Annotated in this window: 46 protein-coding genes and 3 pseudogenes (1 of these 49 running past the window's edge); 26 read left to right on the top strand and 23 right to left on the bottom strand. The window is 71.2% G+C overall.

The genetic code is table 11. The features are described from left to right. Positions 1-454 (top strand): ANTAR domain-containing response regulator (locus CIB93_RS21740; RefSeq protein WP_096629087.1); only part of this gene is annotated, 454 nt, incomplete at its 5' end. A 90-nt stretch (positions 455-544) separates the two neighbouring features. Here CIB93_RS21740 and CIB93_RS21745 read toward each other — a convergent pair. The 7 genes from CIB93_RS21745 to CIB93_RS21775 all read right to left on the bottom strand — a co-directional run bounded on the left by CIB93_RS21745 (position 545) and on the right by CIB93_RS21775 (position 10,128). After that, the gene (locus CIB93_RS21745) at positions 545-1,261 is read right to left on the bottom strand and encodes an ABC transporter ATP-binding protein (RefSeq protein ID WP_096629088.1); all 717 of its coding nucleotides are present in this window, start codon (positions 1,259-1,261) and stop codon (positions 545-547) included. Continuing rightward, positions 1,258-2,313: an ABC transporter ATP-binding protein gene (locus tag CIB93_RS21750; RefSeq protein WP_096629090.1), complete on the bottom strand. Its 1,056-nt coding sequence runs from the start codon at positions 2,311-2,313 to the stop codon at positions 1,258-1,260. Before CIB93_RS21750 ends, CIB93_RS21745 begins: the two co-directional genes overlap by 4 nt. A 2-nt stretch (positions 2,314-2,315) precedes the next feature. Beyond that, positions 2,316-4,145, bottom strand: a complete 1,830-nt coding sequence (locus tag CIB93_RS21755) for a branched-chain amino acid ABC transporter permease (protein WP_096629091.1) — start codon at positions 4,143-4,145, stop codon at positions 2,316-2,318. Next, positions 4,142-5,071: a branched-chain amino acid ABC transporter permease gene (locus CIB93_RS21760; protein ID WP_096629093.1), complete on the bottom strand. Its 930-nt coding sequence runs from the start codon at positions 5,069-5,071 to the stop codon at positions 4,142-4,144. The genes CIB93_RS21755 and CIB93_RS21760 overlap by 4 nt, the downstream gene beginning before the upstream one ends. Before the next feature lie 95 nt (positions 5,072-5,166). Beyond that, entirely contained in the window at positions 5,167-6,399 is a 1,233-nt protein-coding gene (locus tag CIB93_RS21765; protein WP_096629094.1) for a branched-chain amino acid ABC transporter substrate-binding protein, read from the bottom strand. 878 nt (positions 6,400-7,277) lie between these two features. Beyond that, on the bottom strand, positions 7,278-7,748 hold the full coding sequence (locus tag CIB93_RS21770; RefSeq protein WP_096629096.1) for a PaaI family thioesterase: 471 nt from the start codon (positions 7,746-7,748) through the stop codon (positions 7,278-7,280). 97 nt (positions 7,749-7,845) lie between these two features. After that, entirely contained in the window at positions 7,846-10,128 is a 2,283-nt protein-coding gene (locus CIB93_RS21775) for an FdhF/YdeP family oxidoreductase (RefSeq protein WP_096629169.1), read from the bottom strand. A gap of 169 nt (positions 10,129-10,297) precedes the next feature. Here CIB93_RS21775 and polA point away from each other — a divergent pair, with 169 nt between their 5' ends. Further along, on the top strand, positions 10,298-13,009 hold the full coding sequence (polA, locus tag CIB93_RS21780) for a DNA polymerase I (RefSeq protein WP_096629097.1): 2,712 nt from the start codon (positions 10,298-10,300) through the stop codon (positions 13,007-13,009). 62 nt (positions 13,010-13,071) lie between these two features. On the opposite strand, the gene CIB93_RS21785 is transcribed toward polA, so the two are convergent. After that, positions 13,072-13,944, bottom strand: a complete 873-nt coding sequence (locus CIB93_RS21785) for a DUF4184 family protein (RefSeq protein ID WP_096629099.1) — start codon at positions 13,942-13,944, stop codon at positions 13,072-13,074. A 188-nt stretch (positions 13,945-14,132) separates the two neighbouring features. Here CIB93_RS21785 and CIB93_RS21790 point away from each other — a divergent pair, with 188 nt between their 5' ends. The 3 genes from CIB93_RS21790 (at position 14,133) to CIB93_RS21795 (ending at position 17,210) form a co-directional block, all read left to right on the top strand. Further along, positions 14,133-15,941: a lytic murein transglycosylase gene (locus tag CIB93_RS21790; RefSeq protein ID WP_096629101.1), complete on the top strand. Its 1,809-nt coding sequence runs from the start codon at positions 14,133-14,135 to the stop codon at positions 15,939-15,941. 140 nt (positions 15,942-16,081) lie between these two features. Next, a complete protein-coding gene (locus tag CIB93_RS37210) occupies positions 16,082-16,219 on the top strand; it encodes an SPW_0924 family protein (protein WP_107470973.1) in 138 nt (45 codons plus the stop codon). A 25-nt stretch (positions 16,220-16,244) separates the two neighbouring features. Then, complete coding sequence (locus tag CIB93_RS21795) at positions 16,245-17,210, top strand: DUF3068 domain-containing protein (RefSeq protein WP_096629102.1); 966 nt, start codon at positions 16,245-16,247, stop codon at positions 17,208-17,210. On the opposite strand, the gene hrpB is transcribed toward CIB93_RS21795, so the two are convergent. Then, positions 17,197-19,701 carry an ATP-dependent helicase HrpB gene (gene hrpB / locus CIB93_RS21800; RefSeq protein ID WP_096629104.1) on the bottom strand — a complete coding sequence of 835 codons (2,505 nt, stop codon included), beginning with the start codon at positions 19,699-19,701 and terminating at the stop codon, positions 17,197-17,199. The two genes, CIB93_RS21795 and hrpB, sit on opposite strands and share 14 nt — an antisense overlap. Positions 19,702-19,768: 67 nt before the next feature. Further along, positions 19,769-20,608, bottom strand: coding sequence for a class I SAM-dependent methyltransferase (locus CIB93_RS21805; protein ID WP_096629105.1), 840 nt, complete (start codon positions 20,606-20,608; stop codon positions 19,769-19,771). A gap of 411 nt (positions 20,609-21,019) precedes the next feature. Between CIB93_RS21805 and rpsA the strand changes: the two genes are divergently transcribed. Continuing rightward, on the top strand, positions 21,020-22,531 hold the full coding sequence (gene rpsA, locus CIB93_RS21810) for a 30S ribosomal protein S1 (protein WP_018512105.1): 1,512 nt from the start codon (positions 21,020-21,022) through the stop codon (positions 22,529-22,531). 111 nt (positions 22,532-22,642) lie between these two features. Here rpsA and CIB93_RS21815 read toward each other — a convergent pair whose 3' ends face one another. Further along, on the bottom strand, positions 22,643-23,617 hold the full coding sequence (locus tag CIB93_RS21815; RefSeq protein WP_096629107.1) for a right-handed parallel beta-helix repeat-containing protein: 975 nt from the start codon (positions 23,615-23,617) through the stop codon (positions 22,643-22,645). A gap of 271 nt (positions 23,618-23,888) precedes the next feature. Here CIB93_RS21815 and CIB93_RS21820 point away from each other — a divergent pair, with 271 nt between their 5' ends. The 3 genes from CIB93_RS21820 (at position 23,889) to CIB93_RS21830 (ending at position 25,926) form a co-directional block, all read left to right on the top strand. After that, on the top strand, positions 23,889-24,827 hold the full coding sequence (locus CIB93_RS21820) for a PAC2 family protein (RefSeq protein WP_096629108.1): 939 nt from the start codon (positions 23,889-23,891) through the stop codon (positions 24,825-24,827). A gap of 31 nt (positions 24,828-24,858) precedes the next feature. Further along, positions 24,859-25,461: a dephospho-CoA kinase gene (gene coaE, locus CIB93_RS21825; RefSeq protein WP_096629110.1), complete on the top strand. Its 603-nt coding sequence runs from the start codon at positions 24,859-24,861 to the stop codon at positions 25,459-25,461. Between the two features lie 96 nt (positions 25,462-25,557). Further along, entirely contained in the window at positions 25,558-25,926 is a 369-nt protein-coding gene (locus CIB93_RS21830; RefSeq protein ID WP_096629112.1) for a tetratricopeptide repeat protein, read from the top strand. 41 nt (positions 25,927-25,967) lie between these two features. Here CIB93_RS21830 and CIB93_RS21835 read toward each other — a convergent pair whose 3' ends face one another. After that, positions 25,968-26,279 (bottom strand): DUF6343 family protein, encoded by a 312-nt coding sequence (locus CIB93_RS21835; protein WP_179500200.1) that lies wholly within the window; start codon positions 26,277-26,279, stop codon positions 25,968-25,970. A gap of 203 nt (positions 26,280-26,482) precedes the next feature. Between CIB93_RS21835 and CIB93_RS21840 the strand changes: the two are divergent. Further along, positions 26,483-26,857: pseudogene (locus tag CIB93_RS21840) on the top strand (SAM-dependent methyltransferase); the annotation flags it as partial. Between the two features lie 14 nt (positions 26,858-26,871). Here CIB93_RS21840 and CIB93_RS21845 read toward each other — a convergent pair. After that, positions 26,872-27,225, bottom strand: a complete 354-nt coding sequence (locus CIB93_RS21845; RefSeq protein ID WP_096629115.1) for a hypothetical protein — start codon at positions 27,223-27,225, stop codon at positions 26,872-26,874. A 223-nt stretch (positions 27,226-27,448) separates the two neighbouring features. Here CIB93_RS21845 and CIB93_RS21850 point away from each other — a divergent pair, with 223 nt between their 5' ends. From CIB93_RS21850 to CIB93_RS38040, 5 genes and pseudogenes are all read left to right on the top strand, one after another. Continuing rightward, positions 27,449-28,423, top strand: a complete 975-nt coding sequence (locus CIB93_RS21850; RefSeq protein WP_096629116.1) for a slipin family protein — start codon at positions 27,449-27,451, stop codon at positions 28,421-28,423. Positions 28,424-28,592: 169 nt separating this feature from the next. Continuing rightward, complete coding sequence (locus CIB93_RS21855) at positions 28,593-31,640, top strand: DEAD/DEAH box helicase (RefSeq protein WP_096629118.1); 3,048 nt, start codon at positions 28,593-28,595, stop codon at positions 31,638-31,640. Further along, positions 31,637-32,974, top strand: a complete 1,338-nt coding sequence (locus CIB93_RS21860; protein ID WP_096629119.1) for an SWIM zinc finger family protein — start codon at positions 31,637-31,639, stop codon at positions 32,972-32,974. Before CIB93_RS21855 ends, CIB93_RS21860 begins: the two co-directional genes overlap by 4 nt. Before the next feature lie 88 nt (positions 32,975-33,062). After that, positions 33,063-33,794 carry a hypothetical protein gene (locus tag CIB93_RS21865; protein WP_096629121.1) on the top strand — a complete coding sequence of 244 codons (732 nt, stop codon included), beginning with the start codon at positions 33,063-33,065 and terminating at the stop codon, positions 33,792-33,794. Between the two features lie 34 nt (positions 33,795-33,828). Next, positions 33,829-33,914 (top strand): annotated as a pseudogene (locus CIB93_RS38040). 312 nt (positions 33,915-34,226) lie between these two features. Here the strand turns inward: CIB93_RS38040 and CIB93_RS21870 are convergent. Then, on the bottom strand, positions 34,227-34,778 hold the full coding sequence (locus CIB93_RS21870; protein ID WP_257002303.1) for a C39 family peptidase: 552 nt from the start codon (positions 34,776-34,778) through the stop codon (positions 34,227-34,229). Positions 34,779-34,824: 46 nt separating this feature from the next. After that, positions 34,825-36,036, bottom strand: coding sequence for a pyridoxal phosphate-dependent aminotransferase (locus CIB93_RS21875; protein ID WP_096629124.1), 1,212 nt, complete (start codon positions 36,034-36,036; stop codon positions 34,825-34,827). A gap of 86 nt (positions 36,037-36,122) precedes the next feature. Here CIB93_RS21875 and CIB93_RS21880 point away from each other — a divergent pair, with 86 nt between their 5' ends. Further along, entirely contained in the window at positions 36,123-36,824 is a 702-nt protein-coding gene (locus tag CIB93_RS21880) for a winged helix-turn-helix transcriptional regulator (RefSeq protein ID WP_257002304.1), read from the top strand. Positions 36,825-36,848: 24 nt separating this feature from the next. Beyond that, complete coding sequence (locus CIB93_RS21885) at positions 36,849-37,490, top strand: uridine kinase (RefSeq protein WP_096629128.1); 642 nt, start codon at positions 36,849-36,851, stop codon at positions 37,488-37,490. 220 nt (positions 37,491-37,710) lie between these two features. Here the strand turns inward: CIB93_RS21885 and CIB93_RS21890 are convergent, their stop codons facing one another. Both CIB93_RS21890 and CIB93_RS21895 read right to left on the bottom strand, forming a co-directional pair. After that, on the bottom strand, positions 37,711-38,616 hold the full coding sequence (locus CIB93_RS21890; protein ID WP_096629130.1) for a carbohydrate kinase family protein: 906 nt from the start codon (positions 38,614-38,616) through the stop codon (positions 37,711-37,713). Beyond that, the gene (locus CIB93_RS21895) at positions 38,613-39,629 is read right to left on the bottom strand and encodes a pseudouridine-5'-phosphate glycosidase (protein ID WP_257002305.1); all 1,017 of its coding nucleotides are present in this window, start codon (positions 39,627-39,629) and stop codon (positions 38,613-38,615) included. Before CIB93_RS21895 ends, CIB93_RS21890 begins: the two co-directional genes overlap by 4 nt. Positions 39,630-39,733: 104 nt before the next feature. Between CIB93_RS21895 and CIB93_RS21900 the strand changes: the two genes are divergently transcribed. Next, positions 39,734-40,096 (top strand): cupin domain-containing protein, encoded by a 363-nt coding sequence (locus tag CIB93_RS21900; RefSeq protein WP_096629133.1) that lies wholly within the window; start codon positions 39,734-39,736, stop codon positions 40,094-40,096. A 205-nt stretch (positions 40,097-40,301) separates the two neighbouring features. On the opposite strand, the gene CIB93_RS21905 is transcribed toward CIB93_RS21900, so the two are convergent. The 3 genes from CIB93_RS21905 to CIB93_RS21915 form a co-directional block, all read right to left on the bottom strand. Next, positions 40,302-41,504: an MFS transporter gene (locus CIB93_RS21905; RefSeq protein WP_096629170.1), complete on the bottom strand. Its 1,203-nt coding sequence runs from the start codon at positions 41,502-41,504 to the stop codon at positions 40,302-40,304. A 231-nt stretch (positions 41,505-41,735) separates the two neighbouring features. After that, a complete protein-coding gene (locus CIB93_RS21910; protein WP_096629134.1) occupies positions 41,736-42,335 on the bottom strand; it encodes a methylated-DNA--[protein]-cysteine S-methyltransferase in 600 nt (199 codons plus the stop codon). 120 nt (positions 42,336-42,455) lie between these two features. Continuing rightward, entirely contained in the window at positions 42,456-43,334 is an 879-nt protein-coding gene (locus tag CIB93_RS21915; RefSeq protein ID WP_096629136.1) for a glycerophosphodiester phosphodiesterase family protein, read from the bottom strand. A 423-nt stretch (positions 43,335-43,757) separates the two neighbouring features. Here CIB93_RS21915 and CIB93_RS21920 point away from each other — a divergent pair, with 423 nt between their 5' ends. The 5 genes from CIB93_RS21920 to CIB93_RS21940 all read left to right on the top strand — a co-directional run bounded on the left by CIB93_RS21920 (position 43,758) and on the right by CIB93_RS21940 (position 50,838). Continuing rightward, positions 43,758-44,492: an MHYT domain-containing protein gene (locus CIB93_RS21920; RefSeq protein WP_257002306.1), complete on the top strand. Its 735-nt coding sequence runs from the start codon at positions 43,758-43,760 to the stop codon at positions 44,490-44,492. Between the two features lie 39 nt (positions 44,493-44,531). Then, positions 44,532-46,664 (top strand): excinuclease ABC subunit UvrB, encoded by a 2,133-nt coding sequence (uvrB, locus tag CIB93_RS21925; RefSeq protein ID WP_096629139.1) that lies wholly within the window; start codon positions 44,532-44,534, stop codon positions 46,662-46,664. Between the two features lie 148 nt (positions 46,665-46,812). Then, positions 46,813-47,391 (top strand): TerD family protein, encoded by a 579-nt coding sequence (locus CIB93_RS21930; protein WP_096629140.1) that lies wholly within the window; start codon positions 46,813-46,815, stop codon positions 47,389-47,391. A gap of 241 nt (positions 47,392-47,632) precedes the next feature. Next, positions 47,633-49,579: a TerD family protein gene (locus CIB93_RS21935; protein ID WP_096629142.1), complete on the top strand. Its 1,947-nt coding sequence runs from the start codon at positions 47,633-47,635 to the stop codon at positions 49,577-49,579. A gap of 239 nt (positions 49,580-49,818) precedes the next feature. Beyond that, the gene (locus tag CIB93_RS21940; protein ID WP_096629143.1) at positions 49,819-50,838 is read left to right on the top strand and encodes a TerC family protein; all 1,020 of its coding nucleotides are present in this window, start codon (positions 49,819-49,821) and stop codon (positions 50,836-50,838) included. 243 nt (positions 50,839-51,081) lie between these two features. Here the strand turns inward: CIB93_RS21940 and CIB93_RS21945 are convergent. Continuing rightward, positions 51,082-51,267: pseudogene (locus CIB93_RS21945) on the bottom strand (MBL fold metallo-hydrolase); the annotation flags it as partial. A 387-nt stretch (positions 51,268-51,654) separates the two neighbouring features. On the opposite strand from CIB93_RS21945, the gene CIB93_RS21950 reads away from it, so the two are divergent. Continuing rightward, positions 51,655-52,557, top strand: coding sequence for a hypothetical protein (locus CIB93_RS21950; RefSeq protein WP_096629145.1), 903 nt, complete (start codon positions 51,655-51,657; stop codon positions 52,555-52,557). A gap of 191 nt (positions 52,558-52,748) precedes the next feature. Here the strand turns inward: CIB93_RS21950 and CIB93_RS21955 are convergent, their stop codons facing one another. Both CIB93_RS21955 and CIB93_RS21960 read right to left on the bottom strand, forming a co-directional pair. Next, a complete protein-coding gene (locus tag CIB93_RS21955) occupies positions 52,749-53,402 on the bottom strand; it encodes an MBL fold metallo-hydrolase (RefSeq protein ID WP_096629146.1) in 654 nt (217 codons plus the stop codon). 10 nt (positions 53,403-53,412) lie between these two features. Further along, on the bottom strand, positions 53,413-54,102 hold the full coding sequence (locus CIB93_RS21960; protein ID WP_096629148.1) for a maleylpyruvate isomerase family mycothiol-dependent enzyme: 690 nt from the start codon (positions 54,100-54,102) through the stop codon (positions 53,413-53,415). 175 nt (positions 54,103-54,277) lie between these two features. On the opposite strand from CIB93_RS21960, the gene uvrA reads away from it, so the two are divergent. Beyond that, complete coding sequence (uvrA, locus tag CIB93_RS21965) at positions 54,278-57,331, top strand: excinuclease ABC subunit UvrA (protein WP_096629149.1); 3,054 nt, start codon at positions 54,278-54,280, stop codon at positions 57,329-57,331. Positions 57,332-57,594: 263 nt separating this feature from the next. Next, positions 57,595-57,671, top strand: the beginning of a protein-coding gene (locus CIB93_RS21970; protein WP_096629151.1) for a Rieske (2Fe-2S) protein. It continues 352 nt past the right edge of the window; only the first 77 of its 429 coding nucleotides appear in the window; its start codon is at positions 57,595-57,597; the stop codon falls past the right edge of the window.

Below are 57,671 nucleotides of genomic sequence, written 5' to 3' on the forward strand. Positions count from 1 at the left end.
GCACAAGCCGGACCTGGTGATCCTCGATGTGAAGATGCCGGTCCTCGACGGGATCTCCGCCGCCGAGAAGATCGCCGAGGAGTCCATCGCGCCCGTCCTCATGCTCACCGCCTTCTCGCAGCGCGACCTGGTCGAGCGGGCCAGGGACGCGGGGGCCATGGCGTATCTGGTGAAGCCGTTCAGCAAGAGCGACGTGGTGCCCGCCATCGAGATGGCCGTCTCCCGGTTCGCGGAGCTGAAGGCGCTGGAGAGCGAGATCGCGGACCTGTCCCAGCGGCTGGAGACCCGCAAGCTGGTGGACCGGGCGAAGAGCATCCTCCAGACGGATTACGGGCTCTCCGAGCCTGCCGCGTTCCGGTGGATCCAGAAGACGTCGATGGACCGCCGGATGTCGATGCAGCAGCTCGCGGAGGCGCTGATCGCGGACGCGGAGGAGAAGAAGGCGGCCGAGTAGCCCGCCCCGTACGCGCGTCCGTACGAAGGAGAGAGGCCCGCACCCCGGAGGAAGAACCGGGGTGCGGGCCTCTCGCGTACGGGAAGGACGTCAGTCCTCGCCGAGGTACGCCTTGCGGACGGAGTCGTCGTGCAGCAGGTCCTGTCCGGTGCCGGAGAGGACGATGTTGCCGACCTCCATGACATGCGCGTTGTTGGCGAGCGAGAGTGCCGCCTGGGCGTTCTGCTCGACGAGCAGGATGGTGGTTCCCTGGTCGCGGAGTTCGGTGATGGTAGCCATGATCTTCTGCATCATGATCGGGGAGAGGCCCATGGAGGGTTCGTCGAGCATGAGCAGTTTGGGCTGGGACATCAGGGCGCGTCCCATGGCGAGCATCTGCTGTTCGCCGCCGGAGAGGGTGCCCGCGGCTTGCTTCCGGCGTTCCCCGAGGATGGGGAAGAGGCCGTAGGCGCGCTGGATGTCCTTGGCGATGCCGTCGCTGTCCTTGCGGAGGAAGGCGCCGAGGCGCAGGTTGTCCTCGATGGACATGCGGGGGAAGATGTGGCGGCCTTCGGGGGAGTGGGCGAGTCCGAGGGAGACGACCTGGTGGGCCGGGACCTTGCGCAGGGACTTGCCGTTGAATTTGATCTGGCCGGCGAGCGGCTTGATCAGTCCGGAGAGGGTGCGGAGTGTTGTCGTCTTGCCGGCGCCGTTGGTGCCGATGAGGGTGACGACTTCGCCGGCCTCGACCTTGAACGAGATTCCCTTGACGGCCTCGATCTTGCCGTAGGCGACGCGCAGGTCCTCGACTTCGAGAAGTGCGGTCATCGGTCGTTCTCCTTGCTGGTGCTCGCGCCGGGTGTGTCCGGGGTGGTGTCGGACGCGGCGTCTGCCTCCGGTGTGTCTGCCGTCGGGGCCTCTGCCGTCGGGGCCTCTGCGTCCGGAGCGGCTGGTTCCGGGGTGGTGGCCTCGGTGGTCTCCGGTGCCGTGGTGGCCGTGGTGGCCGTGGTGGCCGTGGTGTGGGCCTCCGCGGCTTCGACTTCCGCGACTTCCGCCGCGCCCGGGTCGCCTTCGAAGGGTTCGCCGAGGTAGGCGGCGACGACGCGTTCGTCGCCCTGGACTTCGGCGGCGGTGCCTTCGACCAGCTTCTCGCCCTGGACGAGGCAGGCCACGCGGTCGCAGAGGTTGAAGATGAAGCGCATGTCGTGCTCGATGACGAGGACGGCGATGCCCTTGTCGCGGATGGCGAAGATGAGTTCTTCGGCCGCGCGGGTCTCCTGCGGGTTCATGCCGGCGGTGGGTTCGTCGAGCAGGAGGAGGCCGGGCTCGCTGGCGAGCGCGCGGGCGATCTCCAGCTTGCGCTGTTCGCCGTAGGGGAGGTTGCGGGAGAGGTGTTCGGCCTTGTGGTCGAGGCCGATGAACTCCAGCAGTTCCATGGCGCGGGCCTTGGACTCGGCTTCGGCGCGGTGGAAGCCGGGGCCGCGCAGGAGGGCGGACCAGAGGCCTTCCTTGGTGCGGGTGTGGCGTCCGACGAGGACGTTCTCCAGGACGGTCATGTTGGAGAAGAGGCGGATGTTCTGGAAGGTGCGGGCGATGCCGGTCGCCGTGATCTTGAAGGATTTGGCGGGGAGTACGGTGCCCTTGTAGAGGACTTCGCCCTCGGTGGGGGTGTAGAGGCCGGTGAGGCAGTTGAAGAAGGTGGTCTTGCCTGCGCCGTTGGGGCCGATGAGGCCGACGATCTCACCGGAGTTGACGGTGAGGTCGACGGATCGGACGGCGGTGAGGCCGCCGAATCGCATCGTGACGCCGCGGGCGTCGAGGACGGTCTCGCCGGGTGCGCTCACGGCTGCTGCCTCGGCGGTGGTGGTGTCGGTGGTCATCGTCAGGACCCTGCCTTGGTGAGAGTGGCGGGCGCTTCGTCCTTCTCGTGGAGTTCGAGCTGTCGACGGCGGTTGGCGATGAGGCCCTCGGGGCGGAAGCGCATCAGCAGGACCAGCGCGAGCCCGAAGGCGAAGAGCTGGTAGTCGCTCATGAACTGGAGCTTGTTCGGGATGAGGAAGAGGAGTGCGCCGCCGACGAGGGGTCCGCTGATGGTGCCCATGCCGCCGAGGACGACCGCTGCGAGGAGGAAGGCCGAGTTGGGCGGGACGGCGTGGGCGAACTGGTACTGCTCGGGGGTCACGGTGTAGGTGACGTGTGCTTGTACGGCTCCGGCGAGGCCGGCGAGGGTGGCGCCGAGGGCGAAGGCGACGAGCTTGGTGCGGAAGCCGTTGATGCCCATGGCTTCGGCGGCGGTCTCGTCTTCGCGGATGGCGACCCAGGCGCGGCCGATGCGGGATTCGGCGCTTCGTCGGAAGACCACGACCACGATGAGGGTGACCAGCAGCATCAGGAAGAAGTAGTTGGCGAAGCGGCCGATGGTGAACCCGGCGATGGAGTGGGTGGCGCCGAAGTCGAAGCCGAGGATGCTGAGGTTCGGGATCGAGGAGATGCCGTTGGAGCCGTTGGTGACGTCGGGTCCGGAGGTGCCGTCGAGGTTGAGGACGGCGATGCGGAAGATCTCTCCGAAGCCGAGGGTCACGATGGCGAGGTAGTCGCCGCGGAGCCGCAGGGTGGGGGCGCCGATGAGGACGCCGAAGACCATGGAGGCGGCGGCGCCGACGAGGATTGCCTGCCAGAAGGGCAGCTGGATGCCGAGCGGGGAGGTCGGTGAGCCGGAGACGAGGGCGGCGGCGTAGGCGCCGACGCCGAGGAAGGCGACGTAGCCGAGGTCGAGGAGTCCGGCGAGGCCGACGACGATGTTCAGTCCGAGGGCGACGGTGGCGAAGATGAGGATGTTGACGCCGATGGTCGCGTACTGGTCGTCGGACTGGGTGAAGGGGAAGGCCGCCGCGGCGACGAAGGCGCCGATGAGGGTCACGTTGCGGTGGCGTGCCGTGAGGGTGGCGACGCGTTGGATGAGTCCGGCTTTCTGGATGGCTGCGAAGCCGAAGCCGGCGGTGATGAGGAAGCCGATGAACAGCTCGTCGTACTCGGTGCTGATGCCGTAGGTGAAGACGACCAGGCCGAGGGCGAGGACGACGGCGACGATGAGGATCTCGATGTACGAGGGGAGAGTTCTTGCGGGGCGTGCGGTGCTGGTGGTGAGGGTGCCTTTGTAGGTTTCCCAGCGGTTGCCGAGGTTGTGCTTGAACTGTCCGAAGCCGGTGTCCTCGGGGTCGGCGGGGGTGGTTTCGGGTCGCTCGTAGGGGAGGGAGCGGGCGCCGATCCAGCCGATGAGGGTGGCGAGCAGGGCGACGTAGGCGCCGGGTTCGAGGTTGACGACGCCGCCGAGGGTGGTGGCGATGGCGCCCATGGAGAACCAGGCGGTGGCGAGGCCTGCGTAGGCGGCGAGCCGGATGGCGGCGTCGGCGCCTTGGGGGGTGAGCCAGTTCAGGCCTTTGATTCCGTAGGAGGAGAGGCCGAAGAGGGTGAGCAGGGCTCCGCTGACGAGGACGAGCCACTGGAGTCCGCCGGGGTAGCCGTAGACCGTGAGGTTGCCGGGGAAGGCGGAGGTCCAGGTCCAGGCGAGGAAGGCGGAGATGACGGTGAGTGCGCCGCCGGTGGTGGCGGTTGCCCGTGCGATGTGCGGTGGGAGGGTGCCGCGGGTGGCCGGGGTGGCCTGTGCGGGTGCGGTGACCGTGGTGGTCTGTGTAGTGGTCATCGTGGTCACGCCCTGTCCGCGACGCGCTCGCCCATGATGCCCTGGGGCCGGAAGAGGAGCACGAGGATGAGGAGTACGAACGCCCAGGCGTTGGCCCAGGACTGGCCGCCGAGTTGTTCGAGGCCGGGGATTTCGGCGACGTAGGCGGCGGCCATGGTCTCGGCGACGCCGAGGGTGAGGCCGCCGATCATGGCGCCGTAGATGTTGCCGATGCCGCCGAGGACGGCTGCGGTGAAGGCCTTGAGGCCGAGGAGGAAGCCCATGCGGAACTGGACTTCGCCGTATTTGAGGCCGTAGGCGACGGCGCCGATGGCGGCGAACGCGGCGCCGAGGGCGAAGGCGACCACGATGATGCGGTCGGTGTTGATGCCCATGAGCTTGGCGGTGTCCGGGTCCTGCGCGGTGGCTTGCATGCCGCGGCCGGTGCGGGTCTTCATGACGAAGTAGCCGAGGACGGCCATGGATATGGGGGCGGCTATGAGCAGGAAGACGTCACCGGTCTGGATGGTGACGGGGCCGAGTTCGAAGGGGCCGCCGGGGATTTCGGGGAAGGTGCGGGCGGATTTGGCGCCGGGGTACCAGGCCCATACGGCCTGCTGGAGGGCGAGTGACAGGCCGATGGCGGTGATGAGTGGTGCGAGGCGTGGTCCGCCGCGCAGTGGCCGGTAGGCGAATCGTTCCGCTCCGACCGCGATGGTGGTGGCGACGATGATCGCGCCGATGAGCATGAGGGGCAGCGCGAGCAGGACGCTGGTGCCGCTGGGGAGTATGAGCCAGACCGTGAGGGCCCCGAAGCCGCCGGTCATGAAGATCTCGCCGTGGGCGAAGTTGATGAGCTGGACGATGCCGTAGACCATCGTGTAGCCAATGGCGACCAGCCCGTACATCGATCCGAGTAGCAGGCCGTTGACCAGCTGTTGCGGCAGTTCGTTCACCGCGGGTCCTCCGTGTCTTTCGCCGGATATAGAGCAGCGCGGGGCGCCTGGTGTGCGGCGCCCCGCGCTGCCGGTGGTAGGTCAGGCTGGTGGTGTCAGCTGGTGAGAGTGCCGGACTTGACCGCCGCCCAGTCGCCGTCCTTGTACTCGTAGACGGTGAGCTGCTTGTTGGTGGTGTCGCCGAACTCGTCGAAGGAGACCTTGCCGGTCACGCCTTCGAAGTCGACCTTGCCGACGGCCTCGGCGACCTTGGCCCGGGCGTCGCTGGGGAGCTTGCCGTCGTTGGCTTCGACGACCGCCTTCACGGCCTCGATGATCGACCAGGCGGCGTCGTAGGAGTAGCCGCCGTACGCCTCGAAGGGCTCCTTGTAGCCGCCCTTCTCGTAGTTCGCGACGAACTCCTTGGCGGACGGGAGGGTGTCGATCGGTGCGCCGACGGAGGTGGCGAGGTCGCCCTCGCCCTCCGCGCCGGAGAGCTTGATGTACTCGCCGCTGAAGATGCCGTCGCCGCCGACGAGGGGGATCTTGGCGCCGGCCTTCTTGATCTGCTTGCTGAGCGGGCCTGCGGCGGGGTACTCGCCGCCGTAGTAGACGACGTCGGCGCCGGAGCTCTTGACCTTGGTGGCGACCGAGGAGAAGTCCTTGGTCTCGGGGTCGATGTGCTCGGTGCCGGCGATCGTGCCGCCGAGCTTCTCGAACTCGGCCTTGAAGGTGCCGGCCAGGCCGGCACCGTAGGTCTTCTTGTCGTCGATGACGAAGACCTTCTTCTTCTTGGCGTCGTTGAAGAGGTACTGCGCCGCGAAGGGGCCCTGGACGGCGTCCGTGGTGGAGGTGCGGAAGTAGGAGGCGAACGGGCGCTCCTTGGTGCCCTCGTTCCACTTCTGGCCCTGGGTGAGGGAGGGGGAGGTGTTCGCGGGGGAGACCTGGACGAGGTTCGCGTCGGCCAGGACCTTCTGCATGGACTCGCCGACGGAGGAGTTCAGCGGTCCGACGGTGCCGAGGACTTCCTTGTCGGCGACGAACTTGCTGGCGTTCTGCTGGCCGGAGGACGGCTGGGCCTGGTCGTCGAGGGCCTGGAGCTCGAAGGTGATGCCTTCGACGTACTTCTTGGCGTTGGCCTGCTTGACGGCGAGATCGGCGGAGTTCTTGATGCCGAGGCCGAGGGCGGAGAGGTCGCCGGTGAGGGGGGCGTCGAGGCCGATGACGACGGTCTGGTTGCCGTCGTTGCCGCTGTCGCCGTTGCTGTCGTCGCGCGAACCGCAGGCGGTGAGCGTCAGTGCTCCGGTGGTGAGCACGGCAGTGAGTATGAGCAAAGAACGGTGTCGCACGAAAAGTCCTTTCCCTGGCGCGGCCTCCTCTGCTTGAGGTGCCGTGTCGGTCGCCGGGCCGTACTGGGGGTGTACATGGGGGCCGTGCAGCAGACGCGCCCGGCGGCGCGGTGACTGGCCGTGACTCTAAGCGCAGGTGGGGGAGTGCGGCACGGGTCGGCCTCGGATGTGACTCTCTTGTTATGCCCTTGAGCAACGCTTGAGATTGCTGTGATGATTTGCGGGGTTTTGCGTAGGAGAGTGAAATGACCGCATGCTGAGAACGCGCAGCTCTGCTAAGGGGCTTGAGGGGATCACGGTGCTGACGGCGGTCTGTGTGTGCGTACTGTGACGCCCCGGGTTCGCTATGCGGTGGGGGTGTCGACGGGTGGCCGGTTCGCTTCCCGCGCCATCATTACGCTCGGTTACTTTTTTCGGTGAGTTCCGGGCGGGTTCGCCCTTGGCGGGAGGCCGTCCTTGAGAGTGCCCGGCGGTGCTGGCGTCGCCGTCCGGCGATCTTCCGGAGGGTGTGGCGCCCGTCGGGAAGGGCGGGTCGGCGCGTCATGGCTCGTGGGGCTTGGGCGGAGGGCTCGTCGCATGGCCGTCCGGGCCCCGGTTCGGTGGGGCGGGGCCTCAACTCAACCGCCCAGTAACCATTTTGGTCCGGCGGTGGGGCGGGGCGGGGCGGGTGTCACTCGCGGTGACGCCATGGGTTCCGGTTCGGCCGCATCCGGCCAGGCTGACGACCGATCGGTGCCCGGGGGCGGGGACTTGGCACCCGGCCCCGGTGCGCGGGCCGCCCCGGCCCGCGGGGTGGCGGACGGGGCGGCCCGGGATGGCAGTGTGTGGCGGCCCCGGGGTGGCGGTAGGCGGCCCGGGGTGGCGGGCGGGGCGGGCGGTCAGCCGGCCTCGGGCCGCGGGGCGTCGCGGAGCAGGCAGGTCAGACGCGCGGTGCAGACGCGCTTGTCCTGCTCGTCGGTGATGACGATCTCGTACGTGGCCGTGGAGCGCCCCCGGTGTACGGGAGTGGCGATGCCGGTCACGAGGCCGTTGCGGACCCCCCGGTGGTGGGTGCAGTTGAGGTCCACGCCGACGGCGAGCTTGGAGGCCCCGCCGTGCAGCATCGAACCGATGGATCCGAGGGTCTCGGCGAGCACGGCGGACGCCCCGCCGTGGAGCAGGCCGTAGGGCTGCGTGTTGCCCTCGACGGGCATGGTGCCCACCACGCGGTCGGCCGCGGCCTCGACGATGGTCACCCCCATGCGCTCGCCGAGGTGACCGGCGGAGAAGAGCGCGGGCAGGTCGACGCCCAGTGCCGCGTACTCGTCGAGGACTTCCTGCGGGAAGAGGGGTTCGGTGTGCTCGCCCATGGGTCCGGCTCCGATCGTCTGCGCTGGTTCATTGCTGTCTGCACTGTTCTTATCAGACGACTGAGCGAACGCTTAGAGGAATGGGAGGTACCGGTGGTCAGCGGGGGTCCTGGGGGCTCTCGAAACGGACGACGACCGACTTGCTGGCCGGGGTGTTGCTGGTGTCCGCCGTGGAGTCCAGCGGTACCAGGACGTTGGTCTCCGGGTAGTAGGCGGCGGCGCAGCCGCGGGCGGTGGGGTAGTGGACGACGCGGAAGCCCTCCGCGCGACGCTCCACGCCGTCCTTCCACTCGCTGACGAGGTCGGTGTACGCGCCGTCGGCGAGGCCGAGGGCGGCCGCGTCCTGGGGGTTGACCATGATGACGCGGCGGCCGCCCTTGATGCCGCGGTAGCGGTCGTCCAGGCCGTAGATGGTGGTGTTGTACTGGTCGTGGGAGCGCAGTGTCTGCAACAGGAGCCTGCCGGAGGGGAGTTCGGGGAACTCGACGGGGGCGGCGGTGAAGTTGGCGCGGCCGGTGGCGGTGGGGAAGCGGCGCTCGTCGCGGGGGGCGTGGGGGAGTGTGAAGCCGCCGGGGCGGGCGATGCGGGTGTTGAAGTCCTCGAAGCCGGGGACCACGCGGGAGATGCGGTCGCGGATCGTGGCGTAGTCCCGTTCGAAGGCCTCCCATTCCGTACGGGAATCGGGTCCGAGGACCGCGCGGGCCAGGCGGGCGACGATGGCGGGCTCGGACAGCAGGTGGGGGCCGGCGGGGGTGAGGTTGCCGCGCGAGGAGTGGACCATGCCCATGGAGTCCTCGACGGTCACGAACTGCTTGCCGCTTGCCTGGACGTCCTTGTCGGTGCGGCCCAGCGTCGGCAGGATCAGGGCGCGGGCGCCGGTGACGGTGTGGGAGCGGTTGAGCTTGGTCGATACGTGGACGGTGAGCCGGGCGCGGCGCATCGCGGCCTCGGTGACGGCGGTGTCGGGCGTGGCCGCGACGAAGTTGCCGCCCATCGCGAAGAAGACCTTCGCCTCGCCGTCGCGCAGTGCCTGGATCGAGCGCACCACGTCGTAGCCGTGGTGGCGCGGCGAGGTGATGCCGAACTCCTTGTCCAGGGCGTCCAGGAACGCCGGTGCGGGGCGTTCGAAGATGCCCATGGTGCGGTCGCCCTGGACGTTGGAGTGGCCGCGCACCGGGCAGACCCCGGCGCCAGGGCGGCCGATGTTCCCGCGCAGCAGGAGGAAGTTGACGACTTCCCGGATCGTGGGAACGGAGTGCTTGTGCTGGGTGAGGCCCATCGCCCAGCAGACGATGGTGCGCTGCGAGGCGAGGACCATCGCGAGGGCCTGCTCGATCTCGGCGCGGGTGAGCCCGGTCGCGGTCAGGGTCTCCTCCCAGTCCGCGGCTTCGGCGGCCTTGGCGAACTCCTCGTAACCGTGGGTGTGTTCGGCGACGAACGTTGTGTCGACGGCCCCCTCCGTGGTCAGGATCAGCTTGTTCAGGAGGCGGAAGAGCGCCTGGTCGCCGCCGATCCGGATCTGGAGGAACAGGTCGTTGAGCGGGGTGCCCTTGAGCATGCCGTGGGGCGTCTGGGGGTTCTTGAAACGCTCCATGCCCGCTTCGGGGAGCGGGTTCACCGAGATGATCTTCGCTCCGGACTTCTTCGCCTTCTCCAGGGCGGAGAGCATCCGGGGGTGGTTCGTCCCGGGGTTCTGCCCGGCGACGATGATCAGGTCGGCCTGGTGGAGGTCTTCGAGGGAGACGCTGCCCTTGCCGATGCCGATGGTCTCCGTGAGCGCGGAGCCGGACGACTCGTGGCACATGTTCGAGCAGTCCGGCAGGTTGTTCGTGCCGAACTCGCGGGCGAAGAGCTGGAGCAGGAACGCGGCCTCGTTGCTCGTGCGCCCCGAGGTGTAGAAGAGGGCCTCGTCGGGGGAGTCGAGGGCCGTCAGCTCCTCCGCGATGATCGCGAACGCCCGCTCCCAGGTCACCGCCTCGTACCGCTCGGCGCCCTCGGCCAGATACACCGGCTGGGTGATCCGGCCCTGCTGGCCCAGCCAGTAGCCGCTGCGCCCGACGAGGTCGGCCAGTGGGTGTGCGGCGAAGAAGTCGGGGGTGACGCGGCGCAGCGTGGCCTCCTCGGCCACGGCTTTCGCCCCGTTCTCGCAGAACTCCGCGGTGTGCCGCTTCTCGCCCTCGGGCCAGGCGCAGCCCGGGCAGTCGAAGCCGTCCTTCTGGTTGACCTTGAGGAGGGTCCGCGCCGTGCGGCGCATGCCCATCTGCTGACTCGCGATGCGCAGGGAGTGGGCGACGGCGGGCAGCCCGGCCGCGGCGTGCGGGGCGGCTTCCACCTGAGGGGCGTCCTGGACCGGGTCACCGGTGGGCGGCTTGGTGGCCATGATGCTGCTCTCCTTCGAGCGCTTCTTCCGCAGGTGTTCTGCCTCGGTATCGATCCTGTCACGCACCACTGACATCGCACCCGGCCGGGCACCGGGTCAAGGGTGCGTGGGGGGCCGTACGGGGGTCGCCCGGTCCGGATTGTCAGTGGGCCGTGGCAGGATCGGGGGCGTGGCTGAGACGGCATCGAAGAAGACGGCAGACAACCGACCGCGCCTGCTCCTCATGGACGGGCACTCCCTGGCGTACCGGGCGTTCTTCGCCCTGCCCGCGGAGAATTTCACGACCTCGGTGGGCCAGCCGACGAACGCCGTGTACGGCTTCATGTCGATGCTGGCGAACACCCTGCGTGACGAGTCGCCCACGCACTTCGCGGTCGCGTTCGACGTGTCCCGCAAGACCTGGCGCGCCCAGGAGTTCCCTGAGTACAAGGCGAACCGCTCCAAGACCCCCGATGAGTTCAAGGGGCAGGTCGAGCTGATCGGCGAGCTGCTGGACGCGATGCACGCGGACCGGTTCGCGGTGGACGGCTTCGAGGCGGACGACGTCATCGCGACGCTCGCGACGCAGGCCGAGGCGGCCGGGTTCGAGGTGCTGATCGTCACCGGCGACCGGGACTCCTTCCAGCTGATCACGGAGAACGTGACCGTGCTCTACCCCACCAAGGGGGTCTCCGAGCTGACCCGGTTCACCCCGGAGAAGGTCGTCGAGAAGTACGGACTCACCCCGCAGCAGTATCCGGACTTCGCGGCTCTGCGCGGCGACCCGTCCGACAATCTCCCGGGGATCCCCGGGGTCGGTGAGAAGACCGCCGCGAAGTGGATCAACCAGTTCGGTTCCTTCGCCGAGCTGGTCGAGCGGGCCGACGAGGTCAAGGGCAAGGCCGGGCAGAATTTCCGCGACCACCTGGACGCGGTGAAGATGAACCGCGTGCTGACCGAGATGGTCCGCGACGTGGAGCTGCCGAAGACCCCCACCGAGCTGGAGCGCGCCCCCTACGACCGTACGGCGGTCACCGGCGTCCTCGATGTCCTGGAGATCCGCAATCCGAGCCTGCGCGAGCGGCTGCTCGCCGTCGACCCGGGTGCGGAGGAGGCAGGGCCGCCCGCCCCCGCCGCGGGGATCGAGCTGGACGGCGCGGTCCTCGGCTCCGGCGAGGTCACCCCCTGGCTGGAGGCGCACGGCGGGCAGCCGCTCGGCGTCATGACCGTCGACACCTGGTCGCTGGGGGCCGGCACGGTCACCGAGGTCGCCCTCGCCGCCGCCGACGGGGCCGCCGCGTGGCTTGACCCGACCCAGCTCGACGAGGCCGACGGGAAGGCGTTCGAGGCCTGGGCGGCGGACCCGGCGCGCCCCAAGGTCCTGCACAACGCCAAGAACGTGATGCGGGTCTTCCCCGAGATGGGCTGGCGGCTCGAAGGCGTCACGATGGACACCGCGCTCGCCGCGTATCTGGTGAAGCCGGGCCGTCGTTCCTTCGCTCTGGACGCGCTGGCCGTGGAGTACCTGGGCCGTGAGCTGGCCCCGGCCGCCGCCTCCGACGGGCAACTGGCCTTCGGCGCGGACGACCGGGCCGAGGCGGACGCCCTGATGGCGCAGGCGCGGGCCGTGCTCGACCTGGGCGACGCGTTCAACACCCGCCTGAAGGAGGTGGGCGCGGCGGAGCTCCTGCACGACATGGAGCTGCCGACCTCGATCCTCCTGGCCCGTCTGGAGCGGCACGGCATCGCCGCGGACCGGGCCCATCTGGAGTCCATGGAGCAGCAGTTCGCCGGGACCGTGCAGCAGGCGATCAAGGAGGCGCACGCGGCGGTCGGCCGCGAGTTCAACCTCGGTTCGCCCAAGCAGCTCCAGGAAATCCTCTTCGGCGAGCTGGGCCTGCCGAAGACGAAGAAGACCAAGACCGGATACACCACGGACGCGGACGCCCTGGCCTGGCTCGCCGCGCAGACCGAGCACGAGCTGCCGGTCCTGATGCTGCGCCACCGCGAGCAGGCGAAGCTCCGAGTCACCGTCGAGGGTCTGATCAAGACGATCGCCGCCGACGGCCGTATCCACACCACGTTCAACCAGACCGTGGCGGCGACGGGCCGGCTCTCCTCCACCGATCCCAACCTGCAGAACATCCCCGTCCGCACGGACGAGGGCCGGGCGATCCGCCGGGGCTTCGTCGTCGGTGAGGGCTTCGAGACCCTGATGACGGCGGACTACAGCCAGATCGAGCTGCGGGTGATGGCGCACCTCTCCGAGGACGCCGGTCTCATCGAGGCGTTCACCTCCGGCGAGGACCTGCACACCACGGTCGCCTCCCAGGTCTTCGGCGTCGAGAAGCCGGCCGTCGACGCCGAGATGCGCCGCAAGATCAAGGCCATGTCGTACGGCCTGGCCTACGGCCTCTCCGCGTTCGGTCTTTCCCAGCAGCTGAACATCGACCCCGCCGAGGCCCGGGTGCTGATGGACACCTACTTCGAGCGGTTCGGCGGGGTACGGGACTATCTCCACCGGGTCGTCGAGGAGGCCAGGGCCACGGGATACACGGAGACGATCCTCGGCCGCCGCCGCTATCTCCCCGACCTCAACAGCGACAACCGCCAGCGCCGCGAGGCCGCCGAGCGGATGGCGCTCAACGCCCCGATCCAGGGCACGGCCGCGGACATCGTGAAGGTGGCGATGCTGCGGGTGGACCGGGCGCTGACCGAGGCGAGGCTGACCTCGCGGATGCTGCTCCAGGTACACGACGAAATCGTCCTGGAGATCGCCAAGGGCGAGCGGCAGCAGGTGGAGGAGATCCTGCGCCACGAGATGGCCCACGCGGTCGAGCTGCGCGCCCCGCTGGACGTCTCGGTCGGCGTCGGCAAGGACTGGGAGTCGGCGGCGCACTGACCTGCGTACAAGGAAGGGCCCGGAGCCGCACTGCGGTTCTGGGCCCTTCCGCGTGCTGCCGCCTACTCCCGGCCGACTGCTTCCGTGCGCCGCTCCTGCGGTACGGGCACGGCCCGCCCCGGGGCCCTGCCGTGCCGCACCCGCAGCAGCCGCATCCCCACCCCGTACAGCAGCAGCCCGGCCGCCAGCCCGGCGCCCGCGCCGAAGCAGGCGGTCGGGATGATGTCGAGCGGGTTCTCGACTCTTCCGAAGTGGGCGTACCAGCGGGCGCACCGGTGGACGGTCCCCAGCAGCACGCAGCCGGCCAGCAGACCGATCGCGCCCCACCGTTCGCCCCGGCCGAGCACCGGGAGCGCCTCCGGCACCGGGGCCGCGGCCGTGCGCCGCAGGCCCGTGGCGAGGAACCAGCCGAGTACCACCAGCGCCAGAGCCGAACTGCCGTACTGGACGAACTGGTACACCGGGAGCCCGCCGACGCTCCGGCTCAGCACCGGCAGCAGCTCGGTCCCCCACCGGCTGTGGTGGGTGAACGCGTCCCACATCACATGCGTGGCCGCGCCGATCGCGGCCGAGAGGGCGAACCACAGCCAGGCCGACGGCCCGAACGAGGCCCGGGTCCACCGCCGCCCCCGGACGAAGGCGTGGACCCGGCCCCGTACGCGTATGGGCAACAGCGCCACGAGAGGCTCCCGAAGCAGCGCCCACACCGCGACCAGCACCGCGGCGATCAGCACGTTCACCGTGGCGACGCCCAGGAACGTGTGGGTGAAGGACCCGAACTCCATCGCGCCCGGAATCACCGTGTCCGCGAAGTAGGTGACGTCCGGCGCGAACGAACCGGCGACGAGGGCCGAGGGCAGCAGCGGCGACCGGGCGGTCCCGTTCCGGTGGATGGCCGGGAGCACGGCGGCGGCATGACTGAGCGTGAACGGCATGGCGGCAAGTATGCGGGACCGTTCGGGCACCATTGCGTGACCGATGGGACAGCGGGCTCGCGGGAACGATGAGAAAACAGTAAGAAGCGGTCAGGGCTCGGCGCTCGGGCCGCACATGGTGCCGTAGGGTCGGCAGAGCCTTGCGCTGGGGAGCGCGAGCAGCCTTCGAGGGGGAGGGACCGGAACGTATGGCAGCGCACATTCGCCGACGTCTGCGCAAGGGGGCCGCGAACACCGCGATGGCGGCGGCCGCCGTAGCGGCACTGGCGGCCTCGCAGGCCCCCGCGGCACCGCTGACCGGCGGCTCCGCGGGCGGCGGGGACCCGACGGCGGCCGGTGAGGACACCGCGGGCGCCGAGGGCGGTGCCGCGACCGGCAACTCGTCCTACTACACGGACCTTCCGCCCCTCGTCACGCCCGACAAGCCCGGCTCGTCCAGCAACCTCCCGGTGGCCGCCAGTGCTGAAGCGGGCATTCCGGCCTCGATCCTCGCCGCGTACAAGCAGGCCGAGAGCACCGTCGCGACCACCGACCCCACCTGCCGGCTGCCCTGGCAGCTCCTCGCGGCGATCGGCAAGGTCGAGTCCGGTCAGGCCCGTGGCGGGCGCGTCGACGCCAACGGCACCACCATCTCCCCGATCCTCGGCCCGGCCCTCAACGGCCAGGGCTTCGCGCTGATCAAGGACACCGACGGCGGGGCGTACGACAGCGACGCGGTCCACGACCGGGCGGTGGGCCCGATGCAGTTCATCCCGTCGACCTGGGCCGCCTGGGGTCAGGACGCCAACGGCGACGGCCGCAAGGACCCCAACAACATCTACGACGCGGCGCTCGCCGCCGGGCGCTACCTCTGCGCGAACGACCGTGATCTGGCCGTCGGCGCCGACCTCGACCGGGCGGTGCTGAGCTACAACCGCTCGACGGAGTATCTGCGTACGGTCCGCTCCTGGTTCGCGTACTACCAGCGCGGTACGCACGAGGTGCCCGACGGCACCGGAGCGCTGCCGACCGCCCCGAGCACCCCGTCCGGCTCCACCCCGAGCCCGACCCCCACCCCGAGCGGTACCCCGGGTCCCAAGCCCTCCCCGTCCAAGCCGGGCGCCACGAAGCCGACCCCGGGGCCCTCGAAGCCCGGTGGCGGCTCCACCAGCCCGACGCCCACGCCGACCCCGACCCCGACCCCCACGCCGACCCCGACCCCGACCCCCACGCCGACCCCGACCCCGACCCCCACCCCGACACCGTCCGAGACCTTCGGCTCCCTGGAGAACGCGGGCACCGGCCCGCTGCGCGCCACCGCGGGCACCACGTTCGACGAGCGGATCGCCGTCCGCGCCCGCAACGTGCTCGGCGCCCCGCTCGCCGAGGTCCCCGTCACCTTCACCGTCACCGGGGACACCGGAACACTCTTCGCGGGCGGCAGGAAGACCGTCACCGTGAAGACGGGGGCCGACGGCACCGCAACCGCCCCCGAACTCCAGGCGGGCGAGGAGGCCGGGGAGTTCACCGTGACCGCCGTCGCGGGCACCGTCAGGCCGCGCACCCTGACCTACGCGGCGACCGTCACCGCCCGACAGGCCGACGAGATCGTCCGGACCGACGAGAAGGCGCTCGTCGCCGCGCCCGGCGAGAAGTTCGAGGACGCCGTCACTCTCAAGGCGACCTTCGAGGGCGCTGCCGCCGCCGGAGTGGCCGTCACCGCCACGATGATCACGGACGGCGAGAAGCCCGTCGAGAACGACAAGGGCCCGTACTTCAAGGAGGACGCGGACGGCGAGCCGCTGCGGACCCTGGAGCTCGCCACGGACGCCGACGGCCTGCTCCGGCTCCCGGAGATCTTCGCCGACGACACCGCGGGCACGTACAAGCTGCTCCTCACCACCGAGGGCGGCGCCACGGTCGTCGTCGAGCTGACGGTCCGGGCGGCGGAGGAGAGGGACCAGGCGCCGGAGGACACAGTCGAGGCACCGGAGGAGACGGCACCCCCCGAGGCCTGATCCGGCCGGCCCGGCCGAAGCCGACAGCCCCCGCACCCACCCGGTGCGGGGGCTGTCCGCTGTGTTCTCATCTCGCGCCCCGGTTGCTACGGTGCCCCGACCCTGACGATCCATCAGATCACTGTCCCGGGAGGCCGAGCATGCGTGCCCTCGTCGCCGCCGCCGTCGGACTGGCCGCCGCCCTCGCGCTCGTGTTCACGATCACCGCCGTCGGCCCCCCGGCCGGGGAGACCTCGCCCGAACCCCTGCTGACCACGGTCCCCGGCCCGAAGAAGTAGCACCGCAGACGGAGAGGTCACCACCATGCGCCGCCGAGCCGGTCTCGTACTCCTGGCCTTCGCCGTGTTCTTCGCCGCCATGTCGCCGCTGCTGCGCTGGTACGCGTTCCCCCGCCTGGCCAAGGTCCCGCCGAACCAGTACCAGGAAGTCGTCCTGGAGGCGAAGCCCGCCACCCTCCTCGACTACTCCACCCTCCAGGCGAAGGAGGTCGAGAAGATCACCATCGTCCAGACCCTCAAGGGCAACGTCGAGGAGTCCGAGAAGATCGAACGCAGCGCCGGGCGCGACGTCGTCGTCTGGGACGCCCTCTCCTACGTCCAGGGCCCCGACGGCAGGATGGTCTCCCAGATCCCCGAGCGCTACATCTTCGACGCCCACAGCCAGGCCCCCGTCAACGCCACCGGCGAGATGGTCGACGGCGATCCCGTCCGGCGCGAGGGCATCGAGTTCAAGTGGCCCTTCCTCACCGAGAAACGGGACTACGAGTACTTCGACGCCCAGACCCGCACCACCGCGCCCATCCACTACAAGGGCACCCGCACCTTCCGCGGCCTGGAGGTCTACTACTTCGAGCAGACCATCCCGTGGACGAAGGTCCCGATGCCCAAGAAGATGCCCATCGAGGGCGTCACCGCCGAGCAGATCGCCCGGACCGGCATGACCCGCTGGTACACCACCAAGCGCATGTTCTGGGTCGAGCCGGTCACCGGCGCCCCCGTCAACGGCGAGGAGATCCACAAGGAGGAGCTGCGCAACGCGAAGAAGATGGGCATGTCCAAGGACACGGTCACCGCGTTCGACGGCCATGTGAAGATGCGCGAGGACTACATCGTGGACACCGTCGACCTGGTCAAGTCCCAGCGCGTCCTGGTCCTCCTCCTCACCTCGTACCTGCCCTGGGGCTTCCTCTGCCTCGGTATCGGACTGCTCGCGCTGGCGCTCTGGCTGGAGGCGCGCTCCCGAACCCCGAAGATCCCTACGAGCGCTTGAGCCGCGCCGAGGTGAACCGCGTCGCCCCTACGGTCGCGGGGTCCTCCGGCCACGGATGCTTCGGGTAGCGGCCGCGCAGCTCCGCCCGTACGGCCTTGTAGCCGTCCTGCCAGAACGACGCCAGGTCCGCCGTCACGGCCGCGGGCCGCCCGGCGGGGGAGAGCAGGTGGACCAGGACCGGCACCCCGGCCACCCGGGGCGTCTCGGCCAGCCCGAACAACTCCTGGAGCTTCACCGCCAGTACGGGCTGTTCGCCGCCGTACTCGACCCGGATACGGGAACCGCTCGGCACCTCGATCCGCTCCGGCGCCAGCTCGTCGAGGCGTACGGCCTCGCCCGTCGCCCACGGCAGCAGCCGGCGCAGCGCCTGGCCCGCGTCGATCCGGCCGAGGTCCGCCCGCCGTCGCGCCCGCGACAGCTCCGGCTCCAGCCAGGCACCCGGATCCGCGAGCAGCGCCCCGTCCGACACGTCCGGCCACGGCGCCCCCAGCACCCGGTGCAGGAACGCCAGGCGCAGCCGCAACTGCTCACTGTCCCGGGTCCACCGCAGCAGCCCGAGCCCGTTCCGGCCGAGCCCTTCCACCAGGGCGCCGCGCACCAGCTCCGGGTCCGGCTGCTTCAGGGGCCGTACCGCCAGCTCCACCGCCCCCACCCGGTCCACCGACCGGGCCACCACATCGCCGTCCACCCAGCGGACCTCCTCGCCCCGCACCCGCAGCTGCCCGGCGGCGAGGAGCGCGGTGTCCTCGTCGACCACCGCGGCCAGCCGCACCCGGGCCGAGGCCGCGTGGGCGGGCCGGTCCGCGACGGCCACGGCCAGCCAGGGAGCGCTGCGCAGCCGCGACCCCTCCCGCAGCTCCGCACCCGTCCCCGACACCATCAGGAACGCCCCCTCGCCCCGGGCCCGCGCCACCCGCTCCGGGAACGCCAGGGCGGCGAGGAGGCCGACGGCGGCGTCATCGGAGGTCCCTGGGAGTGCTGTCCCGGTGTCGCCCACCGAAGCCGACAACCGCCGCGCCTCCTGCCGCCAGCGCACCGCGTAGCCGTCCTGGCCCCGACGGGCGGTCCGCAGCGCCACCGCGAGATCGTCCCCGTACTCCCTCGGCGGCTCCTCGCTCAGCAGCGCCACCACCTCCGCGGCCCGCCGCGCCCCGACCTCCGCGGCCCCGTCCAGCAGCGCCCGCGCCAGCCGGGGATGGAGCCCGAGCCGGGCCATCGCTACGCCCCGGTCGGTGACCCGGCCCGTAGCGTCCACCGCGCCGACCGCGCCCAGCACCTCGCGGGCCGCGCCCATCGCCCCGGCGGGCGGCGGGTCCAGCAGAGCGAGCGACGAGGCGTCCGGGTCGCCCCAGCACGCCGCCTGGAGCGCGAACGCCGCGAGGTCGGCGACCTTGATCTCCGGGGCCGGGAAGCGCGCGAGCCGCCCGTCCTCGGCCTGCTCCCAGCACCGGTACACGGCTCCCGGAGCCTCCCGCCCCGCACGCCCGGCGCGCTGCCGCCCGGACGCCTGGGAGGCCCGTACGGTGGTCAGGGCGCTCAGGCCCCGGGCGTGGTCGGTACGGGGCTCCCGGGCGAGGCCCGAGTCGACGACGACCCGCACGCCCGGCACCGTCAGCGACGACTCCGCCACCGAGGTCGCCAGCACCACCCGCCTGCCCCCGGACGACCCGGCGAGCACCGCGTCCTGCACGGCGGCCGGGGCGCGCCCGTGCACCTGGAGCACCTCGGCGTCCACCCCGGCCAGCTGCCCGGCCACCCGCCCGATCTCCCCGACACCGGGCAGGAAACAGAGCACGTCGCCCTCCCTCTCCGCCAGCGCCCGCCGCACGGTCGCCGCCACATGCGTCAGCAGCGCCGGATCGACCCTCATCCCGTGCGGCGGCTTCACCGGCCGCACGGGCGGCGCCCAGACCACCTCCACCGCATGCGACACGCCCTGTGCCTCGACCACCGGGGCATCGCCCAGCAACTGGGCCCAGCCCTGCGCGTCCGTCGTCGCGGACGCCGCCACCAGCCGCAGATCGGGCCGGATCGCCTCCCGTACGTCCAGGAGGAAGGCGGCCGCCGTGTCGGCGTCCAGATGGCGCTCGTGGCACTCGTCGATGATCACCGCATCGACCCCGGCCAGCTCCTGATCGCGCTGGAGCCGCTGGAGCAGCACCCCGGTGGTCACGACCTCCACCACCGTGTCCCGCCCCACCACCCGCTCGCCACGCACGGTGAAGCCGACCCGCCCGCCCGGCCGCTCGCCCAGCAGCCAGGCCATCCGCCGCGCCGCGGCCCGCGCGGCGATCCGCCGCGGCTCCGCGACCACGACCCGGCGCACCGGCCCGTCGCCGGTCAGCCCGGCCAGGACCAGCGGCACGAGGGTTGTCTTGCCGGTACCGGGCGGTGCGCACAGCACGGCGACGCCCCGGTCGTCGAGCGCACGCTCCAGGGCGGGCACGGCGGTGCGGACGGGCAGACGTTCCAGGGCTTCGGTGCGGATCACGTCCCCAGTGTCGTACGGAGTGTCCTCAAGGGTTCCGCCCGGCCCGGCCCGGCCCGTCAGCGGCGGCTCAGTCCCGCTCGCACACGAAGATCGCGGTGCCCGGGATCAGGTTGCCGCGCAGCGGGGACCAGCCGCCCCACTCCTGGTCGTTCCACGCGGGCCATTCCGGTTCGACCAGGTCGACCAGCCGGAATCCGCCCGCCACCACGTCCCGGACCCGGTCGCCCAGGGTGCGGTGGTGCTCCACGTAGACGGCGTTGCCCTGCTCGTCCTGCTCGACGTAGGGGACGCGGTCGAAGTAGGAGGCGGCGACGGACAGCCCTTCGGGCCCCGGCTCGTCCGGGAACGCCCAGCGGACCGGGTGGGTCACGGAGAAGACCCAGCGGCCGCCGGGGCGCAGCACCCGGTGCACCTCGCGGAAGACCCGCACGGGGTCCGCGACGAAGGGCACCGCACCGTACGCGGAGCAGGCCACGTCGAAGGAGGCGTCCCGGAAGGGGAGCCGGCCCGCGTCCGCCTCGACGAGCGGGACGTCCCCGCCGATCCGCAGGGCGTGCTGGAGCTGGCGGTGGGAGAGGTCGAGGGCCACCGGGCGGGCGCCCCGGCCGGCCAGCCAGCGCGAGCACTGGGCGGCCCCGGCGCCGATCTCCAGCACGTCCAGGCCCTCCAGCGAGGCCGCGGGGCCCAGCAGGGCGGCCTCCGCCTCGTCCAGCCCCTCCGGGCCCCAGACGAAGCGGTCGTCCCCGAGGAAGCTCCCGTGGTCCGTCTGGTACTCGTCGGCGTTCCGGTCCCACCAGCCGCGGCTGGCCCGGCTGCTCTCCGCCTCGTCCGCCGCCCGCCGGGTGGCCTCCGGCTCGGCGGGTCCGGCGGCCTCTGCGGAGTGGGTCCCGTGGATCTCTTGGCTCATCGTGCCCGTCGTTGTAGTTTGCCTTCACCCGCCGCGCGCGGTACGTACCAGGGGGTGTGCCCCGGGGGGTACGGACGCGTGTCCGCGACGCCGTGCCGTAGTGTGTTCGGGCCGATGTGGCCTCGGAGAACATGAGTTGCGCCGGGAATGGGGCGATGTGCCCCGGGTATGCGCCTTCGCGCATTGACCCTGTCCGGCTGCCCCCGTATGCTACAAGTTGCGCTGCGAGCCTGCGCGCCTCAGACCTAGCAGGCCGCGCTCGCGTCTGTTGCATGTCCCCTCGGTTGTCGAGGCACCTCCCCCGGAAACGGGTAGGGCGCTTTACAGGCTGTCCGGCTTCTGCAGAGGCGATACGGGCTTTCGGCGTAGCAGTACCTACGACTCTCTGTCCGTACCGGAGCCCTTTCCCACATGACGAGCAGCACCGAGACCACCGCCACCACTCCGCAGGTTGCGGTCAACGACATCGGCGACGCGGACGCGTTCCTCGCGGCGATCGACGAGACGATCAAGTACTTCAACGACGGCGACATCGTTGACGGTGTCATCGTCAAGGTTGACCGGGACGAGGTTCTCCTCGACATCGGTTACAAGACCGAAGGTGTCATCCCGAGCCGCGAGCTCTCGATCAAGCACGACGTCGACCCGAACGAGGTCGTCAAGGTCGGCGACGAGATCGAGGCCCTGGTTCTCCAGAAGGAGGACAAGGAAGGCCGCCTGATCCTCTCGAAGAAGCGCGCTCAGTACGAGCGTGCCTGGGGCACCATCGAGAAGATCAAGGAAGAGGACGGCATCGTCACCGGTACCGTCATCGAGGTCGTCAAGGGTGGTCTCATCCTCGACATCGGCCTCCGCGGCTTCCTCCCGGCGTCGCTCGTCGAGATGCGTCGTGTCCGCGACCTCCAGCCCTACGTGGGCAAGGAGCTCGAGGCGAAGATCATCGAGCTGGACAAGAACCGCAACAACGTGGTCCTGTCCCGCCGTGCCTGGCTCGAGCAGACCCAGTCCGAGGTGCGCCAGACGTTCCTCACCACCCTGCAGAAGGGTCAGGTCCGCTCCGGCGTCGTCTCCTCGATCGTCAACTTCGGTGCCTTCGTGGACCTGGGTGGCGTCGACGGTCTCGTGCACGTCTCCGAGCTCTCCTGGAAGCACATCGACCACCCCTCCGAGGTTGTCGAGGTCGGCCAGGAAGTCACCGTCGAGGTCCTCGACGTCGACATGGACCGCGAGCGCGTCTCCCTGTCGCTCAAGGCGACGCAGGAAGACCCGTGGCAGCAGTTCGCCCGGACGCACCAGATCGGTCAGGTCGTCCCGGGTAAGGTCACCAAGCTCGTTCCCTTCGGCGCGTTCGTCCGCGTCGACGAGGGCATCGAGGGTCTGGTCCACATCTCCGAGCTGGCCGAGCGCCACGTGGAGATCCCGGAGCAGGTCGTCCAGGTCAACGACGAGATCTTCGTCAAGGTCATCGACATCGACCTCGAGCGCCGCCGCATCAGCCTCTCGCTGAAGCAGGCCAACGAGTCCTTCGGTGGCGACCCGGCCTCGGTCGAGTTCGACCCGACCCTGTACGGCATGGCCGCGTCCTACGACGACCAGGGCAACTACATCTACCCCGAGGGCTTCGACCCCGAGACCAACGACTGGCTCGAGGGCTTCGAGGCGCAGCGCGAGGTCTGGGAGACCCAGTACGCCGAGGCGCAGCAGCGCTTCGAGCAGCACCAGGCCCAGGTCATCAAGTCCCGCGAGGCCGACGAGGCTGCCGCTGCCGAGGGCGCTGCCGCCCCGGCCGGCGCTGCTCCGGCCGCCTCCGGCGGCTCCGGTGGCGGCTCGTACTCCTCGGAGTCGGCGGACAACTCCGGCGCCCTGGCGTCGGACGAGGCCCTGGCCGCGCTGCGCGAGAAGCTGGCGGGCGGCCAGAGCTGACGCTCCGACCCCGACGGCTCATCGGCTGCGGTAAGGCTGTAGAGCACTGAGTGAGGCCCGTTCCCTTCGGGGGGCGGGCCTCACTCGCGTATGCGGGGCTTCTTCGCGCGTCTACGGCGTGACGGCGATGTTGGTCAGACCCTTGCCGCCGGTGACGGTGTTGCTCGCGTACACGGTGGTGCGGCAGCCGGCGCTGTTGTTGGTGACGTTGATGGCGAGCTGCCGGCCGCCGGTGGCACCGGACAGGTTCGAGGTGTTGTCGCGGAAGACTGTGCCGCAGCCCCAGCCGCTCTGCTGGGTGTGGGTCTCGTAGCCGTTGTTGGTGGTGCGGGACCCTTTGTTGCCTTCCACCAGGACGTTGTTGCCCTTCACGTCGACCCAGGAGTCGTCGTAGTTGGCGCCGGTGAGACCGCTGCCGTCGAAGGTGTTGCCGATGATCCGGGCGCCGGTGGTCCCTTCCTTGATGTCGATGTTCTCACCGCCGACACCGGGGCCGATCGTGTTGTTGAGGATCTGCACGTTGTCGCTCCGGTCGGAGAGATCACCGGCCGACCCTACGTACACGCCCTCACCCATGCCGCGGCCGTTGAGTCCGGTGTCGTAGATGCGGGAGTTCTTCAGGACGCCGTTCCTGGAGGATGTACGGAAGTGGACTCCCTCCATGTCCAGATCGTGCACGGTCACCGAGTCGATGACGACGCCTCTCGCCGCGTCGGCCATGATGCCCTTCTGGCCGCCCTTGATCGTGACCCCCTGGACGGTCCAGTACGACGCTCCGTTCAGGTGGAGCCCGTAGCCGCCGCCCGCGGTCAGGACCGCCCTGCTGGAACCGGTCAGGGTGATCCGGGCCCCGGAGGTGCCGGGCCGGGTGGCCTTGAAATTCCCGGTGTACGTGCCATCGGCGAGCCGGATCGTGTCGCCGGGGGAGGCGGAGGTGAGCGCCGACTTCAGCTGGGCGGCGGTGGACACGTCGATCACGGCTGCGGTGTTCGTCGTGGGGGATGCACTCGCGGTGGAGGTCAGGGCGAGCCAGCCGGTGGCGAGGGAGGCGGCGAGCAGGACGGCGAACGGAGTGCGGGTGCGCATGGGGGGTGCCTTCCCGTCGGAGGTCCAGGACGTTCCCGTACACGCAGCCGTTCTCGTACATGAATCTGGAACGTGCTGCTGAACGTGTTGCCCAGTGACGGTAGGGACGACGGCGGGACACGTCAAGGTCTGGACCAGTAACCGCGCGGACCTTGCGTCCGGACCGGTAACTGACGCGCCGTGAAGCTCCGTTGCCGGAAAGTGCGGTTACGGGGAATGCTCGTGCTGGCGGGTGCGTTCTTCTGGAGGAACACGAGGAGGAGCGGTAACCGTGCCTGATCCGCAGAGTTTGTACGAATGGGAGCCGAAGGGCCTGGCCGTCGTCGACATGGCGCTGGCGCAGGAGTCGGCCGGCCTGGTCATGCTCTACCACTTCGACGGATACATCGACGCGGGCGAGACCGGCGAGCAGATCGTCGACGGACTGCTGGAGACGCTGCCGCACCAGGTCGTCGCCCGCTTCGACCACGACCGGCTCGTCGACTACCGCGCACGGCGCCCCCTGCTCACCTTCCGGCGCGACCGCTGGACGTCCTTCGAGGCCCCGACCCTGGAGGTCAGGGTGGTCCAGGACGCCACCGGAGCGCCCTTCCTGCTGCTGTCGGGGCCGGAGCCGGACGTGGAGTGGGAGCGGTTCGCCGCAGCCGTCGAGCAGATCGTCGAGCGTCTCGGGGTCCGCCTCGCGGTCAATTTCCACGGCATCCCGATGGGCGTCCCGCACACCCGCCCCGTCGGCATCACCCCGCACGGCAACCGCACCGACCTGATGCCGGGGCACCGCAGTCCCTTCGACGAGGCGCAGGTCCCCGGTTCGGCCGAGGCGCTCATCGAGTACCGGCTCATGGAGTCCGGTCACGACGTCCTCGGGGTCGCCACCCACGTCCCGCACTACGTCGCCCGGTCCTCCTATCCGGACGCGGCGCTGACCGCGCTGGAGGCCATCACCGCGGCGACCGGCCTGGTGCTGCCCGCCCTGGCTCACTCCCTGCGCACCGAGGCGCACCGGACCCAGACCGAGATCGACCGCCAGATCGGCCAGGGCGACGAGGAGCTGGTCTCCCTCGTCGAGGGCCTGGAGCACCAGTACGACGCGGTCGCCGGCTCCGAGACGCGCGGCAACCTGGTCGCCGAACCGGTCGACCTGCCGTCCGCCGACGAGATCGGCCGCCAGTTCGAACGCTTCCTCGCCGAGCGGGAGGGCGACGGCTGAGCGGGCGGCCCCGCCCCGTAGGCTGCGGTCCATGCTGAAGGTGGGCCTGACCGGCGGGATCGGCGCCGGCAAGAGCGAAGTGTCGCGGCTGCTCGTCGAGTACGGGGCCGTACTGATCGATTCCGACCGGATCGCCCGCGAGGTCGTCGAGCCCGGTACGCCCGGACTCGCGGCCGTCGTCGAGGAGTTCGGGCCGGGAATCCTCACCCCTGAGGGCACCCTGGACCGCCCGGCGCTCGGCGCGCTTGTCTTCGCCGACGCCGACCGCCGCGCCGCGCTGAACGCGATCGTCCACCCCCTGGTCGGCGCCCGGGCGGCCGAACTGGAGCGGGCGGCTCCAGCGGACGCCGTCGTCGTCCACGACGTCCCGCTTCTCACCGAGAACGGTCTCGCACCGTTCTACGACCTGGTCGTGGTCGTCGACGCATCGCCCGAGACCCAGCTCGACCGGCTCGTGACGCTGCGCGGAATGACCGAGTCCGACGCCCGTGCCAGGATGGCCGCCCAGGCGACCCGGGAGCAGCGCCGGGCCGTCGCCGACCTTCTCGTGGACAACGACGGGCCGCTGGAGGCGCTGGAACCGCAGGTCCGCAAGGTCTGGGACGAGCTGGTCCGCCGGGCCGCCGCCCACTGAGCCCGCACCCGTGGAGCCCGCACCCGCGTCCGCCCGCCCGGAATACCGGAGCCGGGGCGGACGTTGGAAACGCGCGAGTGAGGGAAGGATGCGACCGTGCCCGAGAGAAACCCGGAAACCCATGTCATCGATTTCCGGGCGGCCGAGCAACTGCTCGACGCCCGGGACCCCCGGGGCGCGGTAAAGCTGCTCGACTCGGTGATCGCCGCTCACCCGGAGAACACCGCGGCCCGGCTGCTGCGGGCCCGCGCCTTCTTCGCCGCCGCCCAACTGCGCCCGGCCGAGCTGGAATTCGAGCTGGTGCTGGAGCGTGAGCCGGACAACGCGTTCGCCCACTTCGCGCTGGCCCGCACCTTCGAGCGGGCCGGACGCCCGGAAGCCGCGACCCGGCACTTCCGGCTCGCGGCGGCGCTCGACCCGAAGCCGGAGTACCTGCGGGCCGCGAAGTTCGACGAGGGGGCCTGACAGCTCGGGGCGCCTCTCCCGCCTGCCGCCGCCCCTTCCGCTCAGGGTTGCCCCGGTGGCCCCGGCCGGCCGTCGCCGTGGTCCGGTTCGTACGGCGGGATGTCCCGGCCCGGCTGGTAGCGCGGCCCCTGGCGCATGCGGTACGCGATCACGAAGAGGTCCAGAACCGCGATGACCAGCACCACCGCGCAGGCCACGGCCCAGCCCGGCCGCCCGGCGAGGGAGAAGGCCCCCAGGCCGAAGAGGGCCCAGAGCGTCCCCCACAGGCTCAGCCAGAGCCGCATCCGCAACGCGCTGCGGGCGGTCGCGGGTTCACTGCCGGTACGCATGACGATCGCCTCACTTCCCAGGATGGACCCGTGCGGCGGCGGACGGAACAGGGCACGGCGCCCGGTGCGCGCTCACTGCGCTGCGGGTCCGCCCGCTGACCGGTGTGATGGGACGGGAACTGTCGCCGTCGGCCGCCCGTTCGTCAGGCATGGACGAACCTTCGGTGCGCGAGGGGTACGAGGGGACCGGCCCGGGGGGGGCATCCCGCCGGACGGGTGCGCGGTGGAGCTGTATCGTCCACGCGGGCGAGCACCGGGTGCGTGACGCGATGCCGCGCGTCTGCCGTGCCCATGTGCGGGACGACCGGATCGTCCTCATCCAGCGCGAGGGCGTGGCTCACCGCTCGGAGCTGCCCTGGGAGCGGCGCGATCCCTCCGGCGGTCTCATGCGGATCGTCTCCGCCGAGCCGGTGGGCGACGGGGTGCGTGCGGTGCGCGCGGAGTATCACTTCGACGATGCGCGGTGGACGCAGACGTTCCTGTCGCGGGAGCTGTCCGAGGCGGATCTCGCCCGACATCTTGCGGCGGCCGGACCGGCGGCGGACCGCACCCTCACCGACGGCGGCACCCGGGTGCTGGCCCGCCCAGCCCCGCCCCGCTGACACGCTGAGTGCGTTCAGTGCACGAAGCTGTAGCTGCGCCACACGCTCCCCGGCGGAGTCACATCGCTGAACCTTGTCGCCACGTAAGCCGTCCCCTCGCCGGTGCAGTCGCGGGTGGGGTACAGGATGATGTCGACGAGCGTCCCGTTCTCGATCTCATGGGCTCCGGCCGGGGCGATCCTGTGGCAGCCGCGCACCGACGGGCTGTTCACCTGCACCACCGCTTCGCGCTCCGTCGTGTACGTCACGGGGCCGACCGCCGTGCGGCCGAGCCCGGAGCAGCCGGAGGCGGCGAGGGCGAGAAGCGAGACTCCGGCGGCGATGCCGAGGCGGCGTCGGCGGCGGTGAACGGTCGCGGTCACGGACATGGGCGGGTCCTCGTCTGATCGTCCGGCTCATCGGTACGTCGGGGGAGACGTGCTGGCGCTGGCCACCCTGCCCGCACCGGGTCGCTCCGGCATCCGCTGCGCGGCCGACCGGGCGAGACGCGCCTCCATTCAGAGGTTCGCCGTATGGCAAACAGGGCATAACGCCGCAAAGAGGAGTTATTGGCTCGTATGGGTAGGCTCCACGCCGGTCAGGGGGCTCGCGATGGTTCAGGAGCTGGCGATCGCAGCGGTGACGGCGGTCTGCGTAGCGGGGATGTATCTGATGGCGGCGGCCCGGGTGATCCGGCAGTACGAGCGGGGTGTGGTGCTGCGGCTCGGCAGGTTGCGCGACGAGGTGCGCAGGCCGGGTTTCACCCTGATCGTGCCGGTCGTGGACCGTCTGCACAAGGTCAACATGCAGATCGTCACCATGCCCGTGCCCGCCCAGGACGGCATCACCCGGGACAACGTGACCGTCCGGGTCGACGCCGTCATCTACTTCAAGGTCGTCGACCCGACGACCGCCGTCATCGCGGTGGAGGACTACCGCTTCGCCGTGTCGCAGATGGCCCAGACCTCTCTCCGGTCGATCATCGGCAAGAGCGACCTCGACGACCTGCTGTCCAACCGCGAGAAGCTGAACCAGGGGCTGGAGCTCATGATCGACAGCCCTGCGGTCAGCTGGGGCGTGCAGATCGACCGGGTGGAGATCAAGGATGTCTCGCTGCCGGAGACCATGAAGCGGTCCATGGCCCGCCAGGCGGAGGCCGACCGGGAGCGGCGCGCCCGGGTGATCAACGCCGACGCCGAGCTCCAGGCATCCAAGAAGCTGGCCCAGGCTGCGGGCGAGATGTCAGCGCAGCCCGCTGCGCTCCAGTTGAGGCTGCTCCAGACCGTGGTGGCCGTCGCGGCGGAGAAGAACTCCACGCTGGTGCTGCCCTTCCCGGTGGAACTGCTCCGCTTCCTGGAACGGGCCCAGCAGGCGGCACCGCAGGAGACGGCTCCGCAGGAGATGACACCGCTGGAGACGACACCGCAGCAGGCGGCTCCGGAGGAGACACCGCTCGCCGGGGCGCAGCGCCCGGGGACGGACGCTCCCGAAGCGGAGCTGCCGGAGGAGCGGGTTCCCGGGACGCGAACCTCCAGGAAGCGGCTCTCCGAGGAACCGGCTGCATCGGAACCCTTCGCCCATCACTGAGCGTGGCGGTCGCTTGCCGGGAAGAGCCGCCGTGGTAGGCCCAGTGCGCTGCTGACCTGGGGAGATGTGGGCGGAGCATGGGTTGTCGGACCTCCCGCCTAGACTCGCGGAGTCAGCACATTCCGTGCTGGACGGAGACCGCGCGCAGGGCGGGAGGGGGTGGGCGGACATGACGGTACGGACCCGTCGCGGCGAGGACGTGGTGGAGCGGAGCGCGGACGCAGGACGCCTGCTGCGCTGCGCGGCGGTCTTCCTGCCCGGCCCGGTGCCCAGGGAAGGCCGCATCGCCTTCTGGGACCCCCGGGCGGACGGCGGCGACGGCTCACCTGGTGCGGTGTCGGCGCAGGTCGGTGCCTCTTCCGTAGACGCCGACGCCTCGGGGCGGGGCGAGGCCTCCTTCACGTACGCGGATGGCTCGGGCCCGTCCGGGGACACCGTGGCGTACACCGCCGCGGAGCTCACGGTCGTCCGGCCGGACGGGGCGGCGAGGCCAGGAGGCGTCCGGTGTTCCGTGGTGCCCGCGGCACTGCTGTCCGTGACCGACGCGCTGCCCGTGCTCATCCGAGCCCGGCAGCAGGCATCCGCCCATCCCGCCACCCGCTGCTGGGGCGCGGCCGCACTGCACGCCCTTCAGCTCGTCGCGCGCGGCCGACTCCTGCCAGGAATCACGGCGGACGGCCATGACGCCTGGCGGGCAGGCCCGCGGGACGCCGAGGACGTGGCGCATCTGCGGGCCGTCGCCGCCGCCCTGCCGCCCGAGGGGCACGCGGTGCCGGTCGCGGCGTCCGAGCCGCCCCGCCTCCCTGACCCCGAGGCGCTGATCGGGTCGTTCCTGGACGCCGTCGCCGACACACTGCCGCGCACCCCCGCCGCGCCCTTCGCGATGGGCGCGCCGTTCGCCGCCCGTGAGCCCCAGCACCTGCCCCACGCCGCCGCCTGGGCCGTCGAGGTGGCCTCGGGGCTGGACGCCGGTGTGAAGATCTCGCTGCGCCTCGACCTCTCCGCGTACGAGCTGTTCGACACCGCCGACACCTACGCCGTCACGGCCTCCGGGGAGGCCGCGCCGGAGCACGCGGAGCATGCGGCGCACCCCGACGACCCCGCGGTCCGCCCTGCCGCCGCGGCCATCGTGCAGGTGCACAGCCTTGCCGACCCCACGTATGTGGTGGACGCGGCCGCCCTGTGGAACGGCGGGGCGGGCGAGCCGTTCGGACCGCGTGCCCGGGTCGACGCGGTGCTGGCGCTGCGCCGGGCCGCCCGGATCTGGGCCCCGCTGGAACGGCTGCTGGGACAGCCCGTCCCCGATGTGCTCGCGATCACCGAGGACGAGCTGTACGAGCTGTTGAGCGACGCGGGGGCCCGGCTGGCGGCGGCAGGGGTCCACGTCCACTGGCCGCGCGAGCTGGCCCGTTCGCTGACCGCGGCCGTCGTGGTGCGGCCCGCGCCCGGTTCGGCCACCGACGGCACCTCGTTCTTCGACGCCGAGCAGCTTTTCGCCTTCGACTGGCAGCTGTCACTGGGGGACGAGCAGCTGACCGAGGCGGAGATGGACGCCCTGGCCGAGGCCCACCGGCCGGTGGTGCGACTGCGCGACCAGTGGGTGGTCGTCGACCCCGCGCTCGTACGCAAGGCGCGCAAACGGGAGTTGGGGCTTTTGGATCCGGTGGACGCGCTGGCCGTCGCCCTCACGGGCAGCGCGGAGGTGGACGGTGAGCGGGTGGACGCCGTTCCGGCCGGAGCCCTCGCCGCACTGCGGACGCGCATCCTCGCCGAGGACACCACGATCCCGCCGCCGCCCGGGCTGGACGCGACCCTGCGCGACTACCAGCTGCGCGGTCTGGCCTGGCTGGACCGGATGACCGCGCTCGGGCTCGGCGGCTGCCTCGCCGACGACATGGGCCTCGGCAAGACGATCACCCTCATCGCCCTCCACCTGCACCGCGCGCACCCCTCGCCGACCTTGGTGGTCTGCCCCGCCTCCCTCCTCGGCAACTGGCACCGCGAGATCAACCGCTTCGCCCCCGGCGTCCCGGTGCGGCGCTTCCACGGCACGGACCGGACCCTGACCGATCCGGACAACGGCTTCGTCCTGACCACCTACGGCACGATGCGCAGCCGCGCCGCCCAACTCGCCGAGCACAGCTGGGGCCTGGTCGTCGCCGACGAGGCGCAGCACGTCAAGAATCCGCACTCCTCCACGGCCAAGGCCCTGCGCACCATCCCCGCCCCGGCCAGAGTCGCCCTCACCGGCACCCCCGTCGAGAACAACCTCTCCGAGCTCTGGGCGCTGCTCGACTGGACCACGCCCGGACTGCTCGGCCCGCTCAAGGCGTTCCGGGCCCGGCACGCCCGGATCGTGGAGAACACCGGCACGGCCGCCGGTCTGGGCAACGAGGAGGCGGTGGAGCGGCTGTCCCGGCTGGTCCGCCCGTTCCTCCTGCGGCGCAAGAAGTCCGACCCCGGCATCGCCCCCGAGCTGCCGCCCAAGACGGAGACCGACCACCCCGTCGCCCTCACCCGCGAGCAGGCCACGCTCTACGAGGCCGCCGTCCGCGAGACGATGGCCCAGATCGAGGGCGCCGAGGGCATCGCCCGCCGGGGCCTCGTCATGAAGCTGCTGTCCTCGCTCAAGCAGATCTGCAACCACCCCGCCCAGTATCTGAAGGAGGAGCCCACTCGGCTCATGGCCCGCTCGGGCAAGCTCGCCCTGCTGGACGAACTGCTCGACACGATCCTGGCCGAGGACGGCTCGGTCCTGATCTTCACCCAGTACGTGACGATGGCGAAGCTCCTCTCCGCGCACCTGGCCTCCCGTGCGATCCCCTCCCAACTCCTGCACGGTGGTACGCCGGTGGCCGAGCGGGAGCGGATGGTGGACCGTTTCCAGTCCGCCGAGGTCCCCGTCTTCCTGCTCTCCCTCAAGGCGGCGGGCACCGGGCTGAACCTGACCCGCGCCGCCCATGTCGTCCACTACGACCGCTGGTGGAACCCGGCAGTCGAGGAGCAGGCCACGGACCGGGCGTACCGGATCGGCCAGACCCAGCCCGTGCAGGTCCACCGGATCATCGCGGAGGGCACCGTGGAGGACCGGATCGGTGAGCTGCTGGAGTCCAAGCGGGCCCTGGCGGACGCGGTGCTCGGCACCGGTGAGACCGCGCTGACCGAGCTCAGCGACCGCGACCTCGCCGACCTCGTCGCCCTGCGGAGGCCCGCATGAGCCCCCGGCCGACGCCCCGTTCGGCACCCCGCGTCCGGCCCGGCCCCGACGATCTGCGGCGCACCTTCGAAGCGGTGCCCGCCCGCACCTCCCGGGACGGCGAGCCCTTCGCGGACAGCTGGTGGGGCCGGGCCTGGGTGACGGCCCTGGAGTCGCTGTCGATGGACGGGGCGCGGCTCGCCCGCGGCCGTGCGTACGCCGACGAAGGCCAGGTCGCGGCGATCACCGTCACCCCCGGCCGCGTCATCGCCTATGTGCACGGCAGCCGGGTCCGCCCCTACCGCGCCGAACTGCGCCTGCGTACCCTCACCGACCCCGGCTGGGACACCCTTCTCGACGCGGTCGCCGCCCGGCCCGGGGACCTGTCCGCGCTGCTGGCGAAGGAGATGCCGTACTCGCTGGCCGCCACCGCCGAGGGGGCCGGTGTGCGGCTGCTGCCCGCCGCCGACGACCTCGACCCCAGCTGCTCCTGTCCCGACCACGGGCGGCCCTGCAAGCACGTCGCCGCCCTCTGCTTCCAGACCGCCCGGCTGCTCGACAGCGACCCGTTCGTCCTGCTGCTCATGCGGGGCCGGGGCGAGCGCGAGCTGCTGGACGAGCTGGGCCGCCGCAACGCCGAGCACTCCGCCCGGGAGCGCCCGGCCGCCCCCGCCACCCCGTCGGTCGCGGCGGAAGAGGCGCTGGCCGCCCGCTTCCTGCCCCCGCTCCCGGTGCCCCTCCCCGTCCCGCCGCACCCCGGCCAGCCCCCGTCGTACCCGGACCTGCCCGGCGCCCGCGATCCGCTGGGCCTGGACCACCTCGCCACCGATGCGGCCGCCCGCGCCCACGCCCTGCTGGCCACCGGCCGTGATCCGCTGGCCGGGCTCACGGCCTGGCAGGACGCGGTCCGCCTCGCCGCCTCGCGTCCCACCGCCGGACTCACCGCCACCACCCGTGCGCTCTACCGCGAGCTGGCGTACGCCACCGGCCGCACCACCACCGATCTCGCCCGCGCCGTCGCCGCCTGGCGGCAGAACGGCGCAGAGGGCCTCGCGGTCCTGGATACGCCCTGGGACCCCCCGGCGGGCCCCTTCGACCGGGCCCGCCCCGCGCTCGCCGCCGCAGGTCACCCACGCTTCACGCCCTGGCGCAACCACCTGACCCACCCGAACGGTTCGTTCCAGCTCCGCTTCGGCCGCGACGGCCGCTGGTACGGCTACGAATCGGACCCCGGCGCCGACGACTGGTGGCCCCGTGCCGCCCCGGACCCCGACCCGGTGGCCGCCCTGCAAGCCCTGCTCGCGGGTGACTCCGTCCCGGACGGATTCGACGCCGACCCGTCCTACGTGCGGTAGAGCCCTCATCACGTGCGGTGGAGCCCTCACCCCGTGAAACCCTAAAACCCTTGGCCACAGCGGAGTTGCCGCTGTTAGCGTCCTCGGCGTGGCGAAACTCAATCAGATCATCGCAGTGGAGAAGGGCGTCAAGTCCAAGGCGCACCAGGACCTGACAGCGGCACATCACGGCCTCCAGAAGGCCGGACTGCTGGCCGGGATCTCCCGGACCTACCAGCCCAAGGACGAGGAGGGCGAGCAGCTTCCGCCCGAGTCGACGCTGGTCCAGGTCAAGGCCGAGGACGTGCTGCGGGACACCGCGGCCACGCTGACCCGGCTCTTCGATGTGACCGCCACGAAGGACTGGGCGAACTGCTCGGCCAGGGCCGATGTGAAGGTCGACGGCCGGGTGCTGGTGAGCGAGGTGCCGGTGTCGTATCTGCTCTTCCTGGAGAAGCAGCTGACCGACCTCAACACCTTCATCCGCAAGCTGCCCGTCCTGGATGCCGCCGAGGCCTGGACGCAGGACCCGTCGACCGACTCCTGGAAGACGGAGCCGGTCCGGACGCTCCGTACGAAGAAGGTGCCCCGCAACCACGTCAAGGCGGAGGCGACCGAGAAGCACCCGGCTCAGGTCGAGGTGTACTACGAGGACGTGCCGATCGGGTATTGGACGACTGTCAAGTTCTCAGGGGCGCTGCCCGCACGACGCGTCAACGAGCTGCTGGACCGGGTCGAGAAGCTCCAGCAGGCCGTGAAGTTCGCCCGCGAGGAGGCCAACGGCGCGGAGGCCACCGACCAGCGGGTGGGTGATGCGGTATTCGGTTACCTCTTCGGGTGACCGACCATGGATTCCCCGGCCGCCGGTCAAGGTGGCCGGGGTGCGCGAGGAGCGCAAGCTGAAACTGAAGCTTGTCGTGAAGGCGCGGTTCCAGTGGAGGTTCGACTCCTCCCTCCGGCACGGGCCGGAGTAGCCCAAGCAGGCAGAGGCAGACCGCCGTCAATCTCAGACTCTTGCTCCAGACTCAGCATTCGCCGCCGATCGCCGGATCGAACGGGCCCGGGCCCGCGCGCGTCGAGATGCCGGTTCAAGTCCGGCCCGCAGAGCTCCGATCTGCGGTGGTCCAAAGGCAGGACGCGACGACATCATGACTGACCCGGACCCTTAAACGTGCCGGCGTGCCCGATGGGCGGCACCTACAGGGCCCGGAGGCCGGCTACGCCTCCGGGCCCGCTCCCGTTTCCGGAGCTCCCCATTCCGGGAACCGACGCGTCATGCCAGCGAGACACCCCGCCCCGCGAAGAACCGCTCGAACTCCGCCAGCGGCAGCACAGCAGCCCGAGTCCCGGCATCCGTACCCGACGGGTTGTGGAAGTGGACCCCGGTCCCGTCGGCCGTCCGCGCGGTCACCAGCACCAGGTGACCGCCCCGCCCAGGAGCCGGCCGCTCCGGATGCCGGATCCCGTAGTGGACGGAGGCCAGCACGGTCCGGCCCGCGTCCAGCAGCGCGGGAATCCCGTCCACGTCGAGGTGGCGGTGGACCGTGGCCTCGCACCCGTACACCTCGCCGACGTACTCCGCGAAGGGCGCGTAGACCAGCCCCCGGATCACCCCGTCCACGTCCTCCGTGCAGGCCCCGTACTTCAAAGCCCCGTTCCGCAGCTCGAACAGCGACGGGGACTCGGCGCCGAGCGCCATGCGCAGGCAGGTCATACCGCACAGATGACCTGCCCAGCGCGCGTACTCCTCGCGCGAACTCGTCCCCGACTCCGCCCAGGCCGGGTCCTCGGCCGGATCGAGCCCGCCCGCCACGACCGCCCCCACCAGCTCGGCCGTGGCGAACTGGGTGTGGACGGGGAAGGGGCACAGGTCACTGGCGATATCCGTTCAGGAAGCGGCCGATGCGGCTGATCGCCGCGTCGAGGTCGTCGGCGTGCGGAAGGGTCAGGATGCGGAAGTGGTCCGGGCGCGGCCAGCTGAAGCCCGTGCCCTGCACCACCTGGATCTTCTCCCGCAGCAGCAGGTCCAGCACGAACTTCTCGTCGTCGACGATGGGGTGCACCTTCGGATCGATGCGCGGGAAGGCGTACAGCGCGCCCTTCGGCTTGACGCACGAGACCCCGGGGATCTCGTTCAGCCGCTCCCAGGCCCGGTCGCGCTGTTCGTGCAGTCTGCCGCCGGGTGCGACCAGTTCCCGGATGGACTGCCGCCCGCCGAGCGCTGCCTGAATGGCGTACTGCGCGGGGGCGTTGGGGCAGAGCCGCATGGAGGCCAGCATGGTGAGGCCCTCCAGATAGTTGCGGGCGTGCTGCTGCGGACCGGAGACCACCATCCAGCCGGAGCGGAACCCGGCCACCCGGTACGTCTTCGAGAGACCGCTGAAGGTGAGGCAGACCAGGTCCGGGGCGAGCACCGCAGCACTGTGGTGCTCGGCCCCGTCGTAGAGGATCTGGTCGTAGATCTCGTCGGCGAACACCATCAGCCCGTGCCGGCGGGCCAGGTCCAGGATTCCTTCGAGGATCTCGCGGGGATAGACGGCGCCGGTGGGATTGTTCGGGTTGATGATCACGACGGCCCTGGTCCGGTCGGTGATCTTCGACGCCATGTCGGCGAGGTCCGGGTTCCAGTCGGATTCCTCGTCGCAGATGTAGTGCACGGCCTTGCCGCCCGCGAGCGTGGTCACCGCGGTCCACAGGGGGAAGTCCGGGGCCGGGATCAGCACCTCGTCGCCGTCCTCCAGCAGCGCCTGCACGGCCATCGAGATCAGCTCGGAGACCCCGTTGCCGAGGAAGACGTCGTCCACGCCGACCTCGGTCAGGCCCATGGCCTGGTAGCGCTGGGCCACCGCCCGCCGAGCGGAGAGGATGCCGCGCGAATCGGTGTAGCCGTGGGCCTGGGGCAGCATCCGGATCATGTCCTGGACGATCTCCTCCGGCGCCTCGAAGCCGAAGAGCGCCGGATTGCCCGTGTTGAGCCGGAGCACGCTGTGCCCCGCCTCCTCCAGGGCGTTGGCGTGCTCGATGACCGGGCCCCGGATCTCGTAACAGACCTCGTTGAGCTTGCTGGACTGCCGGAACTCCATGCGGTGCCTCCCCGAGCCGAACTGCGATACTTGGTTTTACCAAGCTTGAGCTTGGAAAGTCCAACAACATGTCTAGACTGCGTCGCATGCCACGTCAGCAGCCCGCCGCACCACGCCCCGTCAGACGCCGGAGCTACGACCAGTTCTGCGCCGCCGCCCGCGCCCTCGACTCCGTCGGGGACCGGTGGACGCTGCTGATCGTCCGTGAACTGCTGGGCGGGCCGCGCCGGTACACCGACCTGCACGCCGATCTGCCCGGCGTCAGCACGGACGTCCTGGCCTCCCGCCTCAAGGACATGGAACAGACCGGACTGGCCGTACGCCGCAAGCTGCCGCCCCCGGCCGCGGCATCGGTCTACGAGTTGACCGGGCGCGGCCGCGGCCTGCTCCCGGTCCTCGCGGCTCTCGCCGACTGGGGCGCCCCGGCACTCACCGAACGCCGCCCGACCGACGCGGTGCGGGCCCACTGGTTCGCGCTGCCGCTGCTGCGCGCGCTGGCCGGACTCACCCAGGACGGTGTTCTGGAAGTCCGCCTCGACGAGGGTGAGTTCCACGTCCGTACGGGAACGGGAAGTCAGGCGCTGGTATCGGGAGCCGACGACGCAGAGTTGTACGGCGAGATGTACGGGTACGGCCCCGCGGACCACGCCGATGCCCGCATCACCCTCGACGCGGCCTTGTGCCTGGAGCTGGGGCGAGGCGAAGTCACTCTCGCGGAGGCGGTCAAGGACGGCCGCATCGAGGTGTCGGGGGAGGGCCCGCTCGCCACCGAACTGCGGGGCGCCTGACGCGCCGGCGGGGATGATGGGGGCGTGCGACTCGAAGCGATCACCTGGGAACGGCTGGCCGACGAGCTGGCCCGGCACGCCGACGGCCTGTCCGCCCCCGACGGAGCCCCCTGGCTGGCCCTCGGCATCGACGGCGCCCCGGCCGCCCGCACCGGCGGCCTGGCCGAACGCGTCGCCGAGGAGTTGCGGCTGCGCGGCCGGGCGGTGCTCGTGGTCTCCACCGAGGGCTTCCTGCGCCCGGCGAGTCTGCGGTTCGAGTACGGGAAGGAGGACCCGGACTCGTACGCGGACAGCTGGTTCGACACCGGGGCGCTGTGGCGCGAGGTGTTCGGCCCCCTGGAGGCGGGCGGCTCCGGCCGGGTACTGCCGGACCTGTGGGACCCCGCGACGGACCGGGCGACGCGCACGCCGTATCACCCGTTGCCGGAGGGCGGGGTCGTCCTCGTGCACGGCCCGCTGCTGCTGGGGCACTGGTTCCCGTTCGCGCTGAGCGTCCATCTGCGGCTGTCTCCCGGGGCGTTGCGGCGGCGGACGGAGGAGCCGGAGCGCTGGACGCTGCCCGCCTTCGCGCGGTACGAGGACGAGGTGGGGCCTGCGGAGCGGGCGGACGTGGTGGTACGGGCGGACGACCCGGGGCATCCGGCGTGGTCGGGGCTGCCGGGCTGAGGCGGATGTCTCCGCGTCGCCGACAGCATCGCCGGACCGGCGCGGAGGGGCGGTGGGCGGAGGGAGCCCGAGCCCCGGGAGCGAGCCCCGGCCTCCGCGGAGCCGCGTGTATGCGGCCTCACGGGTGCGGGCGGCCTTGTCGGTCACGCGGGCGTAAGGCCATCGGTCACGGGTATGGCTTGCCCCATCGGTCACGCGCGGGTATGGCTTGCCCCATCGGTCACGCGGGTGGGCGGCCGCCCACCGTGGTCACTGCTTCCGCCCCGGCCCGGCAGCCCTCCGCCGCGGCCGCCCTGTCGTCCGCCCCGGCGAGCAGGGCCGCGAGGAACCCGCCCGTGAACGCGTCGCCCGCGCCCGTCGAGTCGACCGGCTCGCGGACGGGTGGGGCGGGGGCGCGGCCGATGACCTCACCCCCGGCGGCCAGCACGGCTCCCCGTGCGCCCAGCGTCACCGCGACGCGCGGGAAGCGCCGGCTCAGCTCGGCCGCCGCGGCCTCGGGTTCGGGCAGCCCGGTGAGCAGCCGGGCCTCGTCCGCGTTCGGCAGCAGCTCCGCCCCCTCCGTGAACTCCAGGAACCGCTCCGGCCCCAGCTCGGCGAGGAACCCGGCCGACGCCGGGTCCACGCTCACCGCTACGCCCCGTTCCACGGCGGTGCGCAGGGCGAGGTGAGCGGCAGCCCGGCTCGTCGCGGCGAACAGGAGGTAGCCGGAGAGATGCAGCCGCCCGACCCCGTCGAGCAGCGCGGGCGAGAAGTCCTCGGCGGCGAGCCGCAGCACCGCCCCGCTGTCGGTGAGGAACGTGCGCTCGGCGGCCGGGTCCACCAGGGCGATGACGGTCGCCGTCGGCACCTCCTCGTCCACCGCCAGGAACGCCCGTACCCCTGCCCGTTCCAGCGCCTCCCGGTGCCACTCGGCGGACTCCGCCCCTGCCCTGGCGAGCAGCGTCACATTCGCGCAGCCCGAACGGACCGCCCAGCAGGCGACGTTGGCCCCCGCCCCGCCCGGCAGGGTCCGGATCCGGGCCGCCGTGTCCGTACCGTGCGCGAGAGTCGGTCCGTACCGCGCCACCACGTCCGTGACCACGTCCCCCACGACGAGGAGCCCGCCGCCTGACGCCGGGCGGTTCACCGCACGGCCGCCGCGACGGCGATCCGGGCCGCGAGGCGCACGTTTCCCCGTACCGCCGCGAGGTTCGCCTCCAGCGACGCGCCCTCGGTCCGGCGCATCAACTGGTCCAGCAGGAAAGGCGTGACGCCCTGCCCCGAGATGCCGCGCTCCCGGCACGCGTCCAGCGCCTCCGCCAGCACCCGGTCGTGCAGAGCGGGATCCAACTGATCCTCCTCCGGTACGGGGTTGGCGACGATCAGCGCGGACTCCGTGCCACCCAGAGCGTCCTTCGCCCGCATCACCTCGGCCACCTCCTCGGGGCTGTGGACCGTCCAGTCGACCGGCTCGCCGGAGCTGCTGAGGTAGAAGCCGGGGAAGTGCTCCGTGCCGTAACCGAGGATGCCGACGCCGAGGGTTTCCAGCCGCTGGAGGGTCGCCGGGACGTCGAGGATCGACTTCACGCCCGCGCAGACCACGGTGATTCCGGTGCGCGCCAGCAGCCGCAGGTCGGCGGACTCGTCCTGGTTCGCGGCCCATTCCCGGTGTACGCCGCCGAGCCCGCCCGTCGCGAAGACGCTGAGCCCCGCCCGCGCGGCCAGGAACGCCGTCGCGGACACCGTGGTCGCGCCGCTCGCTCCGGCCGCGAGCGCGGGGGCGAGATCGCGGTGGCCCAGCTTCCGCACGGCCGGATCGGCGGCCACCCGCTCCAACTGATCCTTGTCCAGGCCCACATGGGCCCGCCCGTCCAGGACCGCGACGGTGGCCGGGACCGCGTCGGCGGACCGGACGAGCGCCTCCAGTTCCAGGGCGACCTGGAGGTTCCCGGGTCGCGGCAGCCCGTGCGCGATGATCGTCGACTCCAGGGCCACGACGGGCAGCCGGGCACTCAGGGCGGCGCGCACCTCTGCCGAGAGCACCGGCTCGTAGGGGTTCCGCCGGTCCGGAGGGAGCTGTTCCGGAGAGCTCTGTTCCGGAGAGCTCTGATCCGGTGGGTTCTGTTCTGCCGGGTTCTGTTCCGCTGGGTTCTGTGGCATGCCCCATCCCTGTCGCGGGCGGGGTGGGTGCAAACCACGGAAGGAGCACGTCCGGCCGGTCCTGGTCGCGGGTCGGCCGGAACCGGTCGCTAAGGTGACCGGCCATGACGACAAATGACCAGGCCCCCGCTTCCTTCGCTGTGCACATCCCGGACGCCGAGCTCGTTCCGGAACCGCTCGATCCGGCACAGATCGTTTCGGGCGATCCCGTGGTGACGGGCAAGGTGCTGTGGGAGTCGGCCGACGGCAAGCAGATCCGGGGGATCTGGCAGATCACGCCCGGCGTCGTCACGGACACCGAGGCGAACGAGCTGTTCGTGGTCGTCAGCGGACGGGCGACCGTCGCGGTCGAGGGCGGGGCGACGCTGGAGATCGGCCCCGGGGACGCCTGCGTTCTGCGCGAGGGCGACCGGACGACCTGGACCGTCCACGAGACGCTCCGCAAGGCGTACCACATCAGCCTCTGACGACTCGGGCATGAGTGACCCGGGTCGGGCTTTGTGGCGGCTCCGGTTCCGGCTCTGGCCCACCGCTCCGGTTCCGGCCTTGCCCCTTCCGCTTCGGCTCCGGCTCCTCTCCGACTCTGGTCCTGGGCGCGGCTCCGGTCCTGGGCGCGGTGGCACCGTAGCCCTCCCCGGGGTGGCGGGCGGCCCGCCCCGGTCGGGCGGAGCCTCAGCCGCTGCCGACGGCCCCGGGCCGCAGGCTCCGGCGCAGGGCGAGCGCGGCGACCGGCAGGACCAGCGCGGCGCCGATCGCGTTCAGCGGGCCGTACCCCCACTGGGCGACGATCACGCCCGCGGCCGCTCCGCCGAGGCCGGCGGCCGCGTTCATGGTCAGGTCCGACAGCCCCTGCACGGCCGCCCGTGCGGCCTGCGGAACCGCGTCGGTGAGCAGCGCGGAACCGGCGATCATGCCCGCGGACCAGCCGAGGCCGAGCACGAACAGGCCGACGGCGGTCTGCCCGTGCCGCGGCCCGGCCGTGCCCGCGAGCAGCGCGGCGCAGCTCAGCAGCCCGACCGCCAGGCCGATCACGGTGAGTCGGCCGAACTGGTCGGCCAGCTTGCCCATCACCGGCGAGAACGCGTACATCCCCGCGATGTGCCCGCTGATGACGAGCCCGATCAACTGGAGGTCGGCACCGTGGCGGCCCAGGTCGACCGGGGTCATGACCATGATCGACACCATCGCGGTGTGTGACAGGGTGACCGTCACCAGGGCCAGCCGGGCCATCGGCGACTCCCTGACGGCCTCGACCCCGGCGCGCAGGGAACGCTTCCCGGGGGCCGACGTTTCCTCCGGGGCCAGGGCGCGGGCCGTGAGCAGCGGGTCCGGGCGCAGCGCGAGGGCCACGACGAGCCCCGCGAGCAGGAAGACGGCCGCCGAGCACAGGTAGGGCCCCGCCGCCTCGGGCACCGGCGTACCGCGGAACAGCCGACTCGCCGGGGCCGAGATATTGGGCCCCAGCACCGAACCGATCGTGGTGGCCCAGACGACGGTGGAGATCGCCCGGCCCCGCCGCTCCGGCCCCACCAGGTCGGCCGCCGCGAACCGCGCCTGGAGTCCGGCCGAGGACCCCGCCCCGAACGCCGCCATGCCGAGGAGCAGCAACGGGAAGCTCGGCAGCATCGTGGCGAGGACCACCAGGCCGCCACCCAGGGCGCCGATCAGATACGCGAGCACCAGACCGGGCCGTCGGCCCCGGGACGTCATCAGGGCGGCCAGCGGCAGCGACAGCAGCGCCGTGCCGGCGACGGACGCGGTCGGCGCCAGCCCGGACAGCGCATCGGACCCGCTCACCTCGGCGGCCAGCATCGGCGCCAGGGCGATGCCGACGGCGACACCGAGGCCGCCGAGTATCTGGCTGACGATGAGCACGGCGGACGTCCGGCGCTGGAGGGCGGGCAGCCCGGCGGCCGTGACCTGGGGGAGGGAGAGCGGTGGCGTCACTGGCGCAGTGTGCCATCGGTCCCGCCCCGCGACGCACCCGGACGGGTGACCCCGGCCGCAGCGAGGCCGTGGGGGAGCAGGGCCCGGCCCGGCCGCGCGGGCTGCCATGGACACAGCTGGAGCAGCCGGAACAACGATCGCCTCCCACCCCCGGACGCCCTAGAACAGCGGCTGCGGCAGGACCCCTTCCAGCGCCAGCAGCTGCCGCTTGGTCTCCAGGCCGCCCCCGAACCCGCCCAGACCCCCGTCGCTCTCCACCACCCGGTGGCACGGCACCACCACCGGCAGCGGATTGGACCCCATGGCCGCTCCCACCGCCTGAGCGCCGTCCGGCCGGCCCACCCGCGCCGCCAGCTCCCCGTAACCGATGACCGTGCCGTACGGCACCCCCGAGGCCAGCTCGCGCAGCGCCTCGCGCTGGAAGCCCGCTGTCAGCGACCAGTCCAGCCGCAGGCCGAAGTCCCGCCGCTCGCCCGCGAAGTACTCCGCGAGCGCGCGTATCGCCTCGGCCAGGCGATCGGAGCCGGGCGCCTCCACCGGCTCCGCGCCGAGCCGGGCCCGCAGCTGACCGAGCGCCGAGTCCCGGACGGCGGGGCGGGCGTGGAAGGCCACGGTCACCAGCCCGGCGGAGGTCGCGGCGAGCAGCAGCTGCCCGATGGCACTCGGCACGACGGACCACTCCACGGTCGGTCCACCGGCGCCCCCGGAACCAGCCCCGCCGTCCACCGCGCTGTCCGCCACGCCGTTCACACTGTCCATGCCGACCACCGTACGACCCACCACTGACAGCGCCGGATCGCCTTCGACGGTCGGCCCAGCCGAGCCGCGCCGAGTCCAGCTCGGCCGTGCCGTGCCGAACCGAGTCCAGCACAGCTCGGCTCAGCTCGTCGCGTCTCGTACCACGTCGGGATAGTTGGTGATGATCCCGTCGACCCCGAACGCACGCGCCTTCGCCGCCTTGGCCGCGTCGTTGACCGTCCACGTGTTGACCCGCAGACGCTTGCCGTGCGGGCCCTTGAGCCGCTGTACGGCTGCCACGTAATCGGCGCTGATCGTCGCGTACGAAGGGTTGATCTGATCGGTGAACGCCGCGTAACCGGGCAGATCGGCAACCGCGGGCGTGCCCAGGAAGCCGGTCGTGATGTCGGGGCGCAGGGCATGCACCTTCCGCACGCTGTCGGCGCCGAAGCTCTGGATGACCAGGCGATCCCGTACATGGGAGCGGTCCAGCCACCCTTCCTTCCGCAGTACGCGGACGATGTCCCGTTCGATGCCCGGATAGGTCCCGGGGCTCTTGATCTCCAGGAGCAGCTTCTGGCGGTTGCGCTCCAGACGGTGCAGGAACTGTGTGAGGGTCGGTACCCGGACCCCGGTGAACTGCGTCCCGAACCAGCTGCCCGCGTCGAGTTTCGCCACCTCCGCCGCGGTGAAGTCCTTTACCGCCCAAGGCGCCCGGTCCGGGAAGATCTGCTCGACGTTCGTCGTGCGCTTGAGGCCGGTGTCGTGCAGCACGACGAGCACGCCGTCGCGGGTGCGCTGCACGTCGTTCTCCACCCAGTCGATGCCCAGCGCGTCGGCCGCGTCGACGGCGGCGAGGGTGTTCTCCGGTGCGTAGCCGGACGCTCCCCGGTGGGCGACGACGACCGGGTTCGTCCGCTGCGCCGAGGCCTCGGTCCGGTCGGCGGCGGGTAGCAGCAGAGCGCCGGCGCCGACCAGGGCGACGGCGGTGGTGGAGGCGGTTGCGGTGCGTACGAACACGGGAACTCCTCGCATCGGAGTGTGCGGACACGCCGAGACTGACAGCGGCTTGCCAACGCCGGGCAGGGAGGCGATGGCCACGGCATGAACGGAACTTTCGCCTCGGGAGTCCGGTGAAGACTGCCGGAGATCCGGCGGAGAACGCCGGAGCCCACGCGGGGAGCATGAGGCCAGGTTCACTTCCTGGGGCGCCGTGCCGATAAAATGCACGTTCTCCATCTGCCTGCCGGGACTCGCCCCTCAGGGACCCCCTCGACCCCGGGTCTTCTCGAAGGGCGTGTCCGTATGCAGGGAATGGTCGACATGCAGGGAACAGCCGACGCGGTGCGAGCGGCCGACATCGTGGCGACGGCGACGGTCGGTACGCAGGGAACGGTCGACGGGTTCACCTACGGCCTGGTGACCCCCGTCGTGGCGTTCCTCATGGCCGGCCTGGGGGCCGCCCTCGGACTCCGCTGCACCATCAGGTCCCTGCGCACCGCACGCTCCTTCACGACCGGCTGGCTGGCTCTCGGCGCGCTGTCCATCGGATCCGGCATCTGGACCATGCACTTCGTCGCGATGACGGGCTTCAGCGTCAAGGAGGCACCGATCTCCTACGACAAGCCCCTCACCTTCGCCGGACTGGCCCTGGCCGTCCTCATGGTCGGCATCGGCATCTACATTGTCGGGTACCGGGGCGCGACCCGCATGGCGCTGATCACGGGCGGCACCATCACCGGCCTCGGCGTGGCGTCGATGCACTACCTGGGGATGGCGGGCATGCGTCTGGAGGGACAGCTCGCCTACGACACGCCCCTGGTCGCCCTCTCGGTGCTGATCGCCGTGGCGGCCGCCACGGCCGCGCTGTGGGCGGCCGTCTCCCTCCGTGGGCTCCTGTCCAGTCTCGGCGCGAGCGCTCTGATGGCCGCCGCGGTCACCGGAATGCACTACACGGGAATGGCCGCCCTCGACGTGCACCTGCACCTGCCGCCCGAGATGTCCGGCGTACTGCCCGGTGACCACCCCACCGAGACGATCGGCCCGATGCTGATCGGCCCCGGCTGCTTCCTGCTGCTGGCCGCGCTGGTGCTCATGTTCGACCCGCGCGCGGTGACCGAGGAACCGGAGTGGCGCCCAGGGGCCCGGGAGACCGCCGGACGGCCCCGGTACCGCTGATCCGGGGCTGTTGTCAGTGGGGAGCCGTACGGTGGTTGCATGCGGCCCGTTTCCAAGATCGAACGTTCGGTGGCGCCCTTCGAGGTCGTCAGTCCCTACCAGCCCAGCGGCGACCAGCCGGCGGCCATCGCCGAGCTGGAGCGGCGCATCCGCGCCGATGAGAAGGACGTCGTCCTGCTCGGCGCGACCGGCACCGGCAAGTCGGCGACCACCGCCTGGATGATCGAGAAGCTTCAGCGACCGACCTTGGTGATGGCGCCGAACAAGACGCTCGCCGCCCAGCTGGCCAACGAGTTCCGCGAGCTCCTCCCGAACAACGCGGTGGAGTATTTCGTCTCGTACTACGACTACTACCAGCCCGAGGCGTACGTCCCGCAGTCGGACACCTACATCGAGAAGGACTCCTCCATCAACGAGGAGGTCGAGCGGCTGCGCCACTCGGCGACGAATTCGCTGCTCACCCGGCGTGACGTCGTCGTGGTCGCCTCCGTCTCCTGCATCTACGGCCTCGGTACGCCCCAGGAGTACGTGGACCGCATGGTCCGGCTCAGGGTCGGCGAGGAGATCGACCGCGACCAGCTGCTGCGCCGCTTCGTCGAGATGCAGTACACCCGCAACGACCTGGCGTTCACCCGTGGCACCTTCCGGGTCCGCGGTGACACGATCGAGATCTTTCCGGTCTACGAGGAGCTCGCCGTCCGCATCGAGATGTTCGGTGACGAGATCGAGGCCCTGTCCACGCTCCACCCGCTGACCGGCGAGGTCATCAGCGAGGACCCCACGGTCCACGTCTTCCCCGCCAGCCACTACGTCGCAGGGCCCGAGCGCATGGAGAAGGCCGTCGGCGGGATCGAGCGGGAGCTGGAGCAGCGCCTGGCCGAGCTGGAGAAGCAGGGCAAGATGCTGGAGGCCCAGCGGCTGCGCATGCGCACGACGTACGACATCGAGATGCTCCGCCAGATCGGCACCTGCTCCGGCGTCGAGAACTACTCGATGCACTTCGACGACCGCGCCCCCGGCACGGCCCCCAACACCCTCCTCGACTACTTCCCGGACGACTTCCTGCTCGTCCTGGACGAGTCCCACGTCACGGTCCCGCAGATCGGTGCGATGTACGAGGGCGACGCCTCCCGCAAGCGGACCCTCGTCGACCACGGCTTCCGGCTGCCCTCCGCGATGGACAACCGGCCGCTGAAGTGGGAGGAGTTCCTGGAGCGGATCGACCAGACGGTGTATCTGTCGGCCACCCCGGGGAAGTACGAACTCTCGCGCGGTGACGGGTTCGTCGAGCAGATCATCCGCCCCACCGGCCTCGTCGACCCCGAGGTCGTGGTCAAGCCCACCGAGGGGCAGATCGACGACCTGGTGCACGAGATCCGCAAGCGCACCGAACGCGACGAGCGGGTCCTGGTCACCACGCTCACCAAGAAGATGTCGGAGGACCTCACCGACTACTTCCTGGAGCTCGGCATCCAGGTTCGCTATCTGCACAGCGACGTCGACACCCTGCGCCGTATCGAGCTGCTGCGCGAGCTGCGCTCCGGTGAGTACGACGTGCTGGTCGGCATCAACCTCCTGCGCGAGGGCCTCGACCTCCCCGAGGTGTCGCTCGTGGCCATTCTCGACGCCGACAAGCAGGGCTTCCTGCGCTCGGGCACTTCGCTCATCCAGACCATCGGCCGCGCCGCCCGTAACGTGTCCGGCCAGGTCCACATGTACGCCGACAAGATCACCCCGGCGATGGAGCAGGCGATCGACGAGACCAACCGCCGTCGCGAGAAGCAGATCGCGTACAACACCGAGCGCGGCATCGACCCCCAGCCGCTGCGGAAGAAGATCAACGACATCGTCGCCACCATCGCCCGCGAGGAGGTCGACACCGAGCAGCTCCTCGGCACCGGCTACCGGCAGGGCAAGGAGACCAAGGCCCCGGTGCCCGCGCTCGGCGGCAAGGCGGCCAAGGCCGGGGCGAAGGGCCGGGCGGCGGCCTCGGTCGGCGCAGTGGTCAGTGACCGTCCCGCGACCGAACTGGCCGGGATCATCGAGGAGATGACCGAGCGGATGCGGGCCGCCGCCGCCGATCTGCAGTTCGAGGTGGCCGCTCGGCTCCGCGACGAGGTGGGCGAACTGAAGAAGGAGCTGCGCCAGATGAAGGAAGCGGGCCTCGCCTGATTCCGTCGAGCCGGGCCCGGGCGCGCCCGGTGTGTTGCAAGACCGACACAAAAACGGACCGAACCTGCTGCCGCCCGAGGTGGAATGCGTAGGGTGCGGGGAAACCGCACACGGACGGTTGCGGGGCAATGCCGAGAGGGGACAGCGCGTGACGGTCAATATGACCAAGGGTCAGGCCATCAGCCTGCAGAAGAGCGACGGGGGGACCCTGACCGCGGTACGGATGGGGCTCGGCTGGCAGGCGGCTCCGCGCCGCGGCCTGTTCGGCTCGCGCACCCGGGAGATCGACCTGGACGCCTCGGCGGTGCTCTTCGCCGACAAGCAGCCGGTCGACGTCGTGTTCTTCCGCCACCTCGTCAGCGATGACGGCTCGGTCAAGCACACCGGCGACAACCTGGTCGGCGGCGCCGGCTCCGGCGGGGACGACGAGGCGATCCTCGTCGACCTCCAGCGCGTGCCGGTCCACATCGACCAGATCGTCTTCACGGTGAACTCCTTCACCGGGCAGACCTTCCAGGAGGTCCAGAACGCCTTCTGCCGCATCGTCGACGAGACCAACGGCCAGGAGCTCGCCCGGTACACGCTGGACGGCGGTGGCCAGTACACCGCCCAGATCATGGCGAAGGTGCACCGCGCGGGCAGCGGATGGCAGATGACGGCCCTCGGTAACCCGGCCAACGGCCGCACCTTTCAGGACCTGATGCCGTCCATCCTGCCGCACCTGTAGGCGGCGGACCCGGGCCGGACCGGACGGGATCGGTCCGGCGTCGGCGCCGGTAACGGCACGAGCAGCTCCCGGAGGCACCCGCCGCCGGGAGCTGCCCCACGCACGGCACACAGCACCGGCACAGCGCGAACGCGACACCGCACGAACGCGCGACACCGCACGAACGCGCGACACCGCACGAACGCGACACCGCACGGCACCGCACCCGTGGGCGCGGGCCATCGTCGAGGGGGACAGGGCAATGACGGCCGAACTGGTCCGGGGGCAGAACCACACCTTGCCCCAGACCCGTCTGGAGATCCGGGTGTCCGCGGGCACGCCCGTCATCGCCGGAGCGACCCTCGGCGACGAGCGGGGCACGGTGCGCGGCGCCGAGCGGATCGCCCACCCCGGCGCACCCCAGCTCCCCGGGCTCGAAGCCTCCCAGCAGGCGGCAGCCGACCACCGGCTCGCCGTCGACCTGGAGGCGCTGCCCGCCGAGGTGCACCGGGTGACCGTGCTGCTGGCGCTGCCCGTAGGCGTCGGCGGCCCGGTGCGCTTCGGCGCGGTCCCCGCCCCCTTCGTCGCTGTCACCGGCCTCGACGGCACCGAGATCGCCACCTTCACGCTGACCGGCCTCGACGCGGAGTCCGCGGTCAGCGCCCTGGAGCTCTACCGCCGCCAGGGCGCCTGGAAGGTCCGCGCCGTCGGACAGGGGTACGCGGCGGGGCTCGCCGAAATGCTCGCCGACCAGGGCGTGGCCGACGCCGCCGCCCTGGCCGGCTCCATCCAGGAGGCCGTCACCCGGGGCCTGGCCCGCTCCGTGGCGCCACCGCCGCCCCGTACCCCGGAGGGCGACCGCGTACGGCAGGCCAACGGCCCCGCGGACCACCGCCTGCCGTCGGCATCCCCTGCCACCCCGGCCGCCCAGCCCTCCGAGCCGCTGACCGACCCCGCCCCACCCGGCCCGCCCCCCGCCGCGGGAGGGCCCATCAGCTACGCCCACCCGCGCCGCCAGCACGCCGCGCCCCCGTCGCCTCCGCCCACCGCACCCCCGGCCCAGCCCGGGCAGGCCGCGCAGCCGGTCGCCGGGGACGCCACGGGCTGGTCGATGGACGAACGCCTCTACAACCAGATCTGGGGCATGTTCGAGGACCTGGCCCGGGCGGTGGCCGCCTATCGCAGTGCCGTGGACTTCGCCGAGTCCCGGATGAGCCAGGAGCTCGACCAGGCCCTGTCCGACCCGCGCAACCGGATCGGCGGCGCGGGCGACCACGCCCGCGCGCAGGCTCGTGCCAAGCGCGACGAGCTGACCGCCCGGGCCCGGGAGGCCCTCGACCGGGACCTCGGCCAGCTGGCCGCCGAGGCGGCCGTCGTCGAGCCCGCGCTCCCCGCCGCGTACGCGGGCTGGGGCAACCCCGTCTGGCACGCCCACCGCGTCCCCATGGAGATACCGATGGCCCTGCGTATCGGTGACCTCCATCTGCCCGAGCGCGCCGACCTGCGCATCCCGCTGCTCGTCCGGCTGCCGCTGGAGCGCGGGATGTGGGTGGACAGCGGCCGGACGGCGTCCGAGGCCGCCGCCCTGATGGACTCCGACCGGTTGCGCCGACTGGCCATGGAGACCGCGGTGGCCCATGTGGCCCGGCTGCTCGCGGTGTATCCGCCCGGTGAGTTCGCGGTGCACGTCATCGACGCGGCGGGTGCCGCGGCCGGTCCGCTCGCGCCGCTGGTCGAGGCGGGCGTCCTCGCCGGGCCGCCCGCCGCGGGACCCGGGGGGGTGTCCTCGGTCCTGGCCCACCTCACCCGGCGGGTGGACCTGGTGCAGATGGCGGTCCGGGCCGGGGCGGCCGACTCGCTCCCGCCGGACCTGGACACCGCCGAGCAGCTCCTCGTCGTCAACGACTTCCCGCACGGCTTCGACGACCGGGCCGTCACCCAGCTCCGCTACCTCGCCGACGAGGGCCCCTCGGTCGGGGTGCACCTCCTGATGGTCGCGGACCGGGAGGACGCCACCGCGTACGGGCCGGTGCTCGACCCGCTGTGGCGTTCGCTGCTGAGGATCACCCCGGTCGCCGACAGCCACCTCGCCGACCCGTGGGTCGGGCACGCCTGGACGTACGAGCCGCTGGCGATCCCGCCGGGCAGCCGCGTCCTGGAGCAGGTGCTCACAGCGGTGGCAGCCGCTCGCCGGGCTGCGGGCCGTTGATCAGACAGCAGCCCCGACCTGCGAATTTGACCATCCCTTTACCATTCCCTTTACCTTTCCTTGGTGATGCCTGTACTGTTCGGCGTACGGAGGGGAGTACTCCTTACGCGACGTCCCGTCAATACGGACCGTTGACCGGTCCCGGGGCGTCGGCCCAGGCGCGCCGTGCGCCAGGGTGGAAGAGACCTCCGGCAGCGACGACGCTGAATCAGTTGCCGTAGCGAACTGCCGGAGGCGCAGTGGACGTTTCATGGACCCTTTGGGCTCTGACCATCTTTGGTCTGTCAGCCCTGATCGCCGTCGACTTCTTCATCGGGCGCAAGCCCCATGACGTGTCGACCAAGGAAGCCGGGATCTGGACGATCGTCTGGATCGTGCTGGCGGTCATCTTCGGACTCGGCCTGCTGGTGTTCGGCAACAGCCAGGCCTCCGGCGAGTTCTTCGCCGGATTCATCACCGAGAAGTCGCTGAGCGTCGACAACCTCTTCGTCTTCGTCCTGATCATGGCGAAGTTCTCGGTGCCCTCGCACCTCCAGCAGCGGGTACTGCTGATCGGTGTGCTGATCGCCCTGGTGCTCCGGGCGATCTTCATCGCCGCCGGCGCCGCCGTGATCGCGAACTTCTCGTGGGTCTTCTACATCTTCGGCGCGTTCCTGATCTACACCGCCTGGAAGCTCATCCAGGAGGCACGGGCCGGCGAGGAGGAAGAGGAGTTCGAGGAGAACCGTCTCCTCAAGTCGATCGAGCAGCGCTTCGGTGTCGCCGATCAGTACCACGGTACGAAGCTCTTCATCCAGCGGAACGGCAAGCGCATCCTGACCCCGCTGATGGTGGTCATGCTGGCCATCGGCACCACCGACGTCCTGTTCGCGCTGGACTCCATCCCGGCGATCTTCGGCCTCACCCAGGACCCGTACATCGTGTTCACGGCCAACGCGTTCGCGCTGATGGGTCTGCGCCAGCTGTACTTCCTCATCGGCGGTCTGCTGAAGAAGCTGGTCCACCTCAGCTACGGCCTGTCGGTGATCCTCGGCTTCATCGGCGTCAAGCTGGTGCTGCACGCCCTGCACGAGTCCGGGGTGGACGTCCCCTCGATCTCCATCCCCTTCTCGCTCTCCGTCATCTGCGGCGTGCTGGTGATCACCACGGTCACCAGCCTCATCGCCAGCAAGAAGCAGGCGGCGGCCGAGGCGGAGAAGGCCGAGAAGGCGGAGGCCGTCGGCCCCGCCGACGAGGAGAGCGAGCGCGTCGGCAGCTGACCCCGGGCCGCCCGGAGCGGCAACAGGGACACACCGGCAGCGGCCGGGGCGGGAACGGCGAAGACCGTTTCCGCCCCGGCCGCTGTGCGTGTGTGACGGGTCGGCGTGCGCCCCGGCGGGGGCGCGACCGGGGGCCCGGGCGACCGGTCGGTACGCGACTGGTCGGCGGCGTCGCCGACCGCGGGCGCGCTACTCAGGCAGGCGCCGTTGCCGACCGCGGGCGCACCGCCCGGGCAGGCGGGGCTACCAGCCGCGGGCGCGCCACTCGGGCAGGTGGGGCCGCTCGTCGCCGAGCGTCGTGTCGTGCCCGTGGCCGGGGTAGACCCACGTCTCGTCCGGCAGCCGGTCGAACAGCTTCGTCTCGACGTCGTGCAGCAGGCTCGCGAACGCCTCCGGGTCCTGGTGCGTGTTCCCGACCCCGCCGGGGAAAGGCAGCACCACGGGCAACGGCCCGGCGCCCTAAGACCATCGCCGTGAAAGGTCGACCTGACTAGGAAGTCGAAGCCGGGAGGCAGGGGCGCTGCCGGACCGGCACTCGTCCCGGGGTACCGGAAGACTGCTCACCCCACCCCGCTCCAAAGCCCTGCAGCGGGCCGACAGCGGCCTTGGGGGGAAGGCGTCCTCGCAGCCCCCAGCAAGGTCGACCGGCCCGCCCGCCCGCCGCCGAGAGCACTGGGTGTAGCGCATTCGGCTGGGGCTGAGACCAAAGTCGGTTGTGATCACTGGATCTGATGAGGCGCGCTGGCGCACGGTCACGCTCAGCTCTAGGGTGATCGCGCTGCGCGATGGTGTCGCGCTTTCACAGATCGGGTTCTCATGAGGTTTGGGCAGCAGCCCCTTTCCCGGCTCGCGTCCCGGCTCGCCGTCTGCGCTGCGGCGGCCGGGCTCGCGATGTCGGCCGCCGTGCCGGCACAGTCCGCCCCCAGCGCTCCGGGCGTGCCCTCGGCTCCACGGCTGGCCGATGTCGAGATCGTGCAGAGGACCGAGACCGTTGGTGACTACCAACAGGTGCGTGCGTTCTGCCCGGACAGGAAGGTCGTCATCAGCGGTGGCGCTGAGGCGAAGGCGGACGGCTCCCACACCGAGTCCCTGGCCGTGGTCTCCAGCCACCCGGAGTTCTTCCCCTGGCAGGAGGAGTCAACGCTCTGGGTCGCCAGCGCCCGGAACTTCTACGGGCAGCCCAGCACCGTCACCGCCTGGGCGGTGTGCGCTACGCGTCCCAGCGGCTACGAGGTCGTGCAGACGCCGTTGTCCCAGGTGCCGGTCGACCAGCCGGTCACGGCTTCCTGCCCGGCGGGCAAGGTCGCGCTCGGCGGCGGCGGCGACATCCAGGGCGACAGGAGCGCCCTGAACAAGTCGTACCCGGCCGCGTTCGACTCGTCCGTGCAGCCCAGCCAGTGGGTGGTGGCGGGCCGGAAGGGCGAGAACACCACGGTCGGTGTCGTCGCCACTGTGACGTGCGCTGACCCGATCCCTGACGTCACCTGGGCGACGGGGAAGGTGACATCGAACAGCCCGGTCGGCGGGTTCCTCGCGTGCAAGGACGGCCGGCAGGTCGTGAGCGGTGGCGCCTCTGCGAACGGACGGGAGACCGTCCTGACCGCGTCGAGGCCCGGCCTCCAGAGCGAGGGCGCTGTCAGTGACGGCTGGTGGGCCCAGGCGGGCAGCTTCTACGAGCCGTTCGAGGTCCGGGCGTACGTGATGTGCACCAGCCGGTAGCGGACCCGGCAAGGGCCTAGGAGGGCCCGCAGACCTTGACCGGTCATGCGGGCCCTTTGCTGTGCCGGGGAGCGGGCCGGGACGGTCTTGCGGAGCACGTGCCGGGGCCAATGTGTGGAGGCTGCCGGCTGCGCCGCCGCTTCCTCCGGGCCGCGCGGTGCGGCCGCATAGAATCAGTCGTCGTCGGACGGTTACCAGCCGCGGGCACGCCACTCCGCGAGGTGGGGGCGCTCGGCGCCGAGCGTGGTGTCGTTGCCGTGGCCCGGGTAGACCCAGGTCTCGTCCGGGAGGACGCCGAACACTTTGGCCTCCAGGTCGCCCATCAGGGAGTTGAACTCCTCCGGCTCTGTTGTCAGGCCAGGACCGCCGGGGAAGAGGCAGTCCCCGGTGAACAGGTGCGGGGCCCCGTGCGGGTCGTCGTAGACCAGCGCGATGGAGCCCGGGGTGTGACCGGTCAGATGGCGGGCGGTCAGCTCGACCCGGCCCACGGTGATCGTGTCGCCGTCCTCGACCAGGACGTCGGTCGGCACGGGGATGCCCTCGGCGTCGTACCGGCCCGCGTACGTCCGGGCGCCGGTGGCCGCCACCACCTCGGCCAGTGCCTGCCAGTGGTCCCCGTGCTGATGGGTGGTGACGACGGAGGCGATGCCGTCGTCACCGATCAGGGCGAGAAGGGTCCCCGGCTCGGCCGCCGCGTCGATCAGCAGCTGCTCGCCGGTGGCCCGGCACCGCAGCAGATAGGCGTTGTTGTTCATCCCGCCGACGGCGACCTTGGAGATCATCAGGTCCGCCAGTTCATGCACGCTCGCCGGTCCGCCGACCTTCACCGCTCCGCTGTACGTCATGCGGCTCAGCCTATAGCGGGGGCAGAGTGGGCAGCGGGCCCCCGGCCACCGTCAGGGCGGAGCCGTCACGGCGTCCGGCGAGCCAGCCCAGCAGCCCGGCGGCCGTCCCCTGGACCGTGACCAGGGCGCTCTGCGGACCGCCCCCGGTGCTCCAGGTGCGGCCGTCCTCGTCGGTCAGCGCGGTGGCGGGCACATCGGGGTTGCCGGTGAAGCGCTCGGCGAGGAAGGCGATCTCCCGGGACGTGAAGTCCGCGGGCAGGTCCTCCAGCTCATAGCCCACATCGAGGTCGACGTGGTGCACGTCCACCTCGATCCAGCGGCGGAAGGGGACCCGGGCGGCCGAGTCCGTCACGCCGTTGCGCAGGGTGACGGTGCGGGTCCAGTCGGCCGGTTCCGCGGCGGTCGCGAAGAGGCGGTCCGCGCTCTCCCGGAGGTCGGCCAGCTGCTCGGCCAGGGGGCGCGGAGCGCCCTCGACGATGTCGGCGTCCCGGGTTTCGCTGCTCGCGTACATCGGGAGACCCCGGAGAACATTTCCGAGCGCGTCGGCGTTACGTGACAGGTGGGCCAGTACATGGCCCCGGCTCCATCCGGGCAGCCGTGACGGCTCGGCGACAGCGTCGTCGTCCAGTTTCCCGACTGCGTCGAGCAGCCGTTCGGTCGCTTCGCGTACAGCTCCCAGGTCGTGCGCATGATCCATCATGCGGCCGAGCCTAGCCCTGCCACTCATTCGGGTGAAGGAGTGGCAGGGTGACCATAAATCGAATGTGCGTGCTATACGCTCGGAGTCGAAAGCTTCGTACACCGCTGTGGCGCCCCCCATACCCTGGGACAGGGGCTCAGTTCCCCCGCTTCTCTCTAGAAAGGTGCGGACCGGCGTGGCCGACCGTCTCATCGTCCGTGGCGCGCGCGAGCACAACCTGAAGAACGTCTCGCTCGACCTGCCCCGTGACTCCCTCATCGTGTTCACCGGGCTCTCCGGGTCGGGCAAGTCGTCCCTCGCGTTCGACACGATCTTCGCCGAGGGGCAGCGCCGCTACGTGGAGTCGCTCTCCTCGTACGCCCGGCAGTTCCTCGGCCAGATGGACAAGCCGGACGTCGACTTCATCGAGGGGCTTTCGCCCGCCGTCTCCATCGACCAGAAGTCCACCTCGCGCAACCCGCGCTCGACGGTCGGCACCATCACCGAGGTCTACGACTACCTCCGGCTGCTCTTCGCCCGGATCGGCAAGCCGCACTGCCCCGAGTGCAGCCGCCCCATCTCCCGCCAGTCGCCGCAGGCCATCGTCGACAAGGTCCTCGGCCTGCCCGAGGGCAGCCGCTTCCAGGTCCTCTCGCCGCTGGTGCGCGAGCGCAAGGGCGAGTTCGTCGACCTCTTCGCCGACCTCCAGACCAAGGGCTACAGCCGGGCCCGGGTCGACGGCACCACCATCCAGCTCGCCGAGCCGCCCACGCTCAAGAAGCAGGAGAAGCACACGATCGAGGTGGTCGTCGACCGTCTCACCGTCAAGGACAGCGCCAAGCGCCGACTGACCGACTCGGTCGAGACCGCGCTCGGCCTCTCCGGCGGCATGGTCGTTCTGGACTTCGTCGACCTCCCCGAGGACGACCCCGAGCGTGAGCGGATGTATTCCGAGCACCTCTACTGCCCGTACGACGACCTCTCCTTCGAGGAGCTGGAGCCGCGCTCCTTCTCCTTCAACTCGCCCTTCGGCGCCTGCCCCGACTGCACCGGCATCGGGACGCGCATGGAGGTCGACCCCGAGCTGATCGTCCCGGACGAGGAGAAGTCGCTCGACGAGGGCGCGATCCACCCCTGGTCCCACGGCCACACCAAGGAGTATTTCGGCCGGCTGATCGGCGCGCTCTCCGAAGCCCTCGGCTTCCGCACGGACATCCCCTGGGCCGGGCTGCCGCAGCGCGCCAAGAAGGCGCTCCTCTTCGGTCACAAGATCCAGACCGAGGTCCGCTACCGCAACCGCTACGGGCGCGAGCGCGCCTACACGACCCCCGCCTTCGAGGGCGCGGTGCAGTTCGTGAAGCGGCGCCACACCGAGGCCGAGAGCGACTCCAGCCGGGAGCGCTTCGAGGGCTATATGCGCGAGGTGCCCTGCCCGACCTGTGAGGGCACCCGCCTCAAGCCGATCGTCCTCGCGGTGACGGTGATGGAGAGGTCCATCGCCGAGGTCGCCGCGATGTCGATCAGCGAGTGCGCCGAGTTCCTCGGCCGCCTCAAGCTGAACGCCCGCGACAAGAAGATCGCCGAGCGGGTCCTCAAGGAGGTCAACGAACGGCTGAAGTTCCTCGTCGACGTCGGCCTGGACTATCTGTCACTGAACCGCGCGGCGGGCACCCTGTCCGGCGGCGAGGCCCAGCGCATCCGGCTGGCCACCCAGATCGGCTCCGGCCTGGTCGGCGTGCTGTACGTCCTGGACGAGCCGTCCATCGGCCTGCACCAGCGCGACAACCACCGACTCATCGAGACCCTGGTCCGCCTCCGCGACATGGGCAACACGCTCATCGTCGTCGAGCACGACGAGGACACCATCAAGGTCGCCGACTGGGTCGTCGACATCGGCCCCGGCGCCGGTGAGCACGGTGGCAAGGTCGTCCACTCCGGCTCGCTGAAGGAGCTGCTGGCCAACAAGGACTCGGTCACCGGCCAGTATCTGTCGGGCAAGCGCTCGATCCCGACCCCCGACGTCCGCCGCCCGGTCGACCCGGCCCGCAGCCTCACCGTCCACGGCGCCCGGGAGAACAACCTCCAGGACATCGACGTCTCCTTCCCGCTCGGCGTCCTCACCGCCGTCACCGGCGTCTCGGGCTCCGGAAAGTCGACCCTGGTCAACGACATCCTCTACACCCACCTGGCCCGCGAGCTGAACGGCGCCAAGTCGGTCCCCGGCCGCCACACCCGGGTCGACGGCGACGACCTCGTCGACAAGGTGGTCCACGTCGACCAGTCGCCGATCGGCCGGACCCCCCGGTCCAACCCGGCCACGTACACCGGGGTCTTCGACCACGTCCGCAGGCTGTTCGCCGAGACAATGGAGGCGAAGGTGCGCGGCTATCTGCCGGGCCGCTTCTCCTTCAACGTCAAGGGCGGCCGCTGCGAGAACTGCTCCGGCGACGGCACGATCAAGATCGAGATGAACTTCCTGCCCGACGTGTACGTCCCGTGCGAGGTCTGCCACGGTGCGCGCTACAACCGGGAGACCCTGGAGGTCCACTACAAGGGCAAGTCCATCGCCGAGGTGCTGGACATGCCGATCGAGGAGGGCCTGGAGTTCTTCGAGGCCGTCCCGACCATCGCCCGCCACCTCCGTACGCTCAACGAGGTCGGCCTCGGCTATGTGCGGCTCGGCCAGTCCGCGCCGACCCTCTCTGGCGGCGAGGCACAGCGCGTCAAGCTGGCGAGCGAGCTCCAGAAGCGGTCCACCGGCCGCACGGTCTACGTCCTGGACGAGCCGACCACCGGTCTGCACTTCGAGGACATCAGCAAGCTGATCACCGTGCTCTCCGGCCTCGTCGACAAGGGCAACTCGGTGATCGTCATCGAGCACAACCTCGATGTCATCAAGACCGCCGACTGGGTCGTCGACATGGGCCCCGAGGGCGGCAACGGCGGCGGTCTGGTCGTCGCCGAGGGAACCCCGGAGCAGGTCGCCTCGGTCCCCGCGAGCCACACCGGGAAGTTCCTCCAGTCCATCCTGGACGCGGACCGGATCAGCGAGGCCGCAGTGCCCTCGGGCGGGGGGACGCCCCGCAAGGCGGCCGCCCGCAAGACCGCCCCGGCGAAGAAGACGGCGGCCACGAGGACGGCGGCCGCGGCCAAGAAGGCCACGGCGGCCAAGGCGAAGGCCACGGTGACCAAGGCAGCGGCGACGAAGGCGACCGCCGCCAAGAAGGCCACCCGGGCCCGCAAGGCCTGAGCGCGGCCTTCACCGACCGCGGCGGCCCCCCCTCACGAGGAAGGGGGGCGCCGCGGTCTGCCGGGGCAGCGGGTACGGCCCGGCCGCAAGGCTTCCACCGGCCGCCGGTATCGTCGGTTCTGTCACCGGCGCCAGGGGCCGCAGTGGTCGCCCTGACGCATGTCCGGCGACCCCACCCGCACCCACGGTGACGCTCACCCAAGCCCACCGTGATCCACCTCCGAGCCACTGATCCGCCTCGAACGACAACCCGTGGAGTCCGCATGCCCGGCCTGCCCGCCGCCCGCCGTACCGTGCTGAAGGGCGCCGCGCTCGCCGGTGCCGCCGGGCTGGGGGCGGC

Origin of the sequence: Streptomyces sp. WZ.A104 (assembly GCF_002382885.1) — a bacterium.
Classification (GTDB): domain Bacteria; phylum Actinomycetota; class Actinomycetes; order Streptomycetales; family Streptomycetaceae; genus Streptomyces.

Bases quoted from the DNA above. Each gene is read 5' to 3' on its own strand.
- CIB93_RS21750 (WP_096629090.1), bottom strand. From the start codon at position 2,313: ATGACCACCGACACCACCACCGCCGAGGCAGCAGCCGTGAGCGCACCC.
- CIB93_RS21910 (WP_096629134.1), bottom strand. From the start codon at position 42,335: ATGGACAGTGTGAACGGCGTGGCGGACAGCGCGGTGGACGGCGGGGCT.
- CIB93_RS37210 (WP_107470973.1), top strand. From the start codon at position 16,082: ATGCGTGCCCTCGTCGCCGCCGCCGTCGGACTGGCCGCCGCCCTCGCG.
- CIB93_RS21770 (WP_096629096.1), bottom strand. From the start codon at position 7,748: ATGGGCGAGCACACCGAACCCCTCTTCCCGCAGGAAGTCCTCGACGAG.
- CIB93_RS21805 (WP_096629105.1), bottom strand. From the start codon at position 20,608: ATGAGCCAAGAGATCCACGGGACCCACTCCGCAGAGGCCGCCGGACCC.
- CIB93_RS21875 (WP_096629124.1), bottom strand. From the start codon at position 36,036: ATGGAGTTCCGGCAGTCCAGCAAGCTCAACGAGGTCTGTTACGAGATC.
- CIB93_RS21845 (WP_096629115.1), bottom strand. From the start codon at position 27,225: ATGTCCGTGACCGCGACCGTTCACCGCCGCCGACGCCGCCTCGGCATC.
- CIB93_RS21950 (WP_096629145.1), top strand. From the start codon at position 51,655: ATGAGGTTTGGGCAGCAGCCCCTTTCCCGGCTCGCGTCCCGGCTCGCC.
- CIB93_RS21775 (WP_096629169.1), bottom strand. From the start codon at position 10,128: ATGGCCACCAAGCCGCCCACCGGTGACCCGGTCCAGGACGCCCCTCAG.
- CIB93_RS21785 (WP_096629099.1), bottom strand. From the start codon at position 13,944: ATGCCGTTCACGCTCAGTCATGCCGCCGCCGTGCTCCCGGCCATCCAC.
- coaE (WP_096629110.1), top strand. From the start codon at position 24,859: ATGCTGAAGGTGGGCCTGACCGGCGGGATCGGCGCCGGCAAGAGCGAA.
- CIB93_RS21855 (WP_096629118.1), top strand. From the start codon at position 28,593: ATGACGGTACGGACCCGTCGCGGCGAGGACGTGGTGGAGCGGAGCGCG.
- CIB93_RS21790 (WP_096629101.1), top strand. From the start codon at position 14,133: ATGGCAGCGCACATTCGCCGACGTCTGCGCAAGGGGGCCGCGAACACC.
- CIB93_RS21860 (WP_096629119.1), top strand. From the start codon at position 31,637: ATGAGCCCCCGGCCGACGCCCCGTTCGGCACCCCGCGTCCGGCCCGGC.
- CIB93_RS21960 (WP_096629148.1), bottom strand. From the start codon at position 54,102: ATGATGGATCATGCGCACGACCTGGGAGCTGTACGCGAAGCGACCGAA.
- CIB93_RS21900 (WP_096629133.1), top strand. From the start codon at position 39,734: ATGACGACAAATGACCAGGCCCCCGCTTCCTTCGCTGTGCACATCCCG.
- CIB93_RS21895 (WP_257002305.1), bottom strand. From the start codon at position 39,629: ATGCCACAGAACCCAGCGGAACAGAACCCGGCAGAACAGAACCCACCG.
- CIB93_RS21850 (WP_096629116.1), top strand. From the start codon at position 27,449: ATGGTTCAGGAGCTGGCGATCGCAGCGGTGACGGCGGTCTGCGTAGCG.
- CIB93_RS21955 (WP_096629146.1), bottom strand. From the start codon at position 53,402: ATGACGTACAGCGGAGCGGTGAAGGTCGGCGGACCGGCGAGCGTGCAT.
- CIB93_RS21880 (WP_257002304.1), top strand. From the start codon at position 36,123: ATGCCACGTCAGCAGCCCGCCGCACCACGCCCCGTCAGACGCCGGAGC.
- uvrB (WP_096629139.1), top strand. From the start codon at position 44,532: ATGCGGCCCGTTTCCAAGATCGAACGTTCGGTGGCGCCCTTCGAGGTC.
- CIB93_RS21935 (WP_096629142.1), top strand. From the start codon at position 47,633: ATGACGGCCGAACTGGTCCGGGGGCAGAACCACACCTTGCCCCAGACC.
- CIB93_RS21815 (WP_096629107.1), bottom strand. From the start codon at position 23,617: ATGCGCACCCGCACTCCGTTCGCCGTCCTGCTCGCCGCCTCCCTCGCC.
- rpsA (WP_018512105.1), top strand. From the start codon at position 21,020: ATGACGAGCAGCACCGAGACCACCGCCACCACTCCGCAGGTTGCGGTC.
- CIB93_RS21745 (WP_096629088.1), bottom strand. From the start codon at position 1,261: ATGACCGCACTTCTCGAAGTCGAGGACCTGCGCGTCGCCTACGGCAAG.
- CIB93_RS21795 (WP_096629102.1), top strand. From the start codon at position 16,245: ATGCGCCGCCGAGCCGGTCTCGTACTCCTGGCCTTCGCCGTGTTCTTC.
- CIB93_RS21920 (WP_257002306.1), top strand. From the start codon at position 43,758: ATGGCCGGCCTGGGGGCCGCCCTCGGACTCCGCTGCACCATCAGGTCC.